Raw genomic sequence first — 56,698 nt, forward strand, 5'->3', positions numbered from 1 at the left:
TTTTTGTTATGCATATGGCTGAGAAATACCATCGGTATTTATCGCCACGATATCTCGCCCGTATTATAAATAATTGGACACATGATACCCTCTTTATTACCGCTACCCACAATGAACCAATCAACAGAATCATTGTATGCGCTACATTTTTCTAATTTCGCGTTTAATTGATCGACCTCTGATTCATCTACATCATCTTCTGTATCGTAAATTTCACAATACCTTGCTTGCAAATAAAGAAACTTTTTCAACTTATTTTGCGTATCATTTGAAGACTCAATAAAACTATCATCATAGACAAAATAGCCATTAAATGAAGGAAAGTCGGACTCCACTCGATCGATGTAACCAACAAGAATTTCTCCAAAAAAAAGACTAATTGCCATATCTATCTCTTATGCATAACTACTAATGAACATTATCCTTATGCAAACCTAACCTCACTGTAGGCCTTATGGTTAGTGGTATCCAGTGATGGTGGCTAGGTAGCAGGTCTTAACCGATTAGCTTTATATTTTTGCCTATTGCGTAGTATTGAGAATATTAAATACCAGCCTCGGAGTGTTGTGATATCAATTTATTAGCACCCTGCTATGTTGTACTGATGATCATAACAGTCTCAGTTGTCGTTAAAAAAAGTACCCGAAGGACAGTGCTGAACAACAACAGCGCTATCAGAACCACAGAGAAAGAAATCGCTTATGCAGTGTGAACTTGCATATTTAATTGCCAGGTTAATAATCAACAGAATTTACTCCAGAGGGTGAAGAACCTTTCAGGATTGGCGGGGATCTTTCAGAGTGAAGACACAAAAAACTTGCGCGAGGCAGAGCAGAATGAGGGAAAATACATTCGGTTTACTCCACTTGGAAAGCTCCAGCGTTACGAGTAGCGACAGGATTATACCCTTGACCTCCATACTCTGTGTCAAAAAAGTTTTTAAACCATACGCAAAACGCTAAGTTTTCGGTAAAATTACCGGTGATTAACCTATTGACGGGGATTGGTTTGTAAATTCCTGCTTTTTTGAAGGCATCCGAAAGAAGCTTCCAGTTGATCACTAATTCGAATATCTCTTTTGCTTGAAAATTAACCTTTTCCATTCGAACACAATTTTCATAGAGAATATCCATTAACTGGCAATATGCTGCTCCTGAACGAAAATCTTCGATTTTGGTGTAGTTCAACTTCAAGCAATCATTTACCCAAGATACAAGCTCATGCTGATCAGGGATATCAGCAGTTGGAAATGCCTTGTAGTATGTCTCAAAAGTCATTTTACGCTCCTTAAAAATCAGAGGCTATAATTTTCCCACCAAGGATCAATTATTTTTTCCAAACTTTAGCAAAACCTAACACAATTAATGCGGATATGACTCTAGAAAAAATAGATAAAAAATGCACATTATTTTTTAATAAAAAATCTATCATAGGTTAAGTCTGCACTTATTATAAATATATATTTATAGTGAACTAGTAACCTTTAAATGCTAATGAATTTTTTGATTAATTATTTATTCGTTTACTTTACGTTAAAATCAAACTTCAAGTACCCCTAGTGCTCCAGCTTTACTTCAAATACCAAAACCCCCTGGAAAAAATTTCCGGTAACCCCTGTTATCGGCTATTTTGACGATTTTCGTGTAAAATAGTACCACTCTCAGTATTAAGTATTACTAAGGTCACGTAATTTGACTGTAAGTGTCACCTAGATGTTTTTTTATAGCAATGACAGCAGCAGTATAGATGATGGACTTATAAAACAGGTGGACTAAGGCTGTACCACGTGCTCTTTGTAGTAATCTGCGCTCAAGTGTCATACTCCTAGTGCCAATAATAAGTAGTTAAGACGCTATTTTAATAATACTTTCGAATATAGCTTGAAGGAGTTAATACATGGTCAGGGTGACTGCTTACTCTAAAAGCTAGTTTGTTAAAGGCCTTTATACAACATTTGCATAACTCCCATTGAACACGCCATGAATTCTTCCCTGAAAGCCTGTTTGCTGCTTCCTTGCGGCAAAAAGCTCAACAAACATGAGTTATTCAATTGTTGTTTGTCATTAACAAACATTGAGGTGCAACTGCGTTAGGCTTGAGTGACGTTTGTTTTTTTAATGGCTTGGCGCAGGAAACACGACAACATGTTGTGCATCAATTCTAATTCCGATTTCTTCATCCCAGTCGTAGTCATGATGGCTGGATAATACAGACTCAATGATGCTGCCCGTTTTTAGACGTAAAGTGTATTGCGTTGTCGCTCCCATAAATGTTTTATAAATAATATCAGCACGGATAGTACTGGCGGTGTCAATAATAATGTCATCTGGACGAAGAAGTACCTCAATTGGGGAGCCTTCTGGCCAGCGGTGAGGGGTTGGGTTATTGATAAGTCCTAACTCAGTTGATAGGTGTTTTCCTTGAACTTGCCCAGGTAGAAAGTGTCCTTGTCCAATAAAGTTGGCAACAAACTGCGTCGCAGGTTCATGATAAATATGATAGGGCGTATTCCATTGCAGTAGCTGCCCTTGTTGCATAACACCTATTTGGTCCGCAAATGCGAAAGCTTCTTCCTGATCATGAGTAACCAAAATCGCACTAATACCTTGGTCTTTTAAAATTTGTCTGACTTCAAAACTCAACCGACGGCGTAAATCCGTGTCGAGGTTGGAAAAAGGCTCATCTAACAGAAGTAGTTTTGGTTCTGTTGCCATTGCTCTCGCCAATGCAACACGTTGTTGCTGACCACCAGAAAGTTCATGAGGATAACGGTGTTCAAATGCCGTCATGTTTGTCATTTCGAGAAGACGGGTTATGCGTTGTTGACGTTGGGGGTGTTTGACAATGCCAAAGCCAATGTTTTGCCTAACAGTCAAATGTGGAAAAAGTGCGTAATCCTGAAATACCATGCCAATTTGGCGCTGCTCAGGTGGCTTAACTGAAGTGGGAGTTGATAGTGGCTTGCCACATAATGAAATCACACCTGTAGTGATGCTTTCAAATCCAGCAATTGCTCTAAGCACGGTGGTTTTCCCACAACCACTTGGTCCCAGTAAGCTGCAGATTTCACCTGGTTGCATGGTGAAACCAAAATCTTGAACAACAGGTTGTTCATCATATGCACAGCAAACATTTTGTAATGACAGTAACGTAGACATGTAGCAATACGCCTTAGAGACTAGCATGATTAAAAACGCGTCTATTATTTCAGACCTACACTTGCTTTGCATCACTCTAAATGTAAGGAAGGAGAATCAGTATGGGCAATACAAAACCACTTTTTTTAAGGGGTTAATTTGTTGTGAGTAAAGTATACAATAGTGAGAGTGACAGCATTTACTATTTAAATACGTTAAACTATCTCAAATAGTTTGAGATAAGTGAGGTTACCTGATGGATGTAATGGAGCAAATTAAACAGCAAATTTCAACTCACCCTATTTTGCTGTATATGAAAGGCTCTCCTAAAATGCCGCAATGTGGTTTTTCTTCAAGAGCGGCACAGGTTTTAATGGAATGTGGCGAAAAATTTGCCTATGTAGATATCCTACAAAATCCTGAAATACGCACTAATTTGCCTGTATACGCTAACTGGCCAACGTTTCCTCAGCTTTGGATCAGTGGTGAACTATTTGGTGGAAGTGACATTATTTTGGAAATGCATGAAAAAGGTGAGCTGTTGCCACTGTTACAGGAAGCTAATAAAAACGCTCCACAAGAATCGGCTGATGCTTAAAGCTCATTATGTTGATGACCTGTTTTAAAACAGGTCATCATTTTCCTCTCGTCTCATTGTATTACCCCTACTAAATTCAACGGCTCAAGCAATAAAAGTGCATACTCATCGCAGCTTGTGTTATGGCAAAAAAAGAGAAAAAGTCGTTGGTTGCATTAAGCTAATATTTTTTGGAAGTTTAATTAAAAAGCACTGTCGAAATAAAATTCTATTTTTAGTATTAAACTTGCCGGAAAAACAGGTGACTTTGCTTTTATAGGTGATTTTGCTTTTTATAATAATGTTGTTTATTGAGTTAAAATCTTTTATTTAGATTTATTACGTTAATATGCCAAACCACATAAATTAATGACTTGGCAAATTAACATAGTTAAAGAAGGGGTAATCTTATTATAAAGGGTTACAAAGAGCCCATTGCAGATTGCAGGTAATTTTCTAAACCAATTTTGTCAATAAGTGATAGTTGGGTTTCAAGCCAGTCAACATGCTCTTCTTCAGACTCAAGAATTTTTTCAAGTAGCTCTCTACTACTATAGTCGCCAACACTTTCGCAGTAGGCGATACCTTCACGCAAATCAGGAATGGCCTGTTGAACTTCTAAATCGAGGTCACACTGAAGCATTTCTTTCGTATTTTCACCAATCCGCAAGCGTCCTAAATCTTGTAGGTTAGGAAGTCCTTCCAGAAATAAAATACGCTCAATGAGCCAGTCTGCATGCTTCATTTCATCAATGGACTCTTCATACTCTTTTTTTCCCAGCTCTTGGAGTCCCCAGTCTTTGTACATTCGGGCATGTAAAAAATACTGGTTGATGGCGATTAATTCGTTACCAAGCGCTTTATTGAGGTGCTCAATAACTTTAGGATCACCTTTCATGTCAGGTCCTCATCAGCTTGTATAATAGGATAAAAAGTGGGGATTTTAGGCGCTGCAAGCCTTCTTTAGTATCGCTAGCTGTAAGTCTGGTGTCAAACTTAAGTGACTGATTTAAAATAAGTTTTTGAGAATGTTAATTACTATCATTGCGTTCTGCGTTTGTGGGCTGAACACTTACTCATTAAATGAAGCCAGGCACGACATAGGGTTATGATATAGAGAGGATGGTAATAAAGTTAGAAGGGTAATCAAAGAGAGGTGCATTGATAGGATGCGGTATAAAACGAGGTGCTGAAATATTCTGTAGATTAAGCGGGCAAGTACTCTAACAGCTGCTGTCTTTCTTGCTTGGCCTCTTTAACAATTTGCTTGGCGTCTTTGGCACACTTTCCACACTGTGTGGCCACGCCGAGGCACTGACTGACCTCTCGCAGGCTATCGGCACCGTCATGAACGCACTGCCTGATTTCATGGCATTTAACATTTTTGCATAGGCAAACGTACATAATGCTTAATCTACCCTATAGCTTAGTGTTGTCACTTATGATAATAATGTGAATGATAATGATTGTCAATTGGGTTAATTGCTCAAAAAGAGATCGCTTACTAATAGATTTTTTCTATGGCTATGTAAAAAAAATTCAATCGGAAAGGCGGTAGGCTTGCAACTTACTGAGGTGTATTATTAGTTCCAACAATGTAGTTTTACATTAGCAAGACAGGTTAAGTATATTTATCTTGCTTTATTTTAAAGTAGTAGCAGGGACAAATAGCTCTCTGTGATCATAAATAGTCTATAAAATTAACGACATGTGGAGAATATAAATGGGCGTTCTAGTAAGTAAGCGTGCTCCAGACTTTACGGCTCCAGCTGTATTGGGTAATGGTGAAATTGTTGAGCAATATAACTTTTCTGAAGCGACTAAAGGAAAGTATGCACTCGTTTTCTTTTATCCATTGGACTTCACTTTTGTATGTCCTTCTGAGTTGATTGCACTTGATCACCGTATGGACGCCTTCAAAGAGCGCAGTGTAGAAGTGATTGGTGTCTCTATTGACTCTCACTTTACTCACAATGCTTGGCGTAATACATCTGTTGGTGAAGGTGGTATTGGTCCAGTTAAGTACACATTAGTTGCAGATATGACTCATGAAATCGCCAAAGCATTTGATGTTGAGTCTGCAGGTGGTGTGGCTTTCCGTGGTGCTTTCTTGATTGATAAGGAAGGTGTTGTTCGCTCTCAATTGGTTAATGATCTGCCTTTAGGCCGTAATATCGATGAGCTGGTACGTTTGGTTGATGCATTACAATTCCATGAAGAGCATGGTGAAGTTTGCCCTGCTGGCTGGAAAAAAGGTGAAAAAGGTATGCAAGCTTCTCCACAAGGTGTAGCTAAGTATCTTTCTGAAAACTCTGAGCAACTATAAGATCTTAAAAGAAGCAACTAGCATTATTTAACTATGTTTACGTACCATTTTATTTAAGTCGTGCTACTGCTAATAAAAAACCCTGCTTTTGCAGGGTTTTTTGTGTCTTAAAATGCCATTAGGTTTAACAAAAGTATTTATTTTAAAGCATTCACTGGCCAGCCACCCAGTGTCTGCCAACGGTTAACAATGCTACAAAATAGTTCAGCTGTTTTATTGGCATCATAGGCTGCAGAGTGAGCTTCATTAGCATCAAAGTTGATATCCGCGGCTTCACACGCTTTAGCAAGCACCGTTTGGCCAAATGCCAGTCCTGCTAAAGTAGCTGTATCAAAGCTGGAAAATGGATGAAATGGATTGCGTTTAAGGTTATTTCGGGTAACCGCTGCATTTAAAAAGTTCAAGTCAAACATCGCATTATGTCCAACCAAAATGGCCCGGTTACAGCCTCCCGACTTAATAGCCTTACGGATACGTTTAAAAAGCTGCTTTAGAGCTTCAGCTTCATCAAATGCTTTGCGCTCAGGGCAAAATGGGTTGATACCCGTAAATTCTAGTGCTGCTGGCTCAATATTGGCGTCCGGAAAAGGTGTGATTGCAAAGTCTATGGTATCTTCAGCTATCATTTGACCTGTTGCATCAATGGTGAGTGTGACTGCAGCAATTTCCAGTAAGGCATCAGTTGCTGCATTAAAACCTCCGGTTTCAACATCAATAACGACAGGTAAAAAGCCTCGAAATCGTTCTGCTATAAGGGGTTTCAGTGATGCTTCATTTGTCACGCTACAGCCTTAATTCTCATTGAAGGATACGCCAGTTGATAATTTCTCCTGCACGCAATGGTACTACGCGGTCGCTACCGAATGCTAGCGTCTCTGGTACATGCCAAGGCTGTTTAACCAGAGTAACTGTGTCAGTATTGCGATTAAGGTCATAAAAGTCCGCACCGTTAAAGCTGGAAAAAGCCTCTAACTTATCCAGTGCACCCATTTCTTCAAAGACTTCTGCATATAGTTCAAGAGCAGCAAATGCACTGTAACAACCTGCGCAGCCACAGGCATTTTCTTTACGCTGCTGGGTATGAGGGGCGGAGTCTGTACCCATAAAGAATTTTGGGTTGCCACTGGTTGCAGCAGCTCTTAGCCGTTCCTGATGTTGCCTGCGTTTTAAGATAGGTAAGCAGTAAAAGTGGGGTTTTATTCCTCCCACAAGCATGTGGTTGCGGTTATAAAGTAGGTGTTGTGGGGTGATGGTTGCAGCAACATTATCATTGTGGTCTAAGACAAAGTCGACAGCATCTGTTGTTGTAATATGTTCAACAACCACTTTCAATTTAGGAAATTGTACGCAGAGTGGTGCGAGTTGTTCAGCTAAAAAACGTTGTTCTCGATCGAAAATATCCACATCAGGCGTAGTTACTTCCCCATGAACAAGTAAGGGTAAGCCAGCTTTCTCCATAGCAGCAAAAGCAGGATAAAGCGGTGTGAGGTTGTGTACACCTGCATCAGAGTTTGTGGTTGCGCCTGCAGGGTAGAGCTTAACACCATAAATAATGCCAGACTGGGCTGCTTGTTGGATAAGTGCAGGTGTTGTTTGGTCAGTCAAGTATAGTGTTAATAAGGGCTGCCATTGACTATTGGCTGGGATGGCGTGCTGTATACGAGTCTGGTAGTTTTGCGCATCATCAACGGTTTGAATAGGAGGCGTTAAATTGGGCATGACAATCGCACGTCCACAATAGCGTGCTGCATCCTCTACTGTATTTGTTAAAACTGCACCATCTCGTAAGTGGATATGCCAGTCATCTGGACGAGTGATTGTTAACATCTGTTCCATTGAAAGTTGCCTAACCAAATAATTTGCTTTGGGCATCCTACCTAAGTGTACTCTGAGATACTAGGCTTTGTTTGTTAGACATGTGGTTCAGTTGTCTCAAGCTCAGCCAGGAATATTATATGTTTCGTTGAGCTGAAAGCAGATTAAGACTAAAGATCATTACAGGTTAGCCGCTATTTTAAGAAGTAACTGGTGAGAATCGGCGTATGATCTTTGATAAAACATTAGATTTAATCAAATCTTGTTTAGTGTTGTTGTTTTTCGGGGGGACTCCTGCGAGCGCCATTATTTATCAAGCGCCTGTTGATCGCTCTGAGTGGCGGATGGATGGCTCCATTTTTGAGTGCAATCTTTATCACCCTATACCAGAATTTGGTGAGGCGGTTTTTCGTCGGCGAGCGGGTGAGCGGGTAGGTTTTCGTTTGCTGAGCTGGCAAAGTCCTATACAGAAAGGGAAGGCGATGCTTGTCGCTTCATTGCCATCCTGGCGACATGATCGGAGTGCTCAGGTGATGGGGGAGATACAAGTCGATCCAGGTAAAGAAGCCATTTTTATGACAGGGCCTTTACCCAGCTGGATGTTAAATCAGCTTAAACAAGGCATGGCTCCAGCATTTGAACGAATGGCCTGGTACAGTGATAAAGAAACTATCACGGTTGCGTTATCAAATGTTAATTTCCAGAAGGTTTACAATGACTATTTAGGCTGTTTGTCCAAGCTGTTACCCGTGAATTTTGATCAAATACGACGGTCTTTTGTGCTGTTTGATTCAGGTAAAACAACGTTAAATGAGCAGGCTAAAGAAAAACTCAATAATATTGCCATTTATGTCAAAGCTGACCCTAAAGTTCAGTCAATTTTTATTGATGGGCATACCGATGATATAGGACGTCGCTTGGATAACCGAGAGTTATCAAAACAAAGAGCTGAATCTGTTGAGAAATATTTAGTAGCACGGGGTGTTAAATCTGGAATTATGAAAGTTCGCTTTCATGGTGAAAGATATCCAATTGTTAAAAACGCTTCCTCTAAAGATCGTACGCGTAATCGACGTGCAACCATTCGTCTAGAAAAGAAACCATTACCCTCAGAAAATGTAACTGTCCCACCAACAACAAATATTTTAGACGAAGAAAAAGGAACGGAATAAAACTTCCCAGTAACTGACATAAACATCTAGCCAACTCATATGGATGTGTACGTTCGTCAGACAATAATTCCCTTTTTTGTTCCACTATTAATTTCTGGCTACATAATGACACAAAAAAATGATGTGATTGTGCCTATTGCTCTAGGCGAAGTAATTCACAGTCGTTAGAATAATTGTTCATTTGGCACGAACATAACTTTAGTAATTTGGGAATATAAAAGTAGTTTTTGGAGCAAACGAATGAAAGACATCAATAAGGTTGTCTTGGCATACTCGGGGGGATTAGACACCTCGGTCATTGCCAAGTGGCTGGAAGACACTTACCAATGTGATGTGGTGACCTTTACAGCTGACTTAGGTCAGGGTGAAGAAGTTGAGCCAGCCCGAGCAAAAGCAGAAGCACTAGGTATTAAAGAAATCTATATTGATGACTTGCGAGAAGAGTTTGTCCGAGACTTCGTTTTCCCCATGTTCCGCGCCAATACTGTCTATGAAGGAGAGTACCTGCTAGGTACTTCAATTGCTCGACCACTGATCGCTAAACGTCTTGTTGAAATTGCTAATGAAACAGGGGCGGATGCCATTGCTCATGGAGCAACAGGGAAGGGTAATGATCAGGTTCGCTTTGAACTGGGAGCCTATGCATTAAAACCTGGCATACAAGTTATTGCCCCCTGGCGGGATTGGGATCTTAGTTCCCGGGAAAGTTTATTGGACTATTGTCATAAACACGATATCCCTGTTGAAACGCAAAAGGGTAAATCCCCTTATTCAATGGATGCAAACTTACTACACATTTCGTATGAAGGTGGCCTTTTAGAAGACCCATGGGCTGAACCAGAAGAAGATATGTGGCGTTGGTCAGTAGCACCAGAACAGGCACCTGATACACCTACTTATTTGGAACTGGACTATCTAAAGGGTGATATTGTCGCCATTGATGGTCAGGCAATGACACCAGCAGAAGTACTGACCTTTCTGAATAAAGTGGGTGGTGCTAATGGTATTGGGCGGACAGATATTGTTGAGAACCGCTATGTGGGCATGAAGTCTCGGGGATGTTATGAAACACCTGGTGGAACCATTATATTGCGTGCCCACCGTGCTATAGAGTCAATTACGCTTGATAGGGAAGTGGCTCACTTAAAAGATGAGCTCATGCCTCGTTACGCAAAATTAATATACAACGGTTACTGGTGGTCTCCTGAGCGTAAGATAATGCAGGATATGATCGATACTTCTCAGCTTCATGTGAATGGTAAAGTACGACTTAAGTTGTATAAAGGCAGTGTCATCGTTGTGGGGCGTCAGTCAGTTGAGAGCTTGTTTGATCAGGCAATTGCAACTTTTGAGGATGATGCGGGTGCTTATGATCAGGCCGATGCTGCAGGTTTTATTAAGTTAAATGCACTACGGTTACGGATTGCTGCTAATAAAGGACGTAAGCTGCTCTAGTTATTAAATACAGCAATAAATGTAGTCACATTTAATGTGTACATGAATAAAAAAACCCGCTAAAAAGCGGGTTTTTTTATTTAAGGCTTAACCTGATAACCCTTGTCCTGCGTGCTTACTATTAATCAGTTCGATTGCATAGTTGTCAGGATCACGAACAAAGGCTATTTCAGTTGTACCACCTTTAACTGGTCCAGGCTCGCGGGTAATTACGCCACCTGCTACACGAATTTGTTCGCAGGTTTTGTATAAATCATCCACTTCAATGGCAATATGTCCAAAGGCATTGCCTTGGTCATATTGATCAACGTCCCAGTTGTAAGTTAATTCAATGACAGCACCTTCTGCTTCATCCTGATAACCTACAAAGGCCAGTGTATATTTGTACTCAGAGTTTTCTGATTTTCGTAATAGCTTCATGCCCATTATACGTGTATAAAAATCAATTGATTTATCTAAATCAGCTACACGTAGCATGGTATGCAGTAAACGCATTTATCATCCTCATTGGCTGGTTTTATTTACCAACTGGTTTGCCATTAATGGATGCTTTCTGCAGGTAAATATCGTAAACCTTGCTTTCTTCAAGTTGTTGCAAGCGAACTAAAATATAATCCCATTCTTTTGCAAACCAGAGAGTTGTTTCACGCTTTTTATTTTCGCGAACACGTTTCACTTTTACAGTTTTCAATTTGCCAAGCGGACTGTCAATAACTTCCTCGCCAAGGCGTTTGAAAGAGTATGTTTTCACTTCATCTTCATCAGCCACTTTGTAGGTGAGATCTTTTTTATTATTAGCCAGGTCGAGCCTTAATTGAAACTGATAGCTCAAAGGGTCAAGGGTTTGTTTAGTAATTGCAAAAGGTTTAACGTCTTCGTCAGCCTGATTTTGCACTTGCATATTTTTCCAATCAAATGACAGGCTGTCCTCTTTCGTTTTTGCAAATCCACCTCGTTTGTAGTGGTAAGAGGCAGGAACGACATGGTTGTCTTGAATGCTGAATCTGGACTGTTCAGCAATATCAACAATCACAATGTCTGCACTAAAGCTAAGGTGGTAAGAGCCATCTTTGGCTACCGTTAACTCCCGATTTGCAGAACCTTTGACAGGGATACTTGATACTTCAGCGCCATAGGTTGCTTTATAAGGTTGTAACGTATCAGCATTGAGATAGGCGGTATGAGTAAAGCAAGCCAGCCCAGCGGCTAATGCAAGTAAGCCTTTTGTTTTCATAGGCAAAAAACCTTTGTTGTCATCTAATGTCTGATTTGAACACCTTGTGGCGGTAAAAGTTCGCCATCAAGAAGACATTTATTGTGTTCCATTTTTAATTTTTGTTCCGAGAACCAGGCAACTGCTTTAGGATAAATAGTGTGCTCTTGTTGCTGTACTTTTTGTGCAAGTGTAGTTGCAGTATCTTCTTTTGTGACTTGAATAACGGCTTGAATGATAATAGGTCCGCCATCTAGTTCTTCGGTTACAAAGTGTACAGTTGTACCGTGTTCCTTATCACCTGCATCAATTACCCGTTGATGAGTATGCAGACCACGATACTTAGGAAGTAATGATGGATGAATATTAATCATTCTTCCTGTGTAGTGTCGTACAAAACCATCTGTCAAAATACGCATAAATCCTGCAAGGACTACAAGCTCTGGCTGGAAATTATCAATATGAGCCTGCAGTGCTCGATCAAAGGCATCACGATCAGTGTATTGGCGATGATCAATAACTTTGGTAGGAATATTGGCTTGTTGGGCTCGCTGCAGACCATAGGCATCAGCTTTATTGCTTATAACAGCCGCAATACGGTAGTGATGGTGAGGTTGCTGATCGATTAAGGCTTGTAAATTACTACCATTGCCAGAAATTAATACAACAATATCCATAGAAAAAGTCCATCAGCGATATGTTGGTTGTTGGGCCACTTATAGGTGGATATGGCATAGATAGGCTAGTGTTGGTTAGTCACTAGCCCTGCTGAAAGGCTAAAACGACAGGTTTTGTACTTCTACCGCTTCATCTTGTTTCTCTTTCGTTTGGATTTCACCAACACGCCATACTGTTTCACCAGCAGCATCTAAATAGCGAATTGTGGCTTCAACTTTCTCGATAGGAACACATATCACCATACCTATACCACAGTTAAATGTCCTTAACATTTCTTGGCTAGTAATATTGCCTGCTTCTTGGAGCCACTTAAATACAGGAGGTAAATCCCAGCTACCGCCATCAATAACAGCCTTGCAGTTGTCTGGTAAAACGCGGGGAATATTTTCAAGTAAGCCTCCACCTGTGATATGTGCCATTGCTAATACAGGGTGAGTACGCCAAAGCATTTCCAGTGAGCGTACATAAATTTGTGTGGGAGCAAGTAAGCTGGCACCAAGTGTTGAATCGCCAAGCGGCATACTGAGGTCAGCATTACTATCTTTAAGCAGTTTACGAATCAGTGAGTAGCCATTTGAGTGAGGGCCTGACGAGGCTAGTGCTAAGAGTTGATTACCAGGTTGTACTTTGCTGCCATCAATAAGCTTGGACTTTTCGACAATACCTACACAAAAGCCTGCAAGATCATAGTCATCTCCCTGATACATGCCCGGCATTTCAGCGGTTTCACCACCAATTAGAGAAATACCTGCAATTTCACAACCCCGGCCAATGCCTGCAATTACATCGGTGGCGACATCCACATTGAGCTGACCTGTTGCATAGTAATCTAAAAAGTAGAGGGGTTCTGCACCGCATACAATGAGATCATTGACACACATCGCTACAAGATCAATACCTATAGTGTCATGCTGGTTGAGTTCCATCGCCAGGCGTAGCTTTGTTCCCACGCCATCAGTACCAGACACTAAAACAGGTTCTTGGTAGCCTTTAGGTAGTTCAAATAAAGCACCAAAGCCACCAAGCCCACCCAGGGCTTCCGGACGATGAGTTCTTCTGGCAATATGTTTAATGCGTTCAACTAAGCGGTTGCCTGCATCAATATCAACGCCTGCATCCTTGTAACTAACAGATGGCATTGAAGACGATGGTTTGCTGCGTTCAGTCATGGCTTAAGGCCCAGGTAATGAGTGATTGGAATTAAGCGTAAAGATGAATTGTCTTAAAGTTGTGTCAATCTGTCTTGTTAATTAGACCACTTTTAAGTAACTTGCGCGGCACATTGCGGGTATTTTAGCAAGTGTTTGCTTGCCAGGCTATGTAACTATTTATTAAGCGATAGCTTATGCAGATTATTAAGCAATAGCTTGTGCAAGGTTATTAAACAGTGCTTATATCAGGTGGTCGTTATGCCGAGTTGTAATCAGGGGGTATTAGACACGTTAGTTTGTACCCGTACAGATTTTGTTATCAAATAAAGGTATGACTAATGTTGTTTTCTGTTACAAGGCTATTGGCATGCCAATGTAAAGTATTAAGTGCCTGCTGATCAGGAAGGAAAGTAAGACTATGTTCTCACGACAGCTAACGTTTATTTTGACTTCATTTTTGCTACTTATTTCACTGGTAGCAACGACCGCTTCAGCGGCATCTGACCTTTATCAAGCAAAAGTCTTGGTACGTTCAACGGCCGAGCAAGATGAAGGTATGCGAGAAGGGTTTATCAAAGTTTTGCAAAAAGTGTCTGGCCAGGAAGATATTGCCAATAAGCCAGGTATTGCCGAGGCAGTTAACACACCCGACATGTATATTGTTCAGTTTGGCTTTGAGTCAACAGGTGAAACGACTCTGTCAAGCGATGGTCTTGAAGTGCCTGCAAAGCAGATGGTCATGCAGTTTGATAAAAAAGCTATAGAGCGCTTACTTAAAGATCATAATGTTTCAGTGTGGCAGCCCACTGAGCGGCCAAATACGTTGGTTTGGCTGATTCAGTCAGCATCAGGGGTGAGGACGCAACTTGGAGAGAGTGATAATCAACACCCTTTATTACAGGCATTGACTAAAGAATCTAAGCAAAAGGCCATGCCATTGTTATGGCCTTTATTAGACTTAGAGGATGCAGCTGCTTTGGATGAAGTAGATATGTGGGGCTTATACGCTGATACGATTCGTTCAGCATCTCAGCGTTACAATCCAGGTGCTATATTGGCTGCACGTGTATATGCTGAAGATGAGCAGACATACAGTGGCCGGTGGTTGTTACTGGGGGATAATACACAAAAAAGTAAGTCATTTAGTAAGCTGTCAGCTGAAGATCTTGCTGCAATGGGCGTTAAACTTGCTGCAAACTACTATACAGCAGATTTACAGGACACTCCTGACGAAAATAAGCCCTTAGAAAATGCTGAACAGTCTACAGGTGCAAATACAACAACAATAGGACAACTACCATCTTCAACTGAGTCTAATAATGATGCGGCTCTAACTACAGAAAATGATGGATCTTCAACAGGCTCTACTTTGCCTGTACCTACCGCGACGAGTCATGATGTGAGGTTGGCAGTTGATGGGGTTGAAGGGATAGATGCATTTGCCAATATTAATCAATTACTGAAAAACTTAACGGAAGTAAAAGCAGTTCATTTGGTTAAAGTTTCTGGAGCTATGGTGGTATTTGATATTGATTTAAAGGATAACCGCTCAAAAGAAAAACTTGTGGCCCGATTAAACCGGGAAGCCAGGTTGAATATGTTACCCCCACAAGCAGGTGCTGACCGTTTTGTTCAGTATCAGTGGGTAGGGCAGTAGCTGAGGTGTCAGGGAGTCGTTTATATCAGTAGTATGATGATTAAGTGTAACAAGCTTAAGCGTCATACAATCATTATAAACTTGAAAAAAGTATAAACTGCCTTATATAGGCTTACCACGACGGTTGATTACGTTTTAAAATCAAGTGGTACGATAAATCAAGCAAAAAGTATAAAGGGAAAGCAAGAACTTAAGTGATATGGGCTGCTAGTGATAAACATGGCAGCTTGTTTTATACGTTTACTGTGAGCTGTAAAGTAATAAGGTTGACGGATACAGTCTTGGCATTACGTTATCTTCCTAATTTATTAACCATTATCAGGTTGCTGCTGATTTTTCCTATCAGCTACAGCCTGCTTAGTGAACGCTATCAATTAGCGTTACTCTTGTTTATGGTTGCTGCAGCATCTGATGGGCTTGATGGTTTTTTAGCGCGAAGGTTTGGTTGGCATAGCCGTTTTGGTGCGATGATTGATCCGCTGGCAGATAAGCTAATGCTAATGGCGGCTTATATCATGCTCACGATCCTAGGGCATTTTCCATTGTGGTTAACGGCTACCGTTATTATTCGCGATTTGGTGATTGTTTCAGGCGCTGTGAGTTATCACTTTTTAGTGGGGCAATATGAATTCAAGCCTTCACGGATTGGTAAGCTAAGCACATTTTTACAAATTATGCTGGCCCTGCTGACAATATTGCATCTAACATTATTGACAATACCCGCCTATGTTTTCACTGCATTAATATTTTCAGTGGCTGTTGTGACAGTCATGAGTGGGTTTGATTATGTGTGGGTTTGGACCCAAAAATACAGGCAGGAAACAAAGCATAAATCATGATGACTTACACGCAACGTTGGTTTTTGCTCAGTATGTTGGTGCTTATTTGCATACTGATCTATTTGCTGAAACCTATTTTGTCACCTTTTTTGGTAGGAATGATACTTGCCTACTTGGGTGACCCTATTGCTGATCGACTTGAAGTAAAGGGGATGTCTCGTACATTAGCAGTAATAACTGTTTTCATTGTGCTTTCTCTAGTGTTTACAATTCTCTTACTTATTCTTATACCCCTGTTAGCCAGTCAGATTAAAACACTCATACATCAGTTGCCTGTGTGGGCAACTTGGTTGGAAGAGAATGCTTTTCCCTGGGTTTATCAACATTTAGGCGTCGACCCAGAAAGCTTAAAAGTGAATAATGTTACCCGACACATTGTGTCTAAATGGCAAACAGCGGGTAGTCTGCTTACCCCTATTTTAAAGTCAGCCACGGAATCCGGTGTAGCGATCATTACTGCATTAACTAATTTGTTTTTGATTCCTGTCGTGACTTTTTATTTACTGCGCGATTGGGATGTAATGACTGCTAAGGTTGGTACGCTATTACCGCGTAACTTAGAACCCGTAGTCGCTAAACTGGCCCGAGAGTGTGATGAAGTTTTGGGTGCCTTTTTAAAGGGGCAATTAGTGGTTATGCTTTGTTTGGGAATAATTTATGCTGCAGGCCTATGGCTTGTTGGTTTACAATTTGCCATTATTATTGGATTAACCGCAGGGCTGGCTAGTATTGTGCCCTATATGGGCTTTATTGTTGGTATTGGCATAGCACTAGTGGCTGCCGTGTTCCAGTTTGATACCTTGTTGCCTTTTGTTGGGGTTATTATGGTATTTATGGTGGGACAGGCTTTGGAAGGAATGGTACTAACGCCTCTATTGGTGGGTGACAGGATTGGTCTACATCCCGTAGCGGTCATTTTTGCCATTCTTGCTGGTGGTCAGTTATTTGGCTTTGTGGGGGTGCTGCTGGCACTGCCGATTGCTGCAGTTATTATGGTGTTGCTACGACATTTAAAAGAAATTTATACGTTAAGCGCACTGTATCACGCTAATCAGCAACCCATAACCCCTGATGAATGAGTGTTTATGAGTTCGCCAATTCAGCTGCCTCTTGGAATACAGCTTAGAGATGATGCGACATTTGCTAATTATTACAGTGGCCGGAATCAGCCAGTAGTAATGGCATTGTCCCTTGATGCTGCAGAGCTTGGGCAAGCGGAACCTTATGTCTTTATTTATGGCTCGCCAGGTGTTGGTTGTAGCCATTTGTTGCAGGCTGCTTGTCATGAGGCAGACTTACATCAATTGAAGAGTGTTTATTTACCACTTGCGGAGCTTTTGCCTTATGGACCTGGAGTGTTGGATAGCCTGGAAACACTTGATGTAATTTGTATTGATGAGTTACAGGCAGTAGCAGGTAATCGTCCATGGGAAGTAGCATTATTCCATTTATTTAATCGTGTTAAGGACGCAAATCGACGTTTATTGATTGCAGCTTCATCTCCACCTAAAGATACGGGTATCAACCTACCAGATTTACTTTCTCGTCTATCATGGGGAGTTGTCTTCCAAGTTTTGCCTTTAACGGATGAGGAAAAGGTGACAGCACTTCAGCTTCGTGCTCATATGCGTGGTTTAGATATTAGCGATGAAGTGGCACGTTATATTTTATATCGTGCTCCACGGAGTACACAGGCATTGTTTAGTGCGCTTGACCAGTTAGACAAAGCATCCTTGCGTGCCAAGCGCAAATTAACCATTCCCTTTGTTAAACAAGTGATGGATTGGTAATCAAGTTAACTTTTACAGTGGGTGAAAAGTAACGATTTTTTAAACCCTATTTATGATGTGAAAAAGTATTTGTTTAAAGTACATCACTTACTTTTGTTCTGCCCTTTGCTATCTCCTGTGTTTTGGCTTTCCTGATTTTTTGCCGATGTCGCATTTGCCTTCTCTGCTTGCTCAGCATCTTCTTCTGTGTATAACGTTATTTGTGAAGCTGTTAGCGCATAACTGGCTTCGGCAATATCGGTACTGACTTGAGATATCGATAACTTGCCTGTTATCCAGTAAGGCTCATACAGTGCATCAGCCTGGATGACTGCTTTTTTTGAAGTGACATGGATGATTTGGTTGGGCGGTGGTGGTGGAACATGGATACATGCACCTAAAAAGGGTACGAGTAGGAACTCTTTAACGGTACCTTCTTTACTCATATCCAAAGGTACTATATAGCCAGGTATTCGGATATCTTTTTGATTTAAACCCATTACGACAGGTGCAGACAGTTTAACTTCCGTTTGTTTTTGCTCCTTTTCGAGTAATGTTGATGACAGCTTATCAATGGTAGCGACATCTTGTTGTTCAATATACGCTTGGCGTAACTCTTCAGGAATAAGATCCATCCAATCTAACGTTTTAATTTCTGCTGTTGCCGTTAGAGGTAGTAAGAGTAGTAAGTTTATACTTAAACGTTTTAATCGCTTTTTTAACATGAGTTAAACCCTTATCGTCATTCCATCCGCCAGTGAATTTTTATAAGCGCGCCAAGCAGGGATTAACCCCATAATTAAAGCACTGCTAATAATTACCAGGATAAGAAGCCATTCGTAGTGAGTAAGAGGGGTAATGGCTAAGGCAACACCATAATAATTGCTGATGATAGGTTGAGTGATCAGCATAAGTAGATAGAGCAAGCTAACACCTAGTAAACAGCCAATAGTGGCCAGTAGGCCAGCTTCTGTCATCATCAGTGAAAATATATGCACTGGACGAGCCCCTACTGAACGCAGAATAGCCATCTCCCGTCTTCGTTCATTTAACGACATCAAAATTGATGTCAACATGCCAATAAGACCTGTTGCAACAACAAAGGCAGATATAATCAGAAGTGCATGCTCAGCTACGGATAAAAGACTCCATAGCTCGGCTAAGGCAACGCCTGGTAAGACTGCAGTTAATGGTTCATCTTTATATTCGTTGATTTCCCGTTGTAAGCGAAACGTTGCAACTTTACTTTTTAAGCCAACCAGAGCTGCAGTAATGGTTTTTGGTTCTAGGGTTTGCTGCCGAGCCTGATTTGTAGAAACTCGCGGTTTCCCCATCGCAGGTACACCATTTTCCCAACCTAGGTGAATAGCTTCAATTCCAGCCAGTGACACATGAATGGTTTGGTCTACGGGAGTACCCGTTGGTGCCAATATACCTACCACCGTAAAAGGCTTATCAGAGTGTTTCATAAAGCTGGTTTTACCTGCACCATGGGCGAGAACAATGGACTCATCTAAGGAATAACCCAGCTTTTTTGCGACATCAGCACCAATGACGGCATCAAAAATATCAGTAAACACTTTACCCTGTTTAATCTTTAGTGGTTGATGATCACCATATTGATAGTGGGTAAAATAACTTTGATCTGTTCCTAAGACGCGAAACCCTTGATGTGAGTCGCCTAGGGAGAGAGGAATCGTCCACTTGACGAGCGGATGTTGTTGGAGGTGCTGATAACTTTTCCAGTCGATGTTGTTTGTCGCATTACCCATGCGAAATACACTATACAACATCAGTTGTACTGGGCCAGTTCTGGCTCCTATGACTAAATCTGTTCCAGACAGGGTGCTGAGAAAACTGCGTTTGGTTTCTGTGCGAATTTTTTCAACACCTAATAGCAGTGTTACGCTGATGGCTATGGCTAAAACAGTTAATAATGCAGTTATTCTACGGTTGAGTAGACTTTGCCAGGCTAGTTTAAGAGTTGGCATCATTAGCCCACCTCCTTAAGTAGATGGATATTGTCTTGTCCACTAAGGTGATGAGAAGCCGCTTTGTTGATGTCCATTAAAGAGAGGGTATTGTCAAATAAAGTCTCTAAGGTTGGATCATGGCTGACAAAGAGCAGAGTGGCCTGGTGGGCATCACATACCTCGAAAAGTAATGATAGAAAGCTTTTTCGGGCATCGTAATCCAATGCGGATGTAGGCTCATCGGCTATGATTATTTCTGGTCCACCAATCAGTGCGCGTGCTGCGGCTACACGTTGTTGCTGGCCGATACTGAGTTCTGTTACGGGTTTAGACAGCACGTTTTCTGGTAAGCCTAACGTCGCTACCAGTTGCTTTGCTTCAGCCTGAGGGGTTGACTGTTTATCTTTAATACGTTGTTGTCGTTTTTGGGAGAAGCGGCAAGGGAGCGTAATATTATCCAAAACAGATAAGTAGGGCAGCAGATTAAACATTTGGAAAATAAAGCCAATATGTTCACTTCGAAAGTGATCTCGCTGACTATCCGTTAATTGAGTAAGGTCTTGTCCAAGTAGGGTTATTTGTCCCTGTTGAGGTTTTAAAATACCACCAAGTAGTGCCAGCAGAGTGGTTTTACCACAGCCACTGGGTCCTTTTATAAACATCTTATGACGTTTGTTGATGGTTAACTCATCAATATGCAATACAGGTTGGTTTGGTTTCCAAGCAAATTGTAGAGCTTGCAGCTGAATAATCGCATCACTCATCATGGTTTGTTTCCGTTTGCTTAGGCGTAACATCAGCACACCTAAGCATAATCATTTAAATTAAATAGTGCTGTTTACCTGTTCACTGGTTAAGAGGAACACTCTGTTGTTGGCTATTTAGCTGCAATTGGGTTTGACTGTTGCTGGTAATGACTTGTGTTGTTACATGATCTAAACCTGGAAATTGCTTTATCAAACTAATGTTTAATTGGTTGATATCTTTACACGGACCGAACTGATAGTGAGCGTGAATATCACTGTGATGATGCTCTTCCTCGTCATGGTCATCTTTTGATTTGTGGGAATCATGCCCAGGATGGTCACTCTTTGATGACTGTGCTAACGACTCAACTAATTCACCTTCAAAATTAATATGCTTTAGCTTACAGGTGCTGGGTAAGCTAAAGAGTTGGTGAGCGTGTTTAAGCTTACTTAGCGCACTATTAAGTTGTTTAAATTGCTCGTCATTTTCAGGCATATGCTCAAACCCGATCAGGTTCATAGCTGGGGATAGTAGTTCAACCTCTAACGTATTATCTACATAAGCAATATTTAAAGTGGCACTACCATGCTCATGGGCTCCATGTTGACGAACTTCTGCTGTTGCTGGGAGTGTCAGAAAAAACAAGAGTGATGCTGAGGTGATTGCCTTGAAGGATGTTTGCATATTAATGCGCTCCAAATTTTTCGACTTAACCAGTGACTGCCCTGCTTTTTATGAATGATGGGCTGTCTTGGATATAAAGCACGTGTGCACAATAAAAGAGAGCCAAGAGGCTGCTCTTGTCGTTTTTACATCAGTGCCATGAGAAGGCTTGATTTAATAAGTGTGTAAGACAGTACTAAACGACTAACACGTGATCATTGGAGGGGCGCGAATGGCAAAGGCATATAGTGTGGGATGAATTATTTGAGGAGCAAGAGATTGTGTGTTGGTTTGATGTATGAGAGGAGGTTGATGCTTGATAGATTGAACTGGAACACCAGCGGAACTATGAAACTGGCATAAAAAGCACGGACCACTCTCTTCATGGTCAGAGTTGAGATGTATATGGCCCTGCCACGTGGCAATGACATAACATATTGCCAATCCAGCCACGACGAGCACTTTTATTCGCTCGAGAAAATGTTTCATTACATTATCAATATATTACCTGAGGAAGGAAAATCTACCCAGCACTTAAAATGTTATAGTATAACTTTTCATCTGACAATGATGATTATTTATGTCTGTGATCACTTAGCTGTAAACATTAGCGGTTCTGGGTGAAGAATTCATTTAATTGATGGGATGTGGATTGTTACATTGAGCGCTTATGGGTAAGCAGGGCCTTTAGTTGGCCCTGTAAAACCAGCGAATGTATAACATACTGGTAATAAATGCTGTGGCACTGGTTAAAGTTAGAAACCAGTTTTCCCATAGCTCAGGTGTTTGCCATGTGGCGAGTACGCCAGCAGTAAAGTAAACCGTAAGAATAAAGCAAAGCCAGGCGTGGGAACGTGGTTTGCCTTTATAAATGCCAGGAATTAAAAGGCATAAGGGTAATACTTTAACCAAGGTGATAACACTGAGTGATACACCATCAGGTGGACGTAAAAACCAAGTATCTAAAATTAAATAGATCAGTAATGCGATATATAACACCTTAGTAATTAGGCTCATGCTGTGGTGTTTTACTGTTGTAGAGCATGAACTATTCATGTTAACGAAGCCAGTAAGGGCAAAACATTTTCAGGAGGGCGTCCAATAGCAGCTTGGTCTTTAGCCACAACAATGGGGCGTTCTAATAATCTGGGATGTTCATTGATGGCCGTTAGGATAGCTTCATCGCTAAGGCTTGGGTCTGCCAGATTTAACTGTTTATATTCTTCTTCTTTTGTTCGTAAGATTTCTCTAGGCTGAATACCTAGTTTTTTAAGGATGTCATGTAATTCTACCAGCGATGGTGGTGTTTTTAAGTATTCTACTATTTTGGGTGTATAACCCTGCTCTTCAATAAGTGCCAAGGTTGCGCGTGACTTGGAGCAGCGGGGGTTGTGATAAATTACAAGTTCACTCATGTGATGCCCTATTAAGGAAATAAAGGTTCTTTTTTTGGCTTGGATAGAGTTTACCTTGACCATAAGAAAGGGGAAAGGTAAGTGGTATTATTAAGAAATATGCATCGTGAGAAGTAAATATATTACACTGTAATATCCCCATCACTTACGGGTATATGAAATTGCTGGAGCTATTGCATGGAATTGATGATGGTATTGCGCAAGCTTGCCGTATTTGCACGTTATATTGGTCAACGTTTTGTCCAAGATGGCTGTTTACAAAGTGCTGCGGCATTGACGTATACAACACTTTTTGCCGTTGTGCCATTAATGACGGTAACTTACAGCATGCTTGCTGCAATTCCAACATTTCAGGGGGTAGGTGATCAAATTCAAAGCTTTATATTTAGTAACTTTGTGCCATCAGCTGGTGCGACAGTTCAGTCATATTTAGCTGATTTTTCCTCTCAAGCAAGAAAGTTAACATTTGTTGGGGTGGCTTTCCTGATTGTTACGGCATTGTTGATGTTAAAAACTATAGAAGAAGTCTTAAATAAAATTTGGCGAGTTGAGCAAGGGCGAAAAGGGCTTGCAAGCTTTTTATTATACTGGGCTATTTTGAGCTTGGGGCCATTATTACTTGGTTGTGGATTTGCGCTGACTTCTTACATTACATCTGTTGAGCTTATTATGGATGCGACGGATTTAATTATTGGTCGTCAGTGGCTTTTACAATTAGTCCCACCCTTACTTACTGCAGCAGCGTTTTGTTTGATTTATATTGCTGTACCTAATCGCCCCGTCCGTTTTAAGCATGCTTTATTAGGTGGACTTTTAGCGGCCACCTTATTTGAGTTAGCCAAAAAAGGCTTTGCATTATTTGTTTCTTTATCTCCTAGCTATGAGTTAGTTTATGGGGCGTTTGCTGCAGTACCTTTGTTTTTATTATGGATTTACCTTTCCTGGAATATTATTTTATTGGGTGCTGAGTTAGTACGAGCATTAAATTTTTGGCATGATTTGCAAACGCGTGAACCTTTACCAACATCCCTTGCGGTCATTGTTGTTGCTGAAGTGTTTCGTGAACGCTTTCAGCAGGGATTAACCACAAGCTATCAACATATGCACCAAGCAAACTGGCCAGTAAGCCAAGAACAGTGGGAGCTATGTACTAAGTGGTTACAGGAGCAAGGTATTATAACAAAAGATGGTAGTGGCGAACTTATCCTTGGGCATGACTTAGCGTTAGTCAATTGCTGGACATTTTGTCGGTCTATTCCCTGGCAGTTACCTGATAAGGAAACACTTAACCGCATTCAGCAACAGTCATGGCCTGAGTGGTTGGTGTATTTAGTGGCTCGTATTGCCCACATTCACCACTATGCAGAACAGCAATTGCCAATATCATTGACTCAGCTGTTTGATTACCAGCAAGGGGATCAGCTAGGAATCGAGGATACTTGCCATAATGCTGATTTATACCCCTCAAGCAACATAAGCTTTAAAGGAAAAACGGTCAACACATGATGTATGCTGCAATAGATCATCAGCTTGAATATCGTATTCCTTGCCTTGCTGAGGTACCTCAAGCTGTAGTCCTTTACCTGGAATATATACGCCAGCACTCACCAGCACACTATGCTGCTGACGACCATTGACTTTATTGGTGACAAGTAAGCCATCTGTTGTACGATGTGCTTTACTTTCACTGAGTGTTTTGAGCGTAATGGGCCGGACTAAGCCACGAATATACTCCACACCCACAAGGCTTTCTTGGGCTTCAGAGTCTTGTTGTTGCCAGCGAATTATACCCAAGATCCAGCGGGGGTGAGATTGTTTGTCGCTGCGCATGGCGATAACTTGACCATTATGGAAGTCAGAATAATTAACATGGGTTAACTTAAGGCAAAAACCATTCTCGCTTTCGTTGACCATCCGGCCTGTTGTGCGGTGTAACTGACTATCCTGTAAAACTTCTTTTTGCTTTTCTGGTGATAACAACTGATGAATAGTATCTACACCCCAAACAATCGCTGTAAATGAGTTACAGGGAATGCGCAAGCCCAGGCGGTGACGGCTTTGACGCCAGACCTCCTTTATATTGCACAATAATTCGATGACCTGCTGTGTTTTGGTTGCGGTAGGAATACCTATTTCAGCGGGGCGATGGCCTCCTGCTAAGGTACTTACATGTTGATCGAGTAGGGCAACGAGCTTTTCAGGAAATAAATAGCGAATTGGGTCTTCACTACGTTGAGAATGACTAAAGGCATTATGGGGTCGTTGTTCACTATTAAGGTTTATCGAAAAGTATTGTGAGGGATCAGATTGTTCAGGACTATCTGTTAGCCTGGCATAGTTTGCATGTTTGCCCAAATAAGAGTATAGGAACCAGGCTTCACCAGGGGCTAAATGATAGGGGTTAGCCATTTCAACCAGCATAATTTGCTTGTACAGTTCTTCAACATTTTCACCTGCTATGGGTTGAAACTGTCGTTTGACTACAATTCTGTGAAATTTATGATCCTCTGCAAATTTAAATAAGTGATTAACTTCTTTCCAAAGATAAAGTCCAGGCTGAGTGAATGTATCATAATGCTGCATCAGACATTGGCAGAGATAGAACATCGCCATATAAACGATATCAGGCATAGGCTTATGGTTCATGTCATCTCTGGTTAATGCTTCTTGCAAAATTATTTTGTAGCCAAAAGCCATCTCTTCCTTTAATTCAGACAACTTGTGCTGCTCAGTAGGCGTAATTTGTTGTATATATTGTTGGCTTTTGGAATGGTAATAGTCATTAATATTGCGAAATGTGTTATCAAAACACTGCATAATACCTAAGCGAGCAGAGTCACTAAACTTTGTTCGGTTTATTAAAGAGAGTAATGCACAGGTTTGCCGCAAGGCTGCAGGCATGTTGGCCAGAGGCAGCTCTTTTAACTCTTGTTTAATGGCCTTAGGGGAGCAATTGATTATTGCGCTGCGGGTAATTTGCTGTCTTGGTATATACAATTCTAGGCTGCTCATTGGCATAAGCTCTCCTTACTGCTATCGCATGCAAAGGATATACGCGTTATTATCCACTTCGATTCAGTAAGTAATTAATCAATGCACTTATAATTCTCCATTCAATAACTAGTGACAGCCTTATGACGATTCTACATTTCAGAGTAGTTCTGCTTCTGCTATTTTGTCTAAGTCTAATTGGTTGTAATCGCCCTGATTTTTATGACAGTCAAGGGAAACCACTTGATATCGCAGAGTATCAGGGTCAGTGGTTACTGATTAACTATTGGGCTATATGGTGTACACCCTGCATTAAAGAAATTCCTGAGCTTAATAAGATAGACGCTCAAGCAAATGTGAGTGTACTTGGCATTAACTTTGACAATGTAGGAAACCTTACCGAGTTGCAGCAGCAAGTTGCTCAATTAAATATTAAGTTTCCTGTGTTTAAGCAAGATCCAACCGCACAGCTGAGTTGGACAAGACCTGAAGTGTTGCCTACAACACTGTTGATTAACCCAAAAGGAAAAGTGGTGAAAAAATTAGTTGGCCCACAAACTTTGGAGTCAATAACACAGGCAATAGCCGTGGCTCAAAAGAGTAGTTGAAGAGATATGCGCACTGCTTGCTAAGTGTTTGCCAAAGAGTTCTTCTTTAATATAAGGATTTAATCGCTTCGAATATAATGGAGTTTTTATGTCACAAATTTGTAAAAAAGCGTGGGTGACAGGGCGAGTTCAGGGAGTGTGGTTTAGAGGATCAACTCAGCTCAAGGCTGTTCAATTAGGTATTACAGGGTATGCGTATAACTTGCCTGATGGACGAGTAGAGGTAGTAATGTGTGGTGATAGCCATGTGCTGCAAAAGCTTGAAGAATGGTTATCCAAGGGACCACCTATGGCGGATGTACAGCATGTCGAGGTAAAAGAAATACCTTGGGATAATTATCAAGAATTTGACGTGCGTTAAGCGCTGATCGAATTAGAGAAAATAATAGAGTGATTATTGAGGATACCAATACTTATACATGGCCAGCATGACTTTGCGGGGGTACCAGGTTTTTCCAAGGCTGCCATTATATCGGGCTAAAGCACGAACTAGATCGCCTTTTTCTTTTTTAATATAGTGACTTAAAATGGTACAGCCGTAGCGTAAATTGGTGGCTAAATCAATTAGGTTATCTTGAGGGCGACCTATTTCATTTTTCCAAAAAGGCATAACTTGCATTATACCTTGAGCGCCTACGGACGAAACAGCAAAGCGATTAAATAAGCTTTCTACATGAATAACAGAGAGAACGAGTTCTGGTTTTAAGCCAGCCCGGGTTGCTTCTTGGTGGACCATCTTTAACATGGCCAGTCGCTTATCTGGGGCTTTGACAAAGCGAGAAAGTCTGGAATTCATATCCACAAGCCATACTTCGGCATCATATTTATCATAAAAGCTGGAAGCGTTACTGACTGTTTCTTTGAGTAATGAGCGAATCTCTGGGTCCGCAGGCTGCTGTCGCCCAGCAAAACTTGATTGAATAAACAAGCAAAAAAAGCAAATAGCTAGACGCAAGACGTTTTTTAAGTCTAATTGAAACATTGCATAATCTTTAACTTGATCTGATTTAACGTGTGGTTGCTGCATAAGAATCAGATTATTACTAATGGGCCATCCTGCCAGGTTTAATATATGTACCTTACCTGTTGCATTGACTTTTAGAAAAGCAAAATCTCGTTAAGTAGCACGAGTAAGTGATGAAGTGCTTAAGTGAAGTGCCACACAGGGCACTTCATAGTGAATGCGACAGATAAACTATTTGATTAAAGAGTAATTTTTTCTTTGAAAAAATCTACTATTTCAGAGACTGGAACTGTTGTGGAGTTTTCAGCTGAGCGGTGTTTATATTCAATAACGTCTTCAGCTAATCCTCGTTCACCAATCACCAAACGGTGTGGAATGCCAATCAATTCCATTTCTGCAAACTTAACACCTGGACTGGTTTTACGGTCACGATCATCAAGTAAAACATCAAAGCCTGCTTCAGTAAGTTGTTGATAGACTTGCTCTGTTATTGTTTTAACTTGCTCTGATTTATCCATTTTTAGTGGAACGATACCAATTTGAAAAGGAGCAATGGCATCAGGCCAGATAATGCCATGTTCATCATTTTTTTGTTCAATAGCTGCGGCCGCGATGCGTGATACACCAATGCCATAGCAACCCATCAGCATAGTGACAGACTTGCCTTTTTCATCTAGAACGGTTGCATTCAGCGCTTTACTGTATTTAGAGCCCAGCTGGAAAATATGCCCAACCTCGATACCGCGTTTGATTACCAGCTCTCCCTGACCACATGGGCTTGGATCGCCTTCGACCACATTACGAATATCTGCAACCGTAGTATATTGGCAATCCCGCTGCCAGTTGGCGCCTGTGTAATGGTAGCCATCTTCGTTGGCACCACAGATAAAATCTGCTAAATGCGCTGCAGAATGATCCACAACAATAGGCGTAGATAAGCCAACAGGCCCTATAGAACCTGGCTGACAGTTGAGTTGTGCTTGTATTTCTGCATCTGAGGCAAAGGTCAGGGGTGTAGCTACAGAATGAATACTTTCTGCTTTGATCTCATTAAGCTGGTGGTCGCCTCGGATGATAAGTGCCACAAGTGTGGTATTACCTTGCTCATCAGGTTGACCATGTACAACAAGTGTTTTAAGTGTTTGTTTAGGCTCAACGCTGAAAAAGGAGGCAATATCTGCGATTGTATGCTGGTTAGGTGTTGCTACTTTAGAGAGTTCAGCACTGGGAGCTGGACATTCTGTAGTATCTGGCAAGGCCACAGCTTTCTCAACATTAGCGGCGTACTGGCTGCTATTACTAAAAGCGATTGCATCTTCTCCAGACTCAGCCAAAACATGAAACTCATGTGATGTACTACCTCCAATGCTGCCACTATCAGCAACAACAGGTCGATAATTGAGACCTAAACGGTCAAAAATATTGCAGTAAGCAGTATGCATACGCTCATAGGTTTGCTGCATGCTGTCTTCATCCAAATGAAATGAATACGCATCTTTCATGACAAACTCACGAGCGCGCATAATCCCAAAACGAGGGCGAATTTCGTCACGGAATTTCGTTTGAATCTGGTAAAAATTTAAAGGTAATTGCTTGTAACTACTTAGCTCGTTACGGGCGATATCTGTAATGACTTCTTCATGGGTAGGCCCTACACAGAAGTCACGTTGATGGCGGTCTTTAATACGCAGTAGTTCAGGCCCATATTGCTCCCAGCGTTCTGACTCTTGCCATAGTTCTGCAGGTTGAATAGCGGGCATTAACAGCTCGATGCCACCCGCATTATCCATTTCTTCGCGAACAATACGTTCTATTTTACGTAAGGTGCGTAATCCTAACGGTAACCATGTATACAACCCTGAAGCCAGTTTTCGTATCATTCCTGCACGCAGCATCAGTTGATGGCTGATAACTACGGCATCAGTAGGCGTTTCCTTTAAGGTGGGAATAAAGAATTCAGTTGTGCGCATAGTTGGCTACCAGTTGTGTTCCAAAAACCGGGTATTTTACGGTGCATTGCTGCGGATTGCTATGATCACGTATTATCAATATCAGTGAATAGTATATTTTTACGGGATTGGTCAGAGGATAGCGTAAGATGGAAGCAATGAAAGGTTTTACTCTTGCTAAACAGTTACAACGAGACACAGTAAAACTGGGGGATTTTTCATTATCATCGCTGTTATTAATGAATGATAAACGATACCCGTGGTTTATTTTAGTACCTCGTGTTCCTGGTATCGAAGAGGTTTACCAGCTTTCAGCCGATGAGCAGCAAAAGTTGTGGTGGGAAGTTAGCTATATTAGTGAAAAACTTAAGGATATTTTTGCAGCAGACAAAATGAACATTGCTATGCTGGGTAACAAGGTGCGCCAGCTACATATTCACATTATTGCTCGGCAGCAGTCGGATGATGCCTGGCCTGAGCCTGTGTGGGGTAAACTGCCTCCTATCGCTTATGCGCCTGAGGCCGTGGAAGCGCTCAAGGAGCGTTTACATACGGTGTTTACTACGTATTTAACTTACGCTGCAGAGCGTTAAAGGAAGTTCGATGGATCAGATGCTTGTTGATTTACAGACACAAATGGCTTTTCAAGAAGATTTGTTGCAGGCTTTAAATAAAGTGGTTGCAGAACAGCAGAAGTCAATTGATGTATTACAACGAGAAGTGGATTACCTTAAGGATCAGTTACAAACATTGCCTGAGTTAATTCAAGCATCACAGCAGGCTGAGAAGCCTCCACACTATTAATCCATACCCTTTGCTGTGACTACAACATTAGTTGGGTTGTTAATTCCAAAAGGTGTTATGAGTTAAGTAGGAAAGTAAAACGCTATCTGCATAACAGCTCCTTAAGCTGTGCAGATAGCGATCTCACCATTAACAAAGTAGAAACACTAACGTTATTCAGTTCATCTTTTTTATTGTTTATCTAATTTATTTTTCGGGTTTATCTGGGGTGTATCACTGATTACTCACCTTATTGGTCGTTGTTATTTTGAGATGGCGGTGATGTATCTTCGTCATATTCTAGGTGAAACATATCAGGTGGAATACTCACAACATCCTCTGCCTGCAGACCTTTATCACGAGCAGTGACAAGAAACTCAACCTGTTGGCCTTCTGCTAATGTACGGTGTCCTTGGCCTCGTATTGCCTTAAAGTGAACAAACACATCATCACCGCGAGCACGAGAAATAAATCCAAATCCTTTACTAACATTAAACCATTTAACAGTACCTGTTTCTCGTGCTGCAGTATCCCAAACAATGTTGGCATGCAGTCGAAAGTTATACCAGTGAGCACAGGCTGAAAATACGACCCCAAATAACATCAGCCAGATTATATGAAGAGTTTGAAAAATAGAGGACGCTGTAAGTGTGGCAATTATACTGCCTAACAGGCTGATAAGTAGCAGAACTGAGCCAAGCAGTTGAAGCCACCATAGGCGTTGTGATAGTGGTAAGCTGAATAAGCTACCAACCAGCAGGTTAATGAGTGAAAGACTTAGCATATTCAAGGCTTCTGTTGAGGGAAGGGACATATGTGCCTCAGGGAAAAAAATAGGCACACTCACTAGCGTTAATAAAAAGGCTAATAGCCCAAGATAACAATGTACGATACGGAGTAATTTGGCTAATTTCATATTGTTTAAATTTAGTTTTAGTGATGATTAAAAAAAGTTAAGTAATGGCTTATTCATTGAGTAAAGTGGATTAACCAGAAAAGCGATTGAAAGCCATCAACAGTACATAAAGCAAGCGTTATATTTACACTGCTGCCATAAGTGAAAGCACTATGCTTTACTTCCTAAGTGTAGTCTAAGACATTGAATTTGTAGGAAGATTCTCAGCTTACCTATAAAACCATTCAGGCTAAATCTGTTGTTTATGTAAAAAACAAAAGAAAATGCTGTTTTTCAGCATAAAATGCGTGCGTCCTGGAAAGACTTGTATTATAGTTTCCTGCTAAGATGGTAAGCTTTTTAGGCTACAATCTAAGAGATTTTGTGTGCGCTAAGTACTTTTGCGTATACAGGTTTTTTACCAAATTGTATTGGGTAACAAATTAGCTCAATCGTTTGGTTTTGCTTACTTCCCAAGTACACTGCACTTTCAGTCGTACTTAACGACAGTCGTTATCTATACCCATTGTTAAGACAAAGCGAACTTTATAGATTATTTTGTTTCAAACAATAGTTGATTTCTTATCAAGGATAACTGACTGAAATCTTAAGTGTTTCCATTGCCATACTCTTTATTTGGGATGAAACTCATTAAGAGAGTGTTAAGCCTGGGAGCATGGTTCGTTTAGTTAAAATATGTTTTAGTGTTGGAGTTAAATAGCAATGGCACAAGCAAAACGCAAAGCACCTGCTGCTATTAAAGAAAAATACAATAAAACTCAGTTACTGAATGAGTTGGCTGAGACTACTGGTTTAGCCAAAAAAGATGTACAGAATGTGTTGGATGAGCTTGCAAACGTAATTGAGCGACATGTCAAAAAGCGTGCTTGCGGTGAGTTTACACTGCCTGGACTCCTTAAAATTACTACTAAGAAAAAGCCTGCTGTTAAAGCACGTAAAGGGGTGAATCCTTTTACAGGTGAAGAAATGATGTTTAAAGCTAAGCCTGCTTCAATGCAAGTAAAAGTACGAGCATTGAAAAAACTGAAAGATATGGCTGAAAGCTAACCTGTATTTAAGGTGCTGACCGGCACCTTATTGATAGTGGGTACTGAGATGCATCAGTTAGCTGGTGCATTTTTTCTGTCTAATAAAGGACTTAGCATAATTTCATTTTAAGCATTAAAAAAGTAGTCATCATATTAATGGTAAGGTGTAATTAACAATAATACGAAATTCATCAAGCGCACCACCATTACCCATTCCTCGGTGCGAGCGATAGGTGGCATGCCGAACTCGAATGTCCATGCCTTTTAGCTGTCCACTGGGCACTTTATACCTTAGCTCAAGATCTCGTTCCCATTCGGTATACTCTTCATTTGTACTGCTATCAAAGGTCTTTGCATCATTGGCATAGCCATAACGAATGAGTCCTGTTAGACCGGGAAAGCCAATTCCTGAAAAGTCATAATCAAAACGAGTTTGCCAAGAGGTTTCATCTTCAAAGTTAAAGTCAGAGTATTGGATACTGTTGAACCACCAGGGATCACCTTCAGCAAAATAATCAAAACCACTATCGCCTGTCAGGTTTTGAGATATGACTGTAAACTTTGAGTAATCACCTAGTCTAAAGGCTAAACTAAAGCTAAATAAATCATTATCAATGCCTACTGAACCAGGATTATCATCATTAAAATTCCCAGTGTCTTTTTGTCTTTCCCATAGGCCTGCCAAATCTATTTTTAGCCAATCATTCAATGGGAAGCTATAGCTTGCTTCCAAATGATAGGCATTATAAGCATCCTTAGCGGTTAGTGCCTGAGCCGCTAAATAAAGACCACTTTCGTAGGTATAATCCATACTCAAAGTGTATGCGTGTTCAATTTTATCTCGGCTAATGGCAAATCCGTATTCATAATGGATATCATCAAAACCACTATCGTCTTTATCTTTTGCTTCGTATATACCCAGTAAATTTATGTTAAAGCGGTCAACTGGCTGGCTATGAATATGAACTGCAGAGAAAGCAGACGGTTGTGTACGACTATCTGAGTTCATCGCCAGTGGGGTTTCAAATGTTTGGCGACCCGCTTTAACTGTTGTATTCCAGAAATTCTCCAGATTAAATTTGATGAGTGCTACGCCTAATGATGAGTAGCTTACTTGATCTCCATCCTCTTGTGTAATTGTTAAATTATTTTTTCCTGTCCCTTTGCCACCATCTAATTTAAGGGTATTCCAAATAGAAAGATCACCGCCAATCAGTTTATGCCAGTATGGAGACTGATAGTCAAAAAGAAATGATTGGGTCCAGGCTTTGCGCTTACCATCTCTATTGCCTGCTCTTGCATCGCCATTTTCATGACGATAATCCCGGTTGAAATAGTAATTTCTGAGTGTTAAATCAAATTTAGGTGCAGCGTTGTTTGCAAGGGTTGTGTTACTGAAAATGCTTAACGTGGTAAAAATCGAAGTGTAAAGTATCAGCGTTGATGAAGCATTTTTTAATGAGGCTTGTGATAGCTGCATAAACAGCTCCTTATGTTTATCAATGTATTTTCCCTTTTATAAACTCAATAACATCCTTCGCTATGAATATAATGAGGAGCAAGGTTATTGTTTGCAGATCTCTATGAAATATAAATTAAAAAATTATTTACAATACATAAATATACGTTACTTGTTGTAAACTCATAAAAAGGATAGGGTGCATACGTAAGGTGATTGGCACAATTTAGCTTTAATGATTCTTTTAATATTTGAATTATTTTTCTATGAGTCCCTCTTTCTTAGGCTTTTTTACTAAATAAAAGGTATATTTAGTAGTTTGGTTTATTATAAAGGTCTCTCTCGGTTTAAAAAAAACGCTGCAGATGCAGCGTTTTAAGGGGATATACTATTTATTAAGTGGTATTAAAATAGGGCTATATCATATCTGATTTTGATACGGTTAGTGTCCTCGTCTCCACCTACAGGGTTATCCACACGGAAGTGTTGCCACTCAACAGATAAGTCTTTCATGGGACCACTTTGTACTGTGTAAGTAATATAATGTCCCCATTCATGAGCATTATCATCACTTGATGTCGCATTAGCTCCAGCGGCAAGCGAAGCATCATCTATATCGGTACCATAAACATAATATGTATTTGCAACTAGGCCGGGATAACCAATGTTGGCAAAGTCGTAACCAATATCTACAATCCAGGCACGCTCATCTTCACGGTTGTAGCCTTGCCATTGGTCAAGCGTTGAATTGTAAACACCATCCTGTTGGTAGTTAGCATGCCACTCTCCATCCCAGTTACCGTCTGAGGTTTTGTTATAACCCAGTCTCACATAGAAATCATTAACAGTAACTGTGCCAGACAGGTTCCAGTAGGTGCTTTCAAACCCTTGGGTCGCATAACCATTACCATCTTCTTCTGCATCAGCCCAGCGGCCATCTACTAGCAGGGTGATTCCGCTACCCAAATCAAAGGTATAATCAAATTTGAGGAACTGTTTCTCAAGGTAATCTTCAGAGTTACCCCACTCAGCATAAAGGCCAAGTCCATTATCAAACTTATAGGCAGCACCAAAGATATAGAGGTGGTCGATTTCATCACCCATGGCATCTTGAAAACCTTCAGCAAAAAAGCTGTTATTACGTGAGTGTATTTGAGTCCAGCGAGCACCATATACTTTCAGGCTCTCAATATTGCCTTCAATGTAGGTACCATAGGAAGTGGCTTCTAAAATACGTGAGCCAGATGGGCAATATAACTCAGTACAGGTACGCTGTAGGCCAAATCTTATATTGGCATTCATTTTATCATCGCCAAATTTAGCTTTTAAATTAGCGATATTGGTGCCAGCAATGTCGTTAGCATCTGCTGTGCTGCTACCATCTTGAGGTAAGTTTGTGACACTATAGCCAGTACGATTTGCAGGGTTATCGAGTTTAACTGCAGTACCCGCGCCATAATCAAAGCCTATCATGTCCCATAAGTAGCCTGATGAATAGCTAAACTGTAAGCCATGCACCCATTCTTTACGGTCAAAGGCATTACCGTTTACGCCATTTTCATTGAAGTAGTAATTCCTTATACCCAAAGTAGCGCTACTGTCGTCTATAAAACCAGTGGCTTGAGAAGTTGTTGGAACAAGAGCACTTGCGGCAAGAATTGCTGCACTTAGTGAGGTTAGTTTAAATGTTCTCATTTGTGACCTACTCCTAGTCATATTGTGTTTATTGTGTGTGATTTAGCGTTAAGTCCTGAATCACTGGTTAAGTGTAGGGGGTATTACGGAAACCAAAGCCAAAGCTGCCTTAGTGCCACAGACTAAGAATAGCCATGTGAACTCCTTACACGTATTACTTGGTGTAATGTCACTGAAACGCAGAAGAGGCCCCGATAAAGCCGTGGAAAAGTTTTTTTCATACACAAGTCCATGTGTGTTTTTTTTGTTCCATTACCTTTCCTAGTATGGATCTTCCATGAGATTTTGCTAACAAATATAGACGGGATTTATTACAAGAATAAAAAAACGCCGCAGATGCGGCGTTTTTTTAGCAAGAAAAGTATGAACTTTTCGGGAGATTAGAAAATAGCTAAGTCGTACTGAAGGTGTACCAGCGTATCGTCTTCATCACCACCTGTTGGGTTGTCACCACGAGCGTGCTCAACGTAGACAGAGAAGTCTTTCATAGGACCTGTTTGAACAGTGTACTTAGCCCATTGAGTCCACTCATGTGCTTGGTCATCATTGGTTAGGGGATTCTGCTTGCTTGCAGCTAATGAATTTTTATCAATATTTGAGCTATGGGCATAGCGAGTACCTGCTTCAAGACCAGGTAAACCAATGTTATCAAATTTGTAATTCACACCTACAACCCAGGCGCGCTCGTCTTTGCGATTATAACCTTGCCATAAGTCAAGAGAGGAGTTAAAGGCACCAGCTTGGTCAACTTCACCATCCCACTGGCCAGCCCAATCACCATCTTTAGTGACGTTATAGCCAACCCAAACATCCAAGTCTTGGATAGATAGGGTGGCAGTTAAATTGTAGTACTTGCTCTCATAGTCGTTGTCTTCACCATTGTAGTTATCGCCATGGTCTTTAGCATGAGCATAGCGAGCATCCAATAACAGAGAAGTTTCATTGCCTAGATCAATAGTGTAGTCAGCTTTAGTAAAGTACTTTTTCAGGTACTCATCAGCTTCACCATACTCTGCATATAAGCCTAAACCATTATCAAACTTGTAAGCAGCACCAACAAGTTTTACAGAGTCAATAGTGTTGTCACCATCTTTAAAGTCTTTGGCGAAGTAGCTTTGGCTACGAGAGTGCATTTGAGTCCAACGAGCACCGTATACTTTCAGGTTTTGTACATTACCTTCCAGGTAAGTACCATAAGCAGAAGCTGGAAGTATACGAGAACCTGAAGGGCAGAATAGCTCTGTACAGGTTCTTTGCAGACCAAATTTCATATTGGCATTAAGGTTTTCATCACCAAACTTGGCTTTTAAATAAGCTTGGTTAGTACCTGCAATATCATTTACATCAGATCTGTTTCCATCCTGTGGTAGGTTGGTTGCGTCCCAGCCAGTTTCATTTGCAGGTTGGTCCAATTTAAAAGCGGCACCCGCTGAGTAGTCAAAGCCGATAATGTCCATAAAGTAGCCAGACTGATAGTCAAGCTGGAAGCCTTGTACCCACTCTTTACGGTCAAACTCATGACCATTAACACCGCTTTCGTTACGGTACTGGTTACGAATGCTCAATGTAGCAGAGCTATCGTCAATAAATCCTTCAGCTTGCGCTGTTACTGCGGTTGCAGAGGCGGCAGCAAAAACAGCTGCGCTCAATGCAGAAAGTTTAAACATCTTCATTGTGTGACCTACTCCTAAGGTGTTGTGTGTTATGAGTCGATTCGGCATACCTATTTGACTCACTGCACTGTCAACATATGACAGATCTTACCTAATCAGCTCAAAGTTAGAACTGACGCATTGTTGTGTTTTTAATAAAAAACAACAATGAATGCAACGACATTTTCATGTGCTGTTTCTAAAAGCTGTAATCTGTTTTATTCTCCATCTGTTTACCTAATCGTTATGGTTAAATTATGCTCAGGAGAATATAAGCAGGGGGCAGAAGCAGAAAAAGCCGGTAAGCAATGTGCTTTAGGAGAAAAACATAAGGAGTTAGATGATTGGGCTAGCAACTTACACTGCATAAGCTAAGTTCTACTTCTCTATTTTACTTAGTTACGTTTTTATTGACTTCTATTACTGCTCTTAAGATTGCTAGTGTGTGTATTAAGTACAGTTAAATTAGTATTTTTTAAATTACATTTATTTGGTATCAGGTTTGGCCTATTATGTCTAGAACATAACGTTTTTACAAGAATGTAATGGTTATTTATTACGAAATTCTGTCATTAATTTTACTAAATTTAAAGCTTTTACCATAGCCCTAAGCAGTAAGCTGTTGTTGTATAACCTTTAAACCACCACTTTTTATATATTTGCTATTTTTTGTTGTTTTGATGTTAAGTCCAGTTTGAATCGTTAATGTAAAAGAGTGTGACTATCATTTCTATTTTTTACATTGGTTTTTTTCTTGACAAGTATCAGGCACTTATCATGTATATTAGTTTTATTAAATATTTTGATTGAACAGGTTAGAGAAAAAGTGTTGCTTGATGTTTAGCTTTACTTTTACGTGCAAATTCTAGCAAGGGTGTTTCTGCAGAGTGCGAGTGCTTGCTAAGTATCAATAAGCATTAAGGCTGTGCTGAAAAGGCTGACCTTTTTTAGCAAGGTGCGCTATAATGCTCGGCTTTGTCTGAACTAGATAGAACACGGTTAGTTGACTGTTGTAGTCGAGGTGAAAAGTCAATGCCAATCTATGAATATGAGTGTGGCCAATGCCAACATGCTTTGGAAGTTATCCAGAAGGTAAGTGATGAACCATTGGTTACTTGCCCTCAGTGTAATACTGATGCCCTTCGTAAGAGATTAAGTGCGCCTGCTTTTCGATTAAAAGGTGGGGGCTGGTACGAGACTGATTTCAAAACAGGTAAGAAAAAGAATCTGGCTGAGAGCGATAGTAAAGCATCTGCCAGTAAGAGTAATGAATCAAACGCCAGCAATAAGAATGCCTCTTCTGGCTCAGCGAAAGCACCTGCAAAAGCATCCACAACCAGTAGCTAATCGTCTGATTATCGAATGTCAATTTAGTAAAACAGGGTACAACTATTATGCGCAGCCATTATTGCGGCGACTTAAGAGCATCTCACATTGGAGAGGAAGTAAAACTGTGCGGTTGGGTTCATCGGAGACGAGATCATGGTGGTGTGATCTTTCTAGATGTGCGTGATCGTGAGGGTATCGCTCAGGTCGTGTTTGATCCAGATGAGCAAGCTGCTTTCCAGTTAGCTGACAAAGTACGTAGTGAATATGTGATCTCAATTGTGGGTAAGGTAAGAGCGCGCCCAGAAGGTTCAAATAACCCTGAGATGGCTACTGGCGAAATAGAGGTACTTGGTAAACAAATTGAAATCCTCAATCAGGCAGAAACGCCTCCTTTTCCTTTAGATGAGTACTCTGCAGTAGGTGAAGACGTTCGTCTTAAATACCGCTTTCTCGATTTACGTCGACCAGAAATGCAAAATAAGCTGCGTTTCCGCTCCAAAGTAACTTCGATTATTCGAAGCTTTTTGGATGAAAATGGATTTTTGGATATTGAAACACCAATTTTAACCCGAGCTACACCTGAAGGTGCGCGAGATTATTTGGTGCCAAGTCGGGTTCATCCTGGGAGTTTCTATGCGCTTCCTCAGTCTCCCCAGCTGTTTAAACAGCTGTTAATGGTGTCTGGATTTGACCGTTATTTCCAAATTGCTAAGTGTTTTCGTGATGAAGACTTGCGTGCAGATCGTCAGCCAGAGTTTACTCAAATTGACATTGAGACTTCTTTTATGGATGAAGAAGGCATTATGTCAATGACTGAAAAAATGGTTCGTCAGTTGTTTAGCAATCTGCTGGAAATTGATTTGGGTGACTTCCCTCGAATGACTTACGCTGAAGCTATGGAGCGTTTTGGTTCTGACCGTCCCGATTTACGTATTCCATTAGAGCTGACCAGCATTGATGATTTAATGCAAAGTGTTGAGTTTAAGGTGTTTAATGGTCCTGCCAATGATCCAAAAGGGCGTGTAGTCGCGTTGAAAGTACCTGGTGGTGCTTCACTGTCTCGTAAGCAAATAGATGATTATGGTAAGTATGTCAGTATCTATGGTGCAAAGGGCTTAGCCTGGATTAAGGTAAATGCTGTTAATGAAGGGGTTAGTGGTTTACAGTCTCCTATTGTAAAACACATTCCTGAAGAAACTGTTCAGGTGTTGATGAAACGCCTGGATGCAAAAGATGGAGATATCATTTTCTTTGGTGCAGATAAGACTAAAGTGGTTAATGAGTCTATTGGTGCACTTCGAGTCAAACTGGGTGAAGATTTAAATCTTATCGAGCGGCCTTGGGCGCCATTATGGGTAGTAGATTTCCCCATGTTTGAAGATAATGGTAAAGGTGGCTGGACCGCACTGCATCACCCGTTTACTTCTCCCGCATGTTCTCCTGATGAGCTAAAAACTAATCCAGAAGCTGCACTTTCTAGAGCCTATGACATGGTATTGAATGGTACTGAACTGGGTGGTGGTTCAATTCGTATTCATGATCAGCAGATGCAGGAAGCGGTCTTTGAAGTACTTGGATTGGGCGAAGAAGAGCTAAAAGATAAGTTTGGCTTCCTATTGGATGCCTTGAAATATGGCTGTCCTCCTCATGGTGGATTAGCGTTTGGCTTGGATCGTTTGGTCATGTTAATGACAGAGACTTCTTCAATTAGAGAAGTGATTGCGTTTCCAAAAACTCAAACAGCATCATGTGTAATGACACAGGCACCAAGTGAGGTGGATACACAGCAGTTGCATGAACTGAATATCCGTATTCGCAAACATATTTAGTAACCCATTAGAATCTGCGTAAAAACTGTGACTCAGCAATTGCTGAGTCACAGTTTTTAAAGCAAAAAGTATTTCAGGAGTGTCCTCTTTTTTCTTTCAGGCTTGCTTGTTATTGAGCTAAATCCAAGTGATGAATTCCAAAAGATGACAGTCTTGCTGTAAACGATTTAGGAGAAAGAGTTATGGCTGGTCATAGTAAATGGGCCAATATTAAACACCGTAAAGCAGCACAAGATGCGAAACGAGGTAAAATTTTCACGAAATTAATTCGTGAGTTAGTTGTTTCGGCTAAACAGGGTGGTTCTATACCCGAAGATAACCCAAGATTACGTGCCGCCGTTGATAAAGCCTTAAGCAATAATATGACACGTGACACGATTGATCGTGCAATTGCTCGAGGTGCAGGTACTAATGACAATGATAATGTTGAGGAATTAACGTACGAAGGTTATGGACCTGCAGGTGTTGCAGTTTATGTTGAGGTTATGACTGATAACCGTAATAGAACGGTGGCAGAAGTCCGTCATGCTTTTTCAAAACATGGCGGCAATTTAGGTACTGATGGCTCTGTTGCCTACCTGTTTGCCAAAAAAGGACAAATTTGTTTTTCGCCAGATATTGATGAAGATTCTGTCATGGAGGCTGCCCTTGAGGCTGGAGCCGAAGATATTATTAGTAATGATGATGGATCTGTTGATGTTGTTACCGAGCCTGCTGATTTTTCTGAAGTAAAAGCAGCACTGGTTGAAGCAGGATTAGAACCTGTTAATGCTGAAGTTACAATGATTCCATCAACGACTGTTGCCTTAACAGATGAAGATGGTGACAAGGTTCTTAAGCTGATTGATCGCTTAGAAGATTTGGATGATGTGCAAAATGTTTATTCTAATGCAGATTTTCCAGACTCACTGCTTGAGTCCTTGTAAAAGGCTGTTTCTCTTAAATCTGTTTTAGTTACTTACATTTAATGCACCTTAGTACCTTTAAATGTAAGCTGACTATTTTATAAGTGAGTAGTAAAGCAGAGGCTTTGACCTCTGCTTTTTTCGTTACCTTGTCCTATATTCCTGCTTCTGTATTTTTTTGTTGCCAACCCTGACCACAGTTTCTACCACGCTTTTTACCACGATGGCCTTTTTCCATCATTGCTTGTTGGCGCTGTTCATGATGAGCTTTAAACTTTTCGATCTGTTCAGGTGTTAGCACACTTTCAAGCTGATTTAAGGTGCCTTGATAAACCTGGTCCATTTCTGTTTGAATTTGATCACGGTATTTTTCATGTACTGCTTTGCGCTGTTGGTGCTGAGCTTTCATGATGCTTTGAAATGATTGCTTCTGCTCAGCGGTTAACCCAAGCTCTTGAGCTGCACGCTCTCCTGGGTCGGGTCGCCCTTCATTCTGCTCACCCCAAGCAAGTCCACCTAACGCTAGAGGTAGTACCAGAGCGATAACTTTTAGCTTCAGATTTTTCTTCATGTCGATCACCTCATAATCTGTTGTTTGGTGTATGAGATGTAAGATACAAACTAATTAAGGAAGAAATGTGGATGAAAAAAGGAAGTTGATATGTCTTTTATATACGTGCTTTTGGAAAATTATGTGTTATGAGGATATGTTAACTTCATACTTGTAACCAGCACCATACACTGAATGAATTATTTCCTGATTATCATTTATCATCGCTAGTTTTTTTCGAATTTTTTTGATATGGCTGTCAATGGTGCGTTCACTTACAATCCGGTGGTCTTGATAGATCTTATCCATGAGTTGGCTACGACTAAATATATGGTGAGGGTTATCAACAAGAATCGCTAATAGTTGGAATTCAATTGTTGTCAGTGGTACATATTCTCCAATATATGTAGCGCGGAGTTGGTGTTTATCTAAATGAAGCAACTCATTTTCAGTAAAGGTAGGCTCATTTGTTCGACGGAGCACAGCTTTAACTCTTGCAACAACTTCTCGTGGGCTAAATGGCTTACAAATATAGTCATCTGCTCCTAGCTCCAACCCTAATAAACGATCTATTTCATCAATGCGTGCCGTGACCATGATGAGTGGCGTATTGGTAAATGTACGTATTTGTTTACATATTTCAATGCCATCCATGCCCGGGAGCATCAAATCCAGCAAAATAAGTTGTGGTTGGTGTGTTTTTACCCACGAAACTGCATATGTGCCCTCATTAAGAATATATGGACTAAAGCCTGCGTGTTTTATGTAGTCAGCCATAAGCTGAGCAAGCTTTGCTTCATCTTCAACAATCAGTATTTGTTTTTCCATAGTGATACATTATTAATGAAAGTTTGCCACTGATAGCTTAGGTTTTAGTGTTGGATGATAATGGAAAATTGATGATTAATTTTAAACCTCCCAGAGAAGATTGTTGGGCTGTGACCTGAGCTTGGTGCGCTTCACAAATTGCTTTCACTATCGCTAAGCCTAAACCTGCTCCACCTTTTACGCGCTGCCTGGATGTATCAACACGGTAAAGTCGGTCGAACAAGTAAGGAAGTGAATTCTTTGGGACCTCTGGCGCCGAATCCTCCCAGGTCACAGTTAAATTATGATCAAGCGTTTTAAGTGAAACATGTATTTGTCCGGGGCTATCTGTGTAGTGTAAAGAATTGAACAGTAAATTAATGAACAATTGTTGTATGCGATCAGCATCAATTTTCAAGGCAATTGGCTTGATGCATTGGTCATTTATGGATATGGATAACTGGTGTTTTTCAAGAAGTGGTGTATGGCGTTTAACTAACTTTTCTAAAATAGGTTGCAAGGGTTGAGATGACAAATGATAGTCAATTGCACCTGTATCTTCTTGGGCTAAGTGATGTAAGTCGTTAACTAAGCGTGTTAATCGCCCTAGGTCATCTTGTAGTGATTGAATACTGTTAAGGGTCAGTGGTCGGATGCCATCTTCAATTGCTTCAAGCTCAGCTTGTAAAACACTGATTGGAGTACGAAGTTCATGAGCTATATCCGCTAACCATTGTCGTCTTAAATGTTCCTGGTGTTCCAGAATGTTACTTAATTGATTGAAGTCTGCAGCGAGTAAACCAATTTCATCATGCTGCTTAATTTCCAATGTTGCGGCTTGCTTTTGACTTGCCAAGGTATTCATCGCGGTTCGAAGTTTTTGAATGGGTTTAACTATTGAGCCTGCAAGGGGAATGCTCAAGAGGGCGCTTAATGCGATGACGATCCCGGTAAAAATAAGCAGTAGTTGGCGCTGAGATTCAGCAAAAGCAATATCATTAAAGTCCGTGAGTTCCTTTCTTGGAATAACCCCAACATGGCCTACAAGTTGGTTATTTATCTCAATTGGGAGTGTTAGAGGGACAGCTTGTTTAGGGACATGGCCAATTAATAATTGTTGTTCTTCATTAAGTAAGACATAGCGACGTAGAAAGGCTCTAAATCGAGGTCGATGTATAGGTATGGGAGGGCGAGACTCTCTTCTTGTTGGGTTGAGCGCTTTTATCAGTAACTCAGCCCAGTGTTGTGGTTGATCAACTAAAGGTTGCCAACTGTTACTTTGTTGATAATACCTAGTAAGCTCTGGAATGATCTGTTCAAGTTGGTTTTTATCTTGTTGATTAATATATTTTAAAAAGCCTCGATCAAAATTCCATTGTATTAATCCCAGCATCATTAAGGCGACTAAGCAGGTTGCAATAACGACAAGAATATACAGCTTCCAGCGTATGCTGAGAAAAATTGTGCTAGGATTTGATGAGTTTATCTGTTGTTTCATGGTTTGGTCATGATGTGCTTTTAGCGTATTACTTTTAAAATGCAGCTAAGGGAGTATGCTCATGCTTCTCTATGGAGTTCCTTTATCACCTTTTGTTCGTAAAGTTATAGTGTCATTGAAGCTATTGAAGATAAATTACGAACTTAAGCCTGTCATACCTTTTGAACTACCAAAGGATTTTGATCGACTTAATCCTCTCCGGAAAATACCTGTATTAGTTGATGGTGATTTAACAATTCCTGACTCAACGATTATCTGTTTGTATTTAAATGACCAATATGGCCAGCAATATGAATTGTATCCTGCTGATCCAAAACTCAAAGCACAAGCTTTGTGGTTTGAGGAATATGCTGACAGTCGAGTTATGGAAGTTTTAGGTCCGCCTCTATTTCTGGAACGTGTCGTTAAACAAAGATTTAAAAAGCAGCCAGCTGATGAACAAAAGGTTGAAAAGACAATTAATCAAGATATTCCACCTGTACTTGATTATTTAGAATCTCATGTACCCGTTTCTGACTATGTATTTGATACATTCGGCATTGTTGAGATTTCATTAGGTAGTCAGTTTTTAAATGCTCGTTACGCTAATTATGAAATTGATCCATTACGTTGGCCAATCTTGGCTGCGTACTTAGAGCGTATATGGCAAGAACCATTGTTTAAAGAGTGCATGCAGGTTGATGAAAAGCTGCTTTCGTCCTAGTGGCTGAATTTTATTTTCCAAAGTGCTGTTGTTGAATTTGTTGGAAGAGTCCTTTTTGTTTGATGGCTTCAAGTCCATTTTTAAAGGCTTGCACGATAGTGTCATCAGTCTCTTTATTGAATGCCATGTAATAACCTTCAGGAGAAAGCTCCTTTAAAAAAAAGGTTTTTTTTAGCGTTTTGTGAGGGTCATAGCCCGCTTTGCGGGCTATATAGTATGCTACCAGTTCATTCATTGCCCAAAGGTCAATACGTTTATTGACCAACAAGTTGAAGCTTTTTTCATAGCTATAGGTGCTGACTAAATGAACGCCTTTCTCAAATCCATTTCCGATTAAATACTGTTCTCGAACGCTTTCAGGAAAGGTTCCCATTAAATAGGGCTTGGCATCTTGAAGTGTGCTTATAACGATGTCATTTCGGCTTGGTAGTCTAAACAAGAAAGATTTGGCTGGTGCAATGACCCCTATCCAATTGAATAGATTTTCGCGTTTATGGTTTCTGCCAATAGAAAAGATGAGTGTATTTGGTTCATTTAGTGCTGTTTGGTAGGCTCTTACCCAGGGATAAACCCTAATTTCTGGGTTTATCTTTAGCTCTTTGAATACTGCCTGGACAATGTTGGTGCTGAGACCAACCAGTTTGTTGTCCTGGGTATAGTTATAAGGGGGGAACTCCTCGGTTACAACACGAATATTAAGTTCGAGGGCAAAACTCTTTACGTATACCAGGCCGAGCACAAGCCATAGACTATATCTCACGAAAACCGCCATATTAGTTGAGAGGTCGCTGTACTGCTAACAGTATAGTCAAGGCTTGGCAAGGCAGGAGTGTCAGTAAATATTAGGATGCATTAACACAAAGAATGTAACCAGAGATGAACTCTGGATCCTGGGTATACCAAGGGTGACACTCCGTTGGGTACTTTTTGCTACAGCGTTCAGCCAGTTGGTGAAAGGTAGAGCGACCTGGATCTGCGAGAACAACCTGCTTAACTCCTGCCTGCAGAGAGCGTCGAATTAGGTTGTATACCTTGCTGACTAACTCATCCCAGAAACAGATATCAGTCCCTAATACGGTGTGATGCTGTGCCAGCTTTGCTTTACTGAGTTTTTCAAGAGGAGCTTGCTCAGTATCAATGGTTACCTGGTTGAAATCAGCCAACGTTTGAAGATAAGGAAAGACACTTGAGTCTAGGTCTACACCTGTAGCTTTTGCGTTAAAGCGTTTAGCACAAAATATACTTGTCGTTCCCCAGCCACAACCAACTTCTAATAAGGAGGTTTTATTAGGCAAAGGGTGAAAATTTAGATAATCCATTAATAAAAAGCTTGAATGCCAGAGCTTATGGCCATGCACTGACGGCTTGTGCTTTCTTTTTAGTGTTTTAATGGCGTGGTGTTTTTTTTCAAGCACCACAATACCATGTGCTTGAATAGTGTTAGGTTCATTATATTCGTTGAAGTATGGCATAACTGGGTAGTTCTACCTCCTTGTTTGCCGTATAAGTAGCAGTGAGAAATACTTTGAAGTGTAAATAATAAGGTTTAGGCAAGCAAGCGAGGATTAAATTGCTTTTTAGTAAGGGTTAAGAGGAGGGAAAAAAAACAGCTTGTGTCATGCAGTGAGAGGGTTTTGGAACGTTAAGCAGTAAGAGGAGATAACGATCTTGACACAAGCTGATATAAAGATGGCTTAAAACGTGTTGGTTTTGATCAAGATGTTCTGACCAAAACGAAATCAATCCTGAGATAGTGCTACCTCACCTCCTTCATGGAATGTAGGTTTCGTTTAAAAATGAATGTCTGAATAACTTATGTTGTAAAATTACTACAATTTTTTAAGTTTAGCAATGGTGAATTATCAGAAAGTTTGATTCTTTTGATAATTATCATGCTTTTAATCTAAGGTTATGGAAAGTAACTACAGTGTTACGGTTAATACTGAGGATTAACTGCACACTATAGAATTGTTGTTATATTACCTATATTTTGTTGCAAAGAAGTTACAGGGTGCGAGCAGTTTAATGATGCTGACTGGTTAATTGATTACTTAAGCGGGGGGGGGAAACTCGTAGAGCTGTCATTAGTTAAGGTAGGGCTTTTAAGTGCGTAAAAACACAGCAAGCACTGTTGATATGCAAGGCCAATAGTCAGATGTATTAGTGATGGCAGGAAAGGGGAGTGCTCTTGTAATTGAGCTAACTAGATTACGTCATAGCAAATTGGCTGTTAACAATATAATGAACAGGCAGGAGACAATTGCTGAAATCGTAAGGATAGACTTTTGGGACTCAGACATAATCATCGGTTGTAATAGTTTTATTATTTGCTGCTAGCTAATGTTTCGCGAGCTACTCGTCCAAACAGAATAGTCCCTTGTCAGGAGAAGAAATACTGTGTTTTGGTAACAAAAGGAACTTGTTTGTAACAGGAGGTTTCTGATTCATCAAAGTGATGCTTAGATGAGTTATTTATGAAAATGAGAGTCCTGGTATTTGAGGAAAAGGCTGGTTAGTTGATTATAAATGCACATTAGCATTATTTAGCTACTTGATATCACTACAATAGATGTATAATTATACAGTAATTTGATTTAGGGTAGTACATTATTTAACCATGGCAATTATTTTAGGTATTGACCCAGGCTCTAGAGTCACTGGTTATGGTTTGATTAGCCAGCTAGGGGCAAAAACTGACTATGTTGCAAGTGGTTGTATCCGAATGACAACAACTGATCTACCTGATCGGTTGCAAGAGATATTTCAGGGTATAACTGCTGTTATTGAACGTTATATGCCCCAATCCGTTGGGATTGAACAGGTATTTATGGCGAGGAATGCAGATTCTGCATTAAAACTGGGACAGGCTCGAGGCGCGGCAATTGTGGCTGCTGTAGCTCAAGGGCTGCCAGTGTCAGAGTATTCTGCCAGGCAGGTAAAGCAGTCGGTGGTGGGCAAAGGTGGTGCAGATAAGTCTCAAGTTCAGCATATGGTGCAACATTTATTGAAGTTATCGCGTTGCCCCCCTGCTGATGCCGCTGATGCGTTGGCTGTAGCTTTGTGTCATGCCCATACACAACAAAGCTTAATCAAAATTGCAGGGGCTTCAAGTACACGGCGACGTCGGATACGCTGAAGCATTATTAGTTGATGTTTGAACATGCGAACTTAATTTTATGATTGGACGTTTAAAAGGGGTTTTGATCATAAAACAGCCTCCTGAGCTGATGATTGATGTGCAGGGGGTGGGTTATGAGTTAGAGGCTCCAATGAGTAGCTTTTATCAGTTACCTGAAGTCGGTGGTGAGGTTACGCTCTTTACACACTTAGCAATAAGAGATGATGCCCATCAACTTTATGGGTTTGTCACTCAGCAAGAGCGAATGTTATTCCGTGCGTTAATTAAGGTGAATGGGGTTGGGCCTAAATTGGCGCTAACCATTCTTTCGGGTATGGAAACTCAAGACTTTGTACATAGTATACAGCGCCAAGACACTGCAACATTAGTTAAGTTGCCAGGGGTTGGTAAAAAGACGGCAGAACGCTTGTTGATTGAAATGCGTGACCGATTAAAAGGCTGGGAAACTGACAGTGGGTCATTATTCTCTATGCCATCAGATCAGTCCGGTGAGCATGATGTATTGCAGGATGCAGTTAGTGCATTGCAAGCGCTAGGTTATAAGGCCTCTGATGCAGAGAAAGCTATCAAGGCTCACTACCAGACAGGTGCAACACGAGAAGAGCTAATACGGCTCGCTTTGAAAGGCATGGTGAAGTAAGGGGGGTGCTGTGTGATTGAAGCTGATCGACTTGTAGCACCTGCAGCCTCTGGGAGGGAAGATTCACAGGATCGAGCTATTCGCCCTAAACGTCTGCAAGACTATGTTGGACAACCTCAAGTTCGCGAACAAATGGAAATCTTTATTAATGCAGCACGACAGCGAAATGAGGCTTTAGACCATACATTGATTTTTGGGCCTCCTGGGTTGGGAAAAACAACACTGGCAAACATTCTGGCAACAGAAATGAATGTGCAGTTGAAAACAACCTCGGGACCTGTTCTTGAAAAAGCGGGTGATATTGCTGCCTTACTCACTAATTTGGAGCCAGGTGATGTGTTATTTATTGATGAAATTCATCGCTTAAGCCCAATGGTTGAAGAAGTGCTTTATCCAGCAATGGAAGACTATCAACTGGATATTATGATTGGTGAGGGGCCTGCGGCACGTTCTATTAAGCTTGACCTGCCACCATTTACATTGGTGGGGGCAACTACCAGGGCAGGGCTGCTAACTTCACCATTACGAGACCGGTTTGGTATAGTGCAGCGACTTGAGTTTTATAATGTACCTGATTTAACTCATATCGTAACTCGTTCTGCCAATATTTTAGGAGTAGCTATTGAGTCTGAAGGGGCTACTGAAGTAGCAAAGCGTTCTCGCGGTACTCCTCGAATTGCAAACCGGCTATTGCGCCGAGTAAGAGATTATGCAGAAGTCAGGGGTGAGGGCATCATTACGCAACCCATGGCAGATCAGGCGCTGTCTATGTTGGCCATTGACCATATTGGCTTTGATCAACAGGATAGAAGGCTGCTGTTAACAATTATTGAGAAGTTTAATGGTGGTCCTGTAGGGGTTGATAGCTTGGCTGCAGCGATTAGTGAGGAGAGAGGCACAATAGAAGATGTGCTTGAACCTTATTTAATGCAGCAGGGTTATATCTTGCGTACACCTCGTGGTCGGGTTGTTACAGATGCCGTTTATCACCACTTAGGCTTACCTAAACCTGCTTAGCTATGACAGCCTGATTTAACAGCGGTAGGCTGGCTATCCTTTAGCAGGCAACAAATTACCTTTTCACTGTCATTATTTATGGAGTTGCTGTGTCCATTTTTGCCTTAAATTTTCGTATTTATTATGAGGATACAGATGCGGGAGGTATTGTTTATTATGTTAACTACCTTAAGTTTATGGAGAGAGCCCGCACTGAATATTTAAGACAGTATGGGTATGAGCAGGCAAAGCTTCATGAACAAAATGTGATGTTTGTTGTCCATAGCGCTACGGTGGATTATAAAAAGCCTGCCAAGCTTGATGATAAAATAGATGTTAGCGTGTCATTATCCGAAGTTAAGCGTACATATTTAGTGTTTCATCAGCAGGTTACATTAAGTGAAACAAGAGAACTTCTGTGTGAAGCGAAGGTTAAAGTTGCTTGCGTCACATTTGATTCGTTAAAGCCTCAGGCTATTCCTCGTGATCTTATTTGTAAAATTGCATAAGTCTTCGTAAAACAACGACAAGTAACAATGTGCAGTGTTATGATTCGCCCTGCTTTTTATTAGGCAAGTATTTAGCAGGTGTCGTCTTTGATTGCAGATGTCTGCTGATAGGTAGGATGAAATGATGGAAACCAAAGTGGTCATTGATCTATCTAATCAGTATACCAGTGCTAAAAAATGTAATTTAGTTGCCGGCTAACGTTTTAATACTATTGCATTTACGGGTACTCCGTTAGGGGGATGTAGTGACTGAGTCTTTGTCCATTTGGTCTTTGATTCTACAAGCTAGCTGGGTTGTACAGTTAGTGATGCTTATTTTAGTAGGCGCGTCGATTGTTTCATGGGTTATGATCATTCAGCGTGCATTTTTGATAATAAATGCACGTCGTGCAGCGTCTGCATTTGAAGACCGGTTTTGGTCTGGTATAGATTTATCAAAACTATTTAGACAAGTGACCAATGACCCTGATCCTGATAGTGGAATGGAGCATATTTTTCGCTCAGGCTTTAAAGAATTTACACGACTGAAGCAAGATTCTGGTGCTGATGCAGATGCCGTAATGGAAGGCACTCAGCGTGCAATGCGTGTGGCAATGTCTCGTGAACAGGAGCGTTTGGAAACGAACCTGCCTTTTTTAGCAACCGTAGGCTCAATTAGCCCCTATATTGGTTTATTTGGCACGGTAATAGGTATCATGGACTCTTTTAGAGGACTTGCTAACCAGACACAGGCGACTTTGGCAACAGTTGCACCAGGTATTGCGGAAGCGTTAGTGGCAACAGCAATGGGTTTGTTAGCTGCAATTCCTGCTGTTGTCGCTTATAACCGTTTTTCTGCACGTGTTGATACGGTGCTTAATAGCTATGACACTTTCTCTGAAGAGTTTTCTAGCATACTACACCGTAATGTGCATAGCCGGCCGCGGAAGCAGGGGTAAGTTATGGCAAGGCGTGCAACACGCAAGCAGATATCAGATATTAATGTAGTGCCTTACATTGATGTTATGTTAGTTCTGCTGATCGTATTTATGGTCACTGCACCTATGCTCACTCAGGGGGTTAATGTTGATTTACCCAAGACTAATGCTAAGCCGTTGGATGTAAAAGAAGACGAAGAAGCTATCATTGTTTCAGTAAAAGAAGATGGCACTTATTACATCAATATTGGTAAGCAGCAAGATCAACCCGTACCTTTGGACGCAATTACAGAGCAGGTGAGTAAAATACTACGTGTTAAGCCTAATCGTATGGTTTTAATCAAAGGGGACGAAAAGGTTGACTATGGCATTGTTGTGACCGCGATGGCTGCTTTGCAGCAAGCAGGTGTGCCAAATGTTGGCTTAATTACAGACCCGCAAGATTTGACTCAATAGAAGTGGTTAGTTTGTGAGGTTTCCAAACGGTTATACATTACCTGCTGTATTAGCAGTGGGGTTGCATTTGATCATGATTATAGCTGTATCTATAGCTTGGCCATCACCTACAGAGCGACATACGGTTAAACAGCCTAAGTTGATTCAAGCAAGATTAGTAGGCTTAAAATCAACAACAAAACAGCAGCAAAAAGCGGCAACACCTCAAAAAAATAAAGTTAATCAGCAAGCAAAACAAAAAGCGGAAGAAGCTAAGCGCAAAGCGGCTGAGGAGGCTAAGAAAAAAGCAGCTGAAGCAGCCAAGCGTAAAGCGGCAGAGGATGCTAAACGCACAGCGGCTGAAGCGGTTAAACGTAAAGCACAAGAAAAAGCGCAACAAGAAGCGGCTAGGAAAAAAGCGGAAGAAGTTAAGCGTAAAGCTGCAGCAGAGGCAAAACGTAAAGCGGCTGCAGAAGCGAAACAAAAAGCAGCAGCTGAAGCTAAAAGAAAGGCAGCTGAGGCTGCTAAGCGTGCTCAGCAGGAAAAATTGCGTAAGCAACGTGAAGCTAAAGCACGCCAAGAACGTGAGCGTAAAGCAAAAGAAGAGGCCTTGCGTCGTCAGCAAGAGTCTGAGTTGGAGAAAATGTTGGCTGCAGAAGAAGCTGATGAGCGTGCTCGACAGGAAGCGGCTGCGAGTCAAAAACAAGTTGCTTCAATGACAGCCTTAATTAAGCAACTTGTTGAACAGAATTGGCGAAAACCCAGTTTTTTGACCAAAGGGTTGCAAGTGGGGTTACAAATTCAATTAGTTCCTACTGGGGAAGTTGTGAATGTAACTGTTATTCAGTCCAGTGGTAACCCATTATTTGACCGTTCGGCAGTACAAGCTGTGGAGCGTGTAGCACGAATTCCTGAGTTAAGGCAGCTCAAACCGCGAGTGTTTGAAAGTAATTTTCGTCGATTTGCTATGAATTTTAGTAACCCGGAGGACTAAGCGCAGTGAAAAAAATTATTTCCACAATGCTGACGCTGCTGCTGGTATCATTCTATGGACAGCAGGCGTTAGCAGAGCTCACCATTGAAATTACTCAGGGTGTTGATAGTGCTGTTTCTGTAGCGGTTGTGCCTTTTGGAGGTAGTAGCCCTGAGGATATAGCCAATATTGTAAACAGTGACTTAAAACGTACAGGGCAATTTGACCCTTTTGATCCAAATAATATGCTTAGCATGCCACATACAGAAGGTGATGTGGTTTTTGCTGACTGGCGTAAGTCAGATGTCGAGTATCTCGTAGTTGGCAATATTAACAATGCTGGTGGTCGCTATGAGGCCAGTTTCTCAATCCTTGATGTTGTTCGCCAACAAAGCTTAGCAGCAGGCAAAATTGCGAGCACTAATGTTCGTAAATTAGCACACCGTATCAGTGATCAGGTCTATGAAAAAATAACTGGAATACGTGGTGCGTTTGATACGAAAATCATGTATGTTACCGCCGAACGATTGGGTGGACAGCGTTCACGTTACCAATTGAACTACGCTGATGCTGATGGCTATAATGCGCGAGCCATTTATACCTCGAGTGAACCCATTCTTTCTCCTACTTGGTCACCCGACAATAAAAAGGTTGCTTTTGTCTCCTTTAAAGGAGGCAGACCTGGTATTTATATTCAGGATCTGGCAACAGGCAAACAGCGTCGTATAACAAATTATAAAGGTTTAAATAGCTCTCCCGCTTGGTCGCCAGATGGTCGGCAGCTAGCGGTTGTGCTGTCTAAAGGTGGAAACCCTGATATTTACTTGGTTGATGTCAATTCAGGTGCCTTACGGCAAATCACTAAACACTTTGGGATTGATACTGAACCAAGTTGGATGCCAGATGGCTCAGCTATCGTGTTTACTTCAAACCGTGGTGGTTCACCACAAATATATAAGTCGACACTGGCAACTGGCAAAGCTGAGCGACTGACACATGAGGGTAAATACAATGCTAGAGCCAGGGTTTTCCCAGATGGCAAACAAATTGCCATGGTTCATAAAGGGCAGGGAGTTGCACAATTTAATATTGCTGTTTTAGAGCTTGAAACGGGAAGAATGCGTCTACTGACGTCTACTTCATTGGATGAATCACCTAGTGTTGCGCCAAATGGTACCATGCTACTGTATGGCTCTATGCAAGGCCAGCGTGGTGTGTTGTCTGCCGTTTCTGCAGATGGGGCTGTGAAACTTAACTTGCCTTCGAAGCAAGGGGATGTACGCGAACCTGCATGGTCAAACTTCACTTATTAATGTCACCATGTAGTGTTTGTTTTCTCTAAAGCAATTTTTTAGCAAACCGGGAGTTATCTATGGATTTTTTGAAATTCGGTAAAGTTGTACTGCTTGCATCTTCCGTTGCCTGGCTGGCAGGTTGTAATACAACTGGTGGTGATAGCGCTAGCTCTGTAGGAGATGCAGATGTATCAGCCACCACGGGTGTTGCAACTGATGGTATTGATGGAAGTGTTGATGCGCAAACACAAGCACTGTTAGATAAAAAGGTGTTTTTGTTTGGCTTTGATGACTCTAAAATTTTACCAGAAGACTATCCTGCACTTGATGCCCATGCAGCTAAGCTAGCATCTAACTCTAGTGAAACTATTATTATTCAAGGCCACACTGATGAGCGTGGAACCCGTGAATATAACTTAGCTCTTGGCGAACGTCGTGCAAAAGCAGTTAAGCGTTATTTGGTTTTAAAAGGTGTTGCACCTGAGCAAGTTGAAACAATCAGCTATGGTGAAGAGCAACCTGTTGCACTTGGCCATGATGACCAATCTTGGCAGCAAAACCGTCGAGCTGTTATTGTTTCCAATGGTGCTTACTAAAATAACTTTAGTTTGAACTGATTGGTAACTTGGTAGCAAATACAACAAATTATGTTTATGTGTTGCCAAGTGCCCGCAAACATTTTTAAATTGTTTGCAATGCCATAGATGGGTGTCATTCATCCATCTTTGGGTACAGCAATAAAGTGTTTAGGGTTCGATTAAGTCATGACTCATTCAACAGCTCGAACAGTGAAACATGTGTTGGCAAGCTTAAGCTTGGCAGCAACAAGTCTACTTATGATTTTACCTTCCTATGCTGAGGTTCCGGTTGTTGAGCCTACGCCTTATGGTCGATCCAGTGGGCAAGCAGCACCCTCTCGTGGATATCAAGGGGGGAGTAGTACCGCGTTGTTCGTGCAGTTAGAAGAATTACAGCAGGAAGTGCTGTCTTTACGTGGCTTAGTAGAGCAGCAAGCATACCTGATCAAACGTATGCAGCAGGAGCAAAAAGATCGCTATATGGATCTTGATCGGCGAATTTCCGATCTTGCAGCGGGTGGAGCTGGTGCCTCTGCTAATAGCACCCAAAGTGGTGGAGCACAACAAGCTACGGATGTTTCTGCCACATCTGATAAAGAGAAGAAGGCATATAAATCAGCTTTTCAGTTGATTCGTCAAAAACGCTTTGATGATGCATTGACAGCATTAAAGGCATTTGTAGAGTCTTACCCATCAGGTCCTTACACAGATAATGCATATTATTGGCAAGGTGAAGTTTACTTGGCACAAAATCAGCTTGAGCCAGCTAAAGAAGCATTTACTCAAGTGATTAATAAGTTTCCTCAAAGCCGTAAATTACCTGACGCAACTTACAAGCTAGGTCGGGTTTATTTCCAGCTGGGGGATAATAAACAAGCGAAGCATTATCTAGAAAAAGTAACCAAAGAATTTCCTGACGCAGCTGCAGCTAACCTTGCAGCAGCCTTCCTTAAGCAGGTTAACTAAAACCTACTGTTTTAGTTTTTGCCAGCAAGTAATACTTGCTGGTTTCTCCTTGATTTGATTTCCGCTATACTCTCGCCGCCTAATGAATCGTCTTGTTTAACAAATTTAATAATCAGGACTTCCTTCGGTTATTATTTTGACATCTCTTCTTCATGCTTACAGTTCTTAAGTCCATTGTGATGTATTCTTATAAGCATGCTGTGAGTGAAATATTGCAGGCAATAAAAGATAATCCAGTTTTATGGCAGTAGAAAAAAATGAGTGAAAAGCAGCTTCGCTTAACAGAGATATTTTATTCACTGCAGGGTGAAACAAGAACCGCAGGCTTGCCTACAGTGTTTATTCGGTTGACGGGGTGTCCACTAAGGTGTGGTTACTGTGATACTGCCTATGCCTTCTCTGGTGGTCAAATTTGGTCATTGAATGCGATTATGGCTGAAGTGCTGCAGTATCAGCCACATTACGTGACAGTCACAGGTGGTGAGCCTTTAGCACAACCAAACTGTCTGCCATTACTTACAGCACTTGCGGATGTAGGCTATGAAGTTTCACTTGAAACCAGTGGCGCTTTACCAATAGAGCGTGTTGATCCGCGCATTGTTGTTGTTATGGATCTTAAAACACCCAGCTCAGGAGAGTTACAACGTAACTTATACAGTAATATTGAGCATTTAAAACAGCAGGATCAGGTAAAGTTTGTTATTGGTAGTCGAGAAGATTACCAGTGGGCGGTGTTTAAAATAGATGAATATGATTTAACGCGTCGGGTTTCAGAGGTTCTTTTTTCACCGGTTCACCATGATGAGCTAGAGCCACGACAGCTTGCAGAGTGGATACTCGCTGACCGATTACCTGTTCGCATGCAGTTGCAGCTCCACAAATACTTATGGAATGATGAGCCAGGGCACTGACGTGCTGTTGCTGGAAATAAGTTCCCTTCTTTTTGGATTTTCCTTATCACCTTTTCTAATTTCTTTTTCAAAAGAGTTATTAGAACCTATTCGCTAACAAGGCATTTTTTGTGGCAAATATGGTAGCATCTATTCCACACCAAAATTTTCTCGTTAGCCTGATACTTGATGAAGTATGACTGCAGATATTAATAGACAAATTGTCAAAGACTACCTGGCAACAGAGCACTTGCAAAATGATAAGTACAGTAGTAAGCAAGTACGTCAACTAAAGCAGAAGATAAAACAGCTGTTGAACGCTGAAGATGCTGTACTGGTCGCACATTACTATACCGATGACATTATCCAAGAGCTTGCTGAAGAAACAGGTGGTTGTGTCTCTGACTCACTGGAAATGGCGCGCTTTGGTAGCCAACATTCTGCTTCGACATTGTTGGTTGCAGGGGTTCGCTTTATGGGGGAAACCGCAAAAATTTTAAGTCCAGAGAAGCGCGTGTTAATGCCGACGTTGGAAGCAACTTGCTCATTGGACTTAGGTTGTCCCATTGACGAGTTTTCTGTTTTTTGTGATGCAAACCCTGATCGGTCTGTTGTTGTGTATGCAAACACTTCTGCGGCGGTCAAAGCTAGGGCTGACTGGGTTGTGACATCAAGTATTGCGCTTCCTATTGTTGAGCATTTGGTGGAACAGGATAAACCTATTATCTGGGCGCCAGATCGCCATTTAGGTAGTTATATTCAGCGTGAAACAGATGCTGACATGATATTGTGGCACTCTGAATGTATTGTGCATGATGAGTTTAAAGCGAAGGGGATCCTAGACCTGAAACAGGTATACCCTGAGGCTGCAGTGTTGGTTCACCCAGAGTCCCCTGCTTCTGTTGTTGAATTAGCTGATGCAGTAGGTTCAACATCTCAATTAATAAAAGCGGCGCAGTCTTTACCTAACCCTCAATTCATTGTGGCTACTGACCGTGGCATTTTTTATAAAATGCGACAAGCCGCGCCAGGCAAGACCTTCTTGGAAGCGCCTACAGCTGGAACAGGAGCGACTTGTAAGAGTTGCGCTCATTGTCCCTGGATGGC

General features: G+C 41.1%; 61 protein-coding genes (1 of these 61 cut by a window edge). 30 read left to right on the forward strand and 31 right to left on the reverse strand.

Features of this window, described 5'->3' with window-relative positions:
* Positions 1 to 38 precede the first annotated feature (38 nt).
* The 4 genes from KCG35_RS04195 to KCG35_RS04210 form a co-directional block, all read right to left on the reverse strand.
* The gene (locus KCG35_RS04195) at positions 39 to 386 is read right to left on the reverse strand and encodes a hypothetical protein (protein WP_215818420.1); all 348 of its coding nucleotides are present in this window, start codon (positions 384 to 386) and stop codon (positions 39 to 41) included.
* A 233-nt stretch (positions 387 to 619) separates the two neighbouring features.
* Entirely contained in the window at positions 620 to 745 is a 126-nt protein-coding gene (locus KCG35_RS27040) for a chitin-binding domain-containing protein (protein WP_215818421.1), read from the reverse strand.
* Positions 746 to 857: 112 nt separating this feature from the next.
* Positions 858 to 1,277, reverse strand: a complete 420-nt coding sequence (locus tag KCG35_RS04205; RefSeq protein ID WP_215818422.1) for an RP/EB family microtubule-associated protein — start codon at positions 1,275 to 1,277, stop codon at positions 858 to 860.
* A gap of 837 nt (positions 1,278 to 2,114) precedes the next feature.
* The gene (locus KCG35_RS04210) at positions 2,115 to 3,158 is read right to left on the reverse strand and encodes an ABC transporter ATP-binding protein (protein ID WP_215818423.1); all 1,044 of its coding nucleotides are present in this window, start codon (positions 3,156 to 3,158) and stop codon (positions 2,115 to 2,117) included.
* Between the two features lie 235 nt (positions 3,159 to 3,393).
* Between KCG35_RS04210 and grxD the strand changes: the two genes are divergently transcribed.
* Positions 3,394 to 3,735 (forward strand): Grx4 family monothiol glutaredoxin, encoded by a 342-nt coding sequence (gene grxD, locus KCG35_RS04215; protein WP_215818424.1) that lies wholly within the window; start codon positions 3,394 to 3,396, stop codon positions 3,733 to 3,735.
* Positions 3,736 to 4,135: 400 nt separating this feature from the next.
* Here grxD and bfr read toward each other — a convergent pair whose 3' ends face one another.
* Both bfr and KCG35_RS04225 read right to left on the reverse strand, forming a co-directional pair.
* Complete coding sequence (gene bfr / locus KCG35_RS04220; protein ID WP_215818425.1) at positions 4,136 to 4,612, reverse strand: bacterioferritin; 477 nt, start codon at positions 4,610 to 4,612, stop codon at positions 4,136 to 4,138.
* A gap of 308 nt (positions 4,613 to 4,920) precedes the next feature.
* The gene (locus tag KCG35_RS04225) at positions 4,921 to 5,118 is read right to left on the reverse strand and encodes a (2Fe-2S)-binding protein (protein ID WP_215818426.1); all 198 of its coding nucleotides are present in this window, start codon (positions 5,116 to 5,118) and stop codon (positions 4,921 to 4,923) included.
* 319 nt (positions 5,119 to 5,437) lie between these two features.
* On the opposite strand from KCG35_RS04225, the gene KCG35_RS04230 reads away from it, so the two are divergent.
* Positions 5,438 to 6,040 (forward strand): peroxiredoxin, encoded by a 603-nt coding sequence (locus KCG35_RS04230; RefSeq protein WP_215818427.1) that lies wholly within the window; start codon positions 5,438 to 5,440, stop codon positions 6,038 to 6,040.
* A 137-nt stretch (positions 6,041 to 6,177) separates the two neighbouring features.
* Here the strand turns inward: KCG35_RS04230 and rnt are convergent, their stop codons facing one another.
* On the reverse strand, positions 6,178 to 6,822 hold the full coding sequence (gene rnt / locus KCG35_RS04235; RefSeq protein WP_309227283.1) for a ribonuclease T: 645 nt from the start codon (positions 6,820 to 6,822) through the stop codon (positions 6,178 to 6,180).
* A 16-nt stretch (positions 6,823 to 6,838) separates the two neighbouring features.
* Positions 6,839 to 7,876 carry a dihydroorotase gene (gene pyrC, locus KCG35_RS04240; protein ID WP_215818428.1) on the reverse strand — a complete coding sequence of 346 codons (1,038 nt, stop codon included), beginning with the start codon at positions 7,874 to 7,876 and terminating at the stop codon, positions 6,839 to 6,841.
* Between the two features lie 206 nt (positions 7,877 to 8,082).
* Between pyrC and KCG35_RS04245 the strand changes: the two genes are divergently transcribed.
* Complete coding sequence (locus KCG35_RS04245; RefSeq protein WP_215818429.1) at positions 8,083 to 9,027, forward strand: flagellar protein MotY; 945 nt, start codon at positions 8,083 to 8,085, stop codon at positions 9,025 to 9,027.
* A gap of 240 nt (positions 9,028 to 9,267) precedes the next feature.
* Positions 9,268 to 10,482 carry an argininosuccinate synthase gene (locus KCG35_RS04250; protein WP_215818430.1) on the forward strand — a complete coding sequence of 405 codons (1,215 nt, stop codon included), beginning with the start codon at positions 9,268 to 9,270 and terminating at the stop codon, positions 10,480 to 10,482.
* 87 nt (positions 10,483 to 10,569) lie between these two features.
* Here the strand turns inward: KCG35_RS04250 and gloA are convergent, their stop codons facing one another.
* From gloA to purM, 4 genes are all read right to left on the reverse strand, one after another.
* A complete protein-coding gene (gene gloA / locus KCG35_RS04255) occupies positions 10,570 to 10,977 on the reverse strand; it encodes a lactoylglutathione lyase (RefSeq protein ID WP_215818431.1) in 408 nt (135 codons plus the stop codon).
* A gap of 22 nt (positions 10,978 to 10,999) precedes the next feature.
* On the reverse strand, positions 11,000 to 11,716 hold the full coding sequence (locus tag KCG35_RS04260; RefSeq protein ID WP_215818432.1) for a DUF3108 domain-containing protein: 717 nt from the start codon (positions 11,714 to 11,716) through the stop codon (positions 11,000 to 11,002).
* Between the two features lie 23 nt (positions 11,717 to 11,739).
* Entirely contained in the window at positions 11,740 to 12,372 is a 633-nt protein-coding gene (gene purN / locus KCG35_RS04265) for a phosphoribosylglycinamide formyltransferase (RefSeq protein WP_215818433.1), read from the reverse strand.
* Between the two features lie 99 nt (positions 12,373 to 12,471).
* Positions 12,472 to 13,542, reverse strand: a complete 1,071-nt coding sequence (gene purM / locus KCG35_RS04270; RefSeq protein ID WP_215818434.1) for a phosphoribosylformylglycinamidine cyclo-ligase — start codon at positions 13,540 to 13,542, stop codon at positions 12,472 to 12,474.
* Between the two features lie 400 nt (positions 13,543 to 13,942).
* On the opposite strand from purM, the gene KCG35_RS04275 reads away from it, so the two are divergent.
* From KCG35_RS04275 to hda, 4 genes are all read left to right on the forward strand, one after another.
* A complete protein-coding gene (locus KCG35_RS04275) occupies positions 13,943 to 15,181 on the forward strand; it encodes a DUF2066 domain-containing protein (RefSeq protein WP_215818435.1) in 1,239 nt (412 codons plus the stop codon).
* 266 nt (positions 15,182 to 15,447) lie between these two features.
* Positions 15,448 to 16,020 carry a CDP-alcohol phosphatidyltransferase family protein gene (locus KCG35_RS04280; protein WP_215818436.1) on the forward strand — a complete coding sequence of 191 codons (573 nt, stop codon included), beginning with the start codon at positions 15,448 to 15,450 and terminating at the stop codon, positions 16,018 to 16,020.
* Complete coding sequence (locus tag KCG35_RS04285) at positions 16,017 to 17,099, forward strand: AI-2E family transporter (RefSeq protein WP_230408999.1); 1,083 nt, start codon at positions 16,017 to 16,019, stop codon at positions 17,097 to 17,099. Before KCG35_RS04280 ends, KCG35_RS04285 begins: the two co-directional genes overlap by 4 nt.
* Positions 17,100 to 17,105: 6 nt before the next feature.
* Positions 17,106 to 17,810, forward strand: coding sequence for a DnaA regulatory inactivator Hda (gene hda, locus KCG35_RS04290; protein WP_215818437.1), 705 nt, complete (start codon positions 17,106 to 17,108; stop codon positions 17,808 to 17,810).
* 83 nt (positions 17,811 to 17,893) lie between these two features.
* Here the strand turns inward: hda and KCG35_RS04295 are convergent, their stop codons facing one another.
* From KCG35_RS04295 to arsC, 7 genes are all read right to left on the reverse strand, one after another.
* Positions 17,894 to 18,514 carry a DUF3299 domain-containing protein gene (locus KCG35_RS04295; RefSeq protein ID WP_215818438.1) on the reverse strand — a complete coding sequence of 207 codons (621 nt, stop codon included), beginning with the start codon at positions 18,512 to 18,514 and terminating at the stop codon, positions 17,894 to 17,896.
* 3 nt (positions 18,515 to 18,517) lie between these two features.
* Positions 18,518 to 19,783: an ABC transporter permease gene (locus KCG35_RS04300; RefSeq protein ID WP_215818439.1), complete on the reverse strand. Its 1,266-nt coding sequence runs from the start codon at positions 19,781 to 19,783 to the stop codon at positions 18,518 to 18,520.
* Entirely contained in the window at positions 19,783 to 20,559 is a 777-nt protein-coding gene (locus tag KCG35_RS04305; RefSeq protein ID WP_230409000.1) for an ABC transporter ATP-binding protein, read from the reverse strand. Before KCG35_RS04305 ends, KCG35_RS04300 begins: the two co-directional genes overlap by 1 nt.
* A 49-nt stretch (positions 20,560 to 20,608) precedes the next feature.
* Positions 20,609 to 21,193 (reverse strand): ZrgA family zinc uptake protein, encoded by a 585-nt coding sequence (locus tag KCG35_RS04310; RefSeq protein WP_215818440.1) that lies wholly within the window; start codon positions 21,191 to 21,193, stop codon positions 20,609 to 20,611.
* A gap of 183 nt (positions 21,194 to 21,376) precedes the next feature.
* On the reverse strand, positions 21,377 to 21,661 hold the full coding sequence (locus KCG35_RS04315; RefSeq protein ID WP_215818441.1) for a hypothetical protein: 285 nt from the start codon (positions 21,659 to 21,661) through the stop codon (positions 21,377 to 21,379).
* A 198-nt stretch (positions 21,662 to 21,859) separates the two neighbouring features.
* Positions 21,860 to 22,228 carry a DUF2069 domain-containing protein gene (locus KCG35_RS04320; RefSeq protein ID WP_215818442.1) on the reverse strand — a complete coding sequence of 123 codons (369 nt, stop codon included), beginning with the start codon at positions 22,226 to 22,228 and terminating at the stop codon, positions 21,860 to 21,862.
* On the reverse strand, positions 22,225 to 22,587 hold the full coding sequence (arsC, locus tag KCG35_RS04325) for an arsenate reductase (glutaredoxin) (protein ID WP_215818443.1): 363 nt from the start codon (positions 22,585 to 22,587) through the stop codon (positions 22,225 to 22,227). The genes KCG35_RS04320 and arsC overlap by 4 nt, the downstream gene beginning before the upstream one ends.
* A gap of 177 nt (positions 22,588 to 22,764) precedes the next feature.
* Between arsC and KCG35_RS04330 the strand changes: the two genes are divergently transcribed.
* Complete coding sequence (locus KCG35_RS04330) at positions 22,765 to 24,093, forward strand: YihY family inner membrane protein (RefSeq protein ID WP_230409001.1); 1,329 nt, start codon at positions 22,765 to 22,767, stop codon at positions 24,091 to 24,093.
* Here the strand turns inward: KCG35_RS04330 and KCG35_RS04335 are convergent.
* A complete protein-coding gene (locus tag KCG35_RS04335; RefSeq protein ID WP_215818444.1) occupies positions 24,052 to 25,599 on the reverse strand; it encodes a cyclic-di-GMP receptor FimW-related protein in 1,548 nt (515 codons plus the stop codon). The two genes, KCG35_RS04330 and KCG35_RS04335, sit on opposite strands and share 42 nt — an antisense overlap.
* Positions 25,600 to 25,721: 122 nt before the next feature.
* Here KCG35_RS04335 and KCG35_RS04340 point away from each other — a divergent pair, with 122 nt between their 5' ends.
* A complete protein-coding gene (locus KCG35_RS04340; protein ID WP_215818445.1) occupies positions 25,722 to 26,186 on the forward strand; it encodes a TlpA family protein disulfide reductase in 465 nt (154 codons plus the stop codon).
* An 88-nt stretch (positions 26,187 to 26,274) separates the two neighbouring features.
* Positions 26,275 to 26,547 (forward strand): acylphosphatase, encoded by a 273-nt coding sequence (locus tag KCG35_RS04345; RefSeq protein WP_215818446.1) that lies wholly within the window; start codon positions 26,275 to 26,277, stop codon positions 26,545 to 26,547.
* A 33-nt stretch (positions 26,548 to 26,580) separates the two neighbouring features.
* Here KCG35_RS04345 and KCG35_RS04350 read toward each other — a convergent pair whose 3' ends face one another.
* Both KCG35_RS04350 and KCG35_RS04355 read right to left on the reverse strand, forming a co-directional pair.
* Positions 26,581 to 27,213, reverse strand: a complete 633-nt coding sequence (locus KCG35_RS04350) for a lytic transglycosylase domain-containing protein (RefSeq protein ID WP_230409002.1) — start codon at positions 27,211 to 27,213, stop codon at positions 26,581 to 26,583.
* Positions 27,214 to 27,389: 176 nt separating this feature from the next.
* A complete protein-coding gene (locus KCG35_RS04355) occupies positions 27,390 to 29,120 on the reverse strand; it encodes a proline--tRNA ligase (RefSeq protein WP_215818447.1) in 1,731 nt (576 codons plus the stop codon).
* Between the two features lie 128 nt (positions 29,121 to 29,248).
* On the opposite strand from KCG35_RS04355, the gene KCG35_RS04360 reads away from it, so the two are divergent.
* Together KCG35_RS04360 and KCG35_RS04365 are read left to right on the forward strand one after the other, a co-directional pair.
* Positions 29,249 to 29,692: an HIT domain-containing protein gene (locus tag KCG35_RS04360; RefSeq protein WP_215818448.1), complete on the forward strand. Its 444-nt coding sequence runs from the start codon at positions 29,249 to 29,251 to the stop codon at positions 29,690 to 29,692.
* 10 nt (positions 29,693 to 29,702) lie between these two features.
* Positions 29,703 to 29,903 (forward strand): SlyX family protein, encoded by a 201-nt coding sequence (locus tag KCG35_RS04365; protein WP_215818449.1) that lies wholly within the window; start codon positions 29,703 to 29,705, stop codon positions 29,901 to 29,903.
* Positions 29,904 to 30,132: 229 nt separating this feature from the next.
* Here KCG35_RS04365 and KCG35_RS27225 read toward each other — a convergent pair whose 3' ends face one another.
* Entirely contained in the window at positions 30,133 to 30,798 is a 666-nt protein-coding gene (locus KCG35_RS27225; RefSeq protein ID WP_444972203.1) for a cold-shock protein, read from the reverse strand.
* Positions 30,799 to 31,500: 702 nt separating this feature from the next.
* On the opposite strand from KCG35_RS27225, the gene KCG35_RS04375 reads away from it, so the two are divergent.
* Positions 31,501 to 31,845, forward strand: coding sequence for an HU family DNA-binding protein (locus tag KCG35_RS04375; RefSeq protein WP_215818450.1), 345 nt, complete (start codon positions 31,501 to 31,503; stop codon positions 31,843 to 31,845).
* Between the two features lie 129 nt (positions 31,846 to 31,974).
* On the opposite strand, the gene KCG35_RS04380 is transcribed toward KCG35_RS04375, so the two are convergent.
* The 3 genes from KCG35_RS04380 to KCG35_RS04390 form a co-directional block, all read right to left on the reverse strand.
* On the reverse strand, positions 31,975 to 33,306 hold the full coding sequence (locus KCG35_RS04380; protein WP_215818451.1) for an OprD family outer membrane porin: 1,332 nt from the start codon (positions 33,304 to 33,306) through the stop codon (positions 31,975 to 31,977).
* Between the two features lie 384 nt (positions 33,307 to 33,690).
* A complete protein-coding gene (locus KCG35_RS04385) occupies positions 33,691 to 34,980 on the reverse strand; it encodes an OprD family outer membrane porin (RefSeq protein ID WP_215818452.1) in 1,290 nt (429 codons plus the stop codon).
* A 380-nt stretch (positions 34,981 to 35,360) separates the two neighbouring features.
* The gene (locus tag KCG35_RS04390) at positions 35,361 to 36,653 is read right to left on the reverse strand and encodes an OprD family outer membrane porin (protein ID WP_215818453.1); all 1,293 of its coding nucleotides are present in this window, start codon (positions 36,651 to 36,653) and stop codon (positions 35,361 to 35,363) included.
* Positions 36,654 to 37,664: 1,011 nt separating this feature from the next.
* Here KCG35_RS04390 and KCG35_RS04395 point away from each other — a divergent pair.
* From KCG35_RS04395 to KCG35_RS04405, 3 genes are all read left to right on the forward strand, one after another.
* Positions 37,665 to 37,979 (forward strand): FmdB family zinc ribbon protein, encoded by a 315-nt coding sequence (locus KCG35_RS04395; RefSeq protein WP_215818454.1) that lies wholly within the window; start codon positions 37,665 to 37,667, stop codon positions 37,977 to 37,979.
* Positions 37,980 to 38,026: 47 nt separating this feature from the next.
* Positions 38,027 to 39,790, forward strand: a complete 1,764-nt coding sequence (aspS, locus tag KCG35_RS04400; RefSeq protein ID WP_215818455.1) for an aspartate--tRNA ligase — start codon at positions 38,027 to 38,029, stop codon at positions 39,788 to 39,790.
* Between the two features lie 182 nt (positions 39,791 to 39,972).
* Positions 39,973 to 40,716: a YebC/PmpR family DNA-binding transcriptional regulator gene (locus KCG35_RS04405; RefSeq protein WP_215818456.1), complete on the forward strand. Its 744-nt coding sequence runs from the start codon at positions 39,973 to 39,975 to the stop codon at positions 40,714 to 40,716.
* A gap of 133 nt (positions 40,717 to 40,849) precedes the next feature.
* Here the strand turns inward: KCG35_RS04405 and KCG35_RS04410 are convergent, their stop codons facing one another.
* From KCG35_RS04410 to KCG35_RS04420, 3 genes are all read right to left on the reverse strand, one after another.
* Positions 40,850 to 41,266 (reverse strand): Spy/CpxP family protein refolding chaperone, encoded by a 417-nt coding sequence (locus tag KCG35_RS04410; RefSeq protein ID WP_215818457.1) that lies wholly within the window; start codon positions 41,264 to 41,266, stop codon positions 40,850 to 40,852.
* Positions 41,267 to 41,392: 126 nt separating this feature from the next.
* Positions 41,393 to 42,073 carry a response regulator gene (locus KCG35_RS04415; protein WP_215818458.1) on the reverse strand — a complete coding sequence of 227 codons (681 nt, stop codon included), beginning with the start codon at positions 42,071 to 42,073 and terminating at the stop codon, positions 41,393 to 41,395.
* 37 nt (positions 42,074 to 42,110) lie between these two features.
* Complete coding sequence (locus tag KCG35_RS04420) at positions 42,111 to 43,550, reverse strand: ATP-binding protein (protein ID WP_215818459.1); 1,440 nt, start codon at positions 43,548 to 43,550, stop codon at positions 42,111 to 42,113.
* A gap of 61 nt (positions 43,551 to 43,611) precedes the next feature.
* On the opposite strand from KCG35_RS04420, the gene KCG35_RS04425 reads away from it, so the two are divergent.
* Positions 43,612 to 44,253, forward strand: coding sequence for a glutathione S-transferase family protein (locus KCG35_RS04425; protein ID WP_215818460.1), 642 nt, complete (start codon positions 43,612 to 43,614; stop codon positions 44,251 to 44,253).
* Positions 44,254 to 44,263: 10 nt separating this feature from the next.
* On the opposite strand, the gene KCG35_RS04430 is transcribed toward KCG35_RS04425, so the two are convergent.
* Positions 44,264 to 45,013 (reverse strand): substrate-binding periplasmic protein, encoded by a 750-nt coding sequence (locus KCG35_RS04430; RefSeq protein ID WP_215818461.1) that lies wholly within the window; start codon positions 45,011 to 45,013, stop codon positions 44,264 to 44,266.
* Between the two features lie 82 nt (positions 45,014 to 45,095).
* Complete coding sequence (locus KCG35_RS04435) at positions 45,096 to 45,725, reverse strand: class I SAM-dependent methyltransferase (RefSeq protein ID WP_215818462.1); 630 nt, start codon at positions 45,723 to 45,725, stop codon at positions 45,096 to 45,098.
* Positions 45,726 to 46,870: 1,145 nt separating this feature from the next.
* Between KCG35_RS04435 and ruvC the strand changes: the two genes are divergently transcribed.
* The 12 genes from ruvC to nadA all read left to right on the forward strand — a co-directional run.
* Positions 46,871 to 47,389 carry a crossover junction endodeoxyribonuclease RuvC gene (gene ruvC, locus KCG35_RS04440; protein ID WP_215818463.1) on the forward strand — a complete coding sequence of 173 codons (519 nt, stop codon included), beginning with the start codon at positions 46,871 to 46,873 and terminating at the stop codon, positions 47,387 to 47,389.
* 40 nt (positions 47,390 to 47,429) lie between these two features.
* Entirely contained in the window at positions 47,430 to 48,032 is a 603-nt protein-coding gene (gene ruvA, locus KCG35_RS04445) for a Holliday junction branch migration protein RuvA (RefSeq protein ID WP_215818464.1), read from the forward strand.
* A gap of 12 nt (positions 48,033 to 48,044) precedes the next feature.
* On the forward strand, positions 48,045 to 49,049 hold the full coding sequence (gene ruvB, locus KCG35_RS04450) for a Holliday junction branch migration DNA helicase RuvB (RefSeq protein WP_215818465.1): 1,005 nt from the start codon (positions 48,045 to 48,047) through the stop codon (positions 49,047 to 49,049).
* Positions 49,050 to 49,138: 89 nt separating this feature from the next.
* The gene (ybgC, locus tag KCG35_RS04455) at positions 49,139 to 49,537 is read left to right on the forward strand and encodes a tol-pal system-associated acyl-CoA thioesterase (RefSeq protein ID WP_309227285.1); all 399 of its coding nucleotides are present in this window, start codon (positions 49,139 to 49,141) and stop codon (positions 49,535 to 49,537) included.
* Between the two features lie 245 nt (positions 49,538 to 49,782).
* Positions 49,783 to 50,475 carry a protein TolQ gene (tolQ, locus tag KCG35_RS04460; protein WP_215818466.1) on the forward strand — a complete coding sequence of 231 codons (693 nt, stop codon included), beginning with the start codon at positions 49,783 to 49,785 and terminating at the stop codon, positions 50,473 to 50,475.
* Between the two features lie 3 nt (positions 50,476 to 50,478).
* Entirely contained in the window at positions 50,479 to 50,910 is a 432-nt protein-coding gene (gene tolR / locus KCG35_RS04465; RefSeq protein WP_215818467.1) for a protein TolR, read from the forward strand.
* A 13-nt stretch (positions 50,911 to 50,923) separates the two neighbouring features.
* Positions 50,924 to 51,883 carry a cell envelope integrity protein TolA gene (gene tolA, locus KCG35_RS04470; protein ID WP_215818468.1) on the forward strand — a complete coding sequence of 320 codons (960 nt, stop codon included), beginning with the start codon at positions 50,924 to 50,926 and terminating at the stop codon, positions 51,881 to 51,883.
* Between the two features lie 5 nt (positions 51,884 to 51,888).
* The gene (gene tolB, locus KCG35_RS04475) at positions 51,889 to 53,175 is read left to right on the forward strand and encodes a Tol-Pal system beta propeller repeat protein TolB (protein WP_309227286.1); all 1,287 of its coding nucleotides are present in this window, start codon (positions 51,889 to 51,891) and stop codon (positions 53,173 to 53,175) included.
* 59 nt (positions 53,176 to 53,234) lie between these two features.
* On the forward strand, positions 53,235 to 53,753 hold the full coding sequence (pal, locus tag KCG35_RS04480) for a peptidoglycan-associated lipoprotein Pal (protein WP_215818469.1): 519 nt from the start codon (positions 53,235 to 53,237) through the stop codon (positions 53,751 to 53,753).
* Positions 53,754 to 53,921: 168 nt separating this feature from the next.
* A complete protein-coding gene (ybgF, locus tag KCG35_RS04485; protein WP_215818470.1) occupies positions 53,922 to 54,701 on the forward strand; it encodes a tol-pal system protein YbgF in 780 nt (259 codons plus the stop codon).
* Positions 54,702 to 54,958: 257 nt separating this feature from the next.
* The gene (queE, locus tag KCG35_RS04490; RefSeq protein WP_215818471.1) at positions 54,959 to 55,612 is read left to right on the forward strand and encodes a 7-carboxy-7-deazaguanine synthase QueE; all 654 of its coding nucleotides are present in this window, start codon (positions 54,959 to 54,961) and stop codon (positions 55,610 to 55,612) included.
* A 175-nt stretch (positions 55,613 to 55,787) separates the two neighbouring features.
* Positions 55,788 to 56,698, forward strand: the 5' portion of a protein-coding gene (nadA, locus tag KCG35_RS04495) for a quinolinate synthase NadA (protein WP_215818472.1). Its footprint extends 154 nt past the window's final position; 911 of the gene's 1,065 nt are visible here — the first part of the coding sequence; its start codon is at positions 55,788 to 55,790; its stop codon lies off the right edge, out of view.

Origin of the sequence: Zooshikella harenae (genome assembly GCF_018837975.1) — a bacterium.
Classification (GTDB): Bacteria; Pseudomonadota; Gammaproteobacteria; order Pseudomonadales; family Zooshikellaceae; genus Zooshikella; species Zooshikella harenae.

Excerpts from the sequence above, each read along its gene's own strand:
- pal (WP_215818469.1), top strand. The coding sequence starts at position 53,235 with ATGGATTTTTTGAAATTCGGTAAAGTTGTACTGCTTGCATCTTCCGTT.
- KCG35_RS04225 (WP_215818426.1), bottom strand. The coding sequence starts at position 5,118 with ATGTACGTTTGCCTATGCAAAAATGTTAAATGCCATGAAATCAGGCAG.
- KCG35_RS04405 (WP_215818456.1), top strand. The coding sequence starts at position 39,973 with ATGGCTGGTCATAGTAAATGGGCCAATATTAAACACCGTAAAGCAGCA.
- KCG35_RS04390 (WP_215818453.1), bottom strand. The coding sequence starts at position 36,653 with ATGAAGATGTTTAAACTTTCTGCATTGAGCGCAGCTGTTTTTGCTGCC.
- ybgF (WP_215818470.1), top strand. The coding sequence starts at position 53,922 with ATGACTCATTCAACAGCTCGAACAGTGAAACATGTGTTGGCAAGCTTA.
- hda (WP_215818437.1), top strand. The coding sequence starts at position 17,106 with ATGAGTTCGCCAATTCAGCTGCCTCTTGGAATACAGCTTAGAGATGAT.
- KCG35_RS04395 (WP_215818454.1), top strand. The coding sequence starts at position 37,665 with ATGCCAATCTATGAATATGAGTGTGGCCAATGCCAACATGCTTTGGAA.
- KCG35_RS04365 (WP_215818449.1), top strand. The coding sequence starts at position 29,703 with ATGGATCAGATGCTTGTTGATTTACAGACACAAATGGCTTTTCAAGAA.
- tolR (WP_215818467.1), top strand. The coding sequence starts at position 50,479 with ATGGCAAGGCGTGCAACACGCAAGCAGATATCAGATATTAATGTAGTG.
- KCG35_RS04435 (WP_215818462.1), bottom strand. The coding sequence starts at position 45,725 with ATGCCATACTTCAACGAATATAATGAACCTAACACTATTCAAGCACAT.
- KCG35_RS04195 (WP_215818420.1), bottom strand. The coding sequence starts at position 386 with ATGGCAATTAGTCTTTTTTTTGGAGAAATTCTTGTTGGTTACATCGAT.
- KCG35_RS04205 (WP_215818422.1), bottom strand. The coding sequence starts at position 1,277 with ATGACTTTTGAGACATACTACAAGGCATTTCCAACTGCTGATATCCCT.
- KCG35_RS04355 (WP_215818447.1), bottom strand. The coding sequence starts at position 29,120 with ATGCGCACAACTGAATTCTTTATTCCCACCTTAAAGGAAACGCCTACT.
- arsC (WP_215818443.1), bottom strand. The coding sequence starts at position 22,587 with ATGAGTGAACTTGTAATTTATCACAACCCCCGCTGCTCCAAGTCACGC.
- KCG35_RS04320 (WP_215818442.1), bottom strand. The coding sequence starts at position 22,228 with ATGAATAGTTCATGCTCTACAACAGTAAAACACCACAGCATGAGCCTA.
- KCG35_RS04420 (WP_215818459.1), bottom strand. The coding sequence starts at position 43,550 with ATGAAACAACAGATAAACTCATCAAATCCTAGCACAATTTTTCTCAGC.
- KCG35_RS04385 (WP_215818452.1), bottom strand. The coding sequence starts at position 34,980 with ATGAGAACATTTAAACTAACCTCACTAAGTGCAGCAATTCTTGCCGCA.
- ruvA (WP_215818464.1), top strand. The coding sequence starts at position 47,430 with ATGATTGGACGTTTAAAAGGGGTTTTGATCATAAAACAGCCTCCTGAG.
- KCG35_RS04285 (WP_230408999.1), top strand. The coding sequence starts at position 16,017 with ATGATGACTTACACGCAACGTTGGTTTTTGCTCAGTATGTTGGTGCTT.
- KCG35_RS04410 (WP_215818457.1), bottom strand. The coding sequence starts at position 41,266 with ATGAAGAAAAATCTGAAGCTAAAAGTTATCGCTCTGGTACTACCTCTA.
- KCG35_RS04345 (WP_215818446.1), top strand. The coding sequence starts at position 26,275 with ATGTCACAAATTTGTAAAAAAGCGTGGGTGACAGGGCGAGTTCAGGGA.
- KCG35_RS04250 (WP_215818430.1), top strand. The coding sequence starts at position 9,268 with ATGAAAGACATCAATAAGGTTGTCTTGGCATACTCGGGGGGATTAGAC.
- KCG35_RS04330 (WP_230409001.1), top strand. The coding sequence starts at position 22,765 with ATGGAATTGATGATGGTATTGCGCAAGCTTGCCGTATTTGCACGTTAT.
- KCG35_RS04305 (WP_230409000.1), bottom strand. The coding sequence starts at position 20,559 with ATGTTACGCCTAAGCAAACGGAAACAAACCATGATGAGTGATGCGATT.
- KCG35_RS04245 (WP_215818429.1), top strand. The coding sequence starts at position 8,083 with ATGATCTTTGATAAAACATTAGATTTAATCAAATCTTGTTTAGTGTTG.
- KCG35_RS04335 (WP_215818444.1), bottom strand. The coding sequence starts at position 25,599 with ATGAGCAGCCTAGAATTGTATATACCAAGACAGCAAATTACCCGCAGC.
- purN (WP_215818433.1), bottom strand. The coding sequence starts at position 12,372 with ATGGATATTGTTGTATTAATTTCTGGCAATGGTAGTAATTTACAAGCC.
- grxD (WP_215818424.1), top strand. The coding sequence starts at position 3,394 with ATGGATGTAATGGAGCAAATTAAACAGCAAATTTCAACTCACCCTATT.
- KCG35_RS04230 (WP_215818427.1), top strand. The coding sequence starts at position 5,438 with ATGGGCGTTCTAGTAAGTAAGCGTGCTCCAGACTTTACGGCTCCAGCT.
- KCG35_RS27225 (WP_444972203.1), bottom strand. The coding sequence starts at position 30,798 with ATGAAATTAGCCAAATTACTCCGTATCGTACATTGTTATCTTGGGCTA.
- KCG35_RS04375 (WP_215818450.1), top strand. The coding sequence starts at position 31,501 with ATGGCACAAGCAAAACGCAAAGCACCTGCTGCTATTAAAGAAAAATAC.
- ruvC (WP_215818463.1), top strand. The coding sequence starts at position 46,871 with ATGGCAATTATTTTAGGTATTGACCCAGGCTCTAGAGTCACTGGTTAT.
- aspS (WP_215818455.1), top strand. The coding sequence starts at position 38,027 with ATGCGCAGCCATTATTGCGGCGACTTAAGAGCATCTCACATTGGAGAG.
- KCG35_RS04350 (WP_230409002.1), bottom strand. The coding sequence starts at position 27,213 with ATGCAGCAACCACACGTTAAATCAGATCAAGTTAAAGATTATGCAATG.
- gloA (WP_215818431.1), bottom strand. The coding sequence starts at position 10,977 with ATGCGTTTACTGCATACCATGCTACGTGTAGCTGATTTAGATAAATCA.
- KCG35_RS04275 (WP_215818435.1), top strand. The coding sequence starts at position 13,943 with ATGTTCTCACGACAGCTAACGTTTATTTTGACTTCATTTTTGCTACTT.
- queE (WP_215818471.1), top strand. The coding sequence starts at position 54,959 with ATGAGTGAAAAGCAGCTTCGCTTAACAGAGATATTTTATTCACTGCAG.
- KCG35_RS04315 (WP_215818441.1), bottom strand. The coding sequence starts at position 21,661 with ATGAAACATTTTCTCGAGCGAATAAAAGTGCTCGTCGTGGCTGGATTG.
- pyrC (WP_215818428.1), bottom strand. The coding sequence starts at position 7,876 with ATGGAACAGATGTTAACAATCACTCGTCCAGATGACTGGCATATCCAC.
- purM (WP_215818434.1), bottom strand. The coding sequence starts at position 13,542 with ATGACTGAACGCAGCAAACCATCGTCTTCAATGCCATCTGTTAGTTAC.
- KCG35_RS04300 (WP_215818439.1), bottom strand. The coding sequence starts at position 19,783 with ATGATGCCAACTCTTAAACTAGCCTGGCAAAGTCTACTCAACCGTAGA.
- KCG35_RS04310 (WP_215818440.1), bottom strand. The coding sequence starts at position 21,193 with ATGCAAACATCCTTCAAGGCAATCACCTCAGCATCACTCTTGTTTTTT.
- KCG35_RS04210 (WP_215818423.1), bottom strand. The coding sequence starts at position 3,158 with ATGTCTACGTTACTGTCATTACAAAATGTTTGCTGTGCATATGATGAA.
- KCG35_RS04380 (WP_215818451.1), bottom strand. The coding sequence starts at position 33,306 with ATGCAGCTATCACAAGCCTCATTAAAAAATGCTTCATCAACGCTGATA.
- KCG35_RS04415 (WP_215818458.1), bottom strand. The coding sequence starts at position 42,073 with ATGGAAAAACAAATACTGATTGTTGAAGATGAAGCAAAGCTTGCTCAG.
- KCG35_RS04340 (WP_215818445.1), top strand. The coding sequence starts at position 25,722 with ATGACGATTCTACATTTCAGAGTAGTTCTGCTTCTGCTATTTTGTCTA.
- KCG35_RS04295 (WP_215818438.1), bottom strand. The coding sequence starts at position 18,514 with ATGTTAAAAAAGCGATTAAAACGTTTAAGTATAAACTTACTACTCTTA.
- KCG35_RS04360 (WP_215818448.1), top strand. The coding sequence starts at position 29,249 with ATGGAAGCAATGAAAGGTTTTACTCTTGCTAAACAGTTACAACGAGAC.
- KCG35_RS04260 (WP_215818432.1), bottom strand. The coding sequence starts at position 11,716 with ATGAAAACAAAAGGCTTACTTGCATTAGCCGCTGGGCTGGCTTGCTTT.
- bfr (WP_215818425.1), bottom strand. The coding sequence starts at position 4,612 with ATGAAAGGTGATCCTAAAGTTATTGAGCACCTCAATAAAGCGCTTGGT.
- KCG35_RS04425 (WP_215818460.1), top strand. The coding sequence starts at position 43,612 with ATGCTTCTCTATGGAGTTCCTTTATCACCTTTTGTTCGTAAAGTTATA.